The sequence below is a fragment of the Actimicrobium sp. CCI2.3 genome (assembly GCF_035019065.1).
Taxonomy (GTDB): domain Bacteria; phylum Pseudomonadota; class Gammaproteobacteria; order Burkholderiales; family Burkholderiaceae_D; genus Actimicrobium.
The window spans coordinates 1-57,671 of the sequence record NZ_JASJWR010000019.1; the positions used below are offsets into that span (position 1 = coordinate 1).

The 57,671-nt window shown below is 57.2% G+C and carries 56 protein-coding genes (1 of these 56 running past the window's edge); 22 read left to right on the top strand and 34 right to left on the bottom strand.

Annotated features, from left to right (window positions below; all coding sequences use genetic code 11):
* A partial coding sequence (locus tag QN370_RS11715) for a hypothetical protein (RefSeq protein ID WP_323581725.1) occupies positions 1-239 on the top strand: 239 nt, incomplete at its 5' end.
* A gap of 535 nt (positions 240-774) precedes the next feature.
* Here the strand turns inward: QN370_RS11715 and QN370_RS11720 are convergent.
* The gene (locus QN370_RS11720; RefSeq protein ID WP_322127130.1) at positions 775-996 is read right to left on the bottom strand and encodes a hypothetical protein; all 222 of its coding nucleotides are present in this window, start codon (positions 994-996) and stop codon (positions 775-777) included.
* 457 nt (positions 997-1,453) lie between these two features.
* Here QN370_RS11720 and QN370_RS11725 point away from each other — a divergent pair, with 457 nt between their 5' ends.
* The 9 genes from QN370_RS11725 to recD all read left to right on the top strand — a co-directional run bounded on the left by QN370_RS11725 (position 1,454) and on the right by recD (position 13,641).
* Positions 1,454-1,879, top strand: coding sequence for a GNAT family protein (locus QN370_RS11725; protein WP_322127129.1), 426 nt, complete (start codon positions 1,454-1,456; stop codon positions 1,877-1,879).
* A 181-nt stretch (positions 1,880-2,060) separates the two neighbouring features.
* A complete protein-coding gene (locus tag QN370_RS11730) occupies positions 2,061-2,609 on the top strand; it encodes a GNAT family N-acetyltransferase (protein WP_322127128.1) in 549 nt (182 codons plus the stop codon).
* 293 nt (positions 2,610-2,902) lie between these two features.
* On the top strand, positions 2,903-3,346 hold the full coding sequence (locus tag QN370_RS11735; RefSeq protein ID WP_322127127.1) for an SPFH domain-containing protein: 444 nt from the start codon (positions 2,903-2,905) through the stop codon (positions 3,344-3,346).
* Between the two features lie 6 nt (positions 3,347-3,352).
* Complete coding sequence (locus QN370_RS11740) at positions 3,353-3,682, top strand: hypothetical protein (protein WP_322127126.1); 330 nt, start codon at positions 3,353-3,355, stop codon at positions 3,680-3,682.
* Between the two features lie 228 nt (positions 3,683-3,910).
* The gene (locus QN370_RS11745; RefSeq protein WP_322127125.1) at positions 3,911-4,612 is read left to right on the top strand and encodes a glutathione S-transferase family protein; all 702 of its coding nucleotides are present in this window, start codon (positions 3,911-3,913) and stop codon (positions 4,610-4,612) included.
* Between the two features lie 268 nt (positions 4,613-4,880).
* Positions 4,881-8,165 (top strand): exodeoxyribonuclease V subunit gamma, encoded by a 3,285-nt coding sequence (locus tag QN370_RS11750; protein WP_322127124.1) that lies wholly within the window; start codon positions 4,881-4,883, stop codon positions 8,163-8,165.
* Entirely contained in the window at positions 8,162-11,224 is a 3,063-nt protein-coding gene (locus QN370_RS11755) for a UvrD-helicase domain-containing protein (protein ID WP_322127123.1), read from the top strand. Before QN370_RS11750 ends, QN370_RS11755 begins: the two co-directional genes overlap by 4 nt.
* A gap of 21 nt (positions 11,225-11,245) precedes the next feature.
* Positions 11,246-11,827 carry a PD-(D/E)XK nuclease family protein gene (locus tag QN370_RS11760; RefSeq protein WP_322127122.1) on the top strand — a complete coding sequence of 194 codons (582 nt, stop codon included), beginning with the start codon at positions 11,246-11,248 and terminating at the stop codon, positions 11,825-11,827.
* Positions 11,824-13,641: an exodeoxyribonuclease V subunit alpha gene (gene recD, locus QN370_RS11765; RefSeq protein ID WP_322127121.1), complete on the top strand. Its 1,818-nt coding sequence runs from the start codon at positions 11,824-11,826 to the stop codon at positions 13,639-13,641. Before QN370_RS11760 ends, recD begins: the two co-directional genes overlap by 4 nt.
* A 319-nt stretch (positions 13,642-13,960) precedes the next feature.
* Here the strand turns inward: recD and QN370_RS11770 are convergent, their stop codons facing one another.
* The 4 genes from QN370_RS11770 to QN370_RS11785 all read right to left on the bottom strand — a co-directional run bounded on the left by QN370_RS11770 (position 13,961) and on the right by QN370_RS11785 (position 17,388).
* Entirely contained in the window at positions 13,961-14,647 is a 687-nt protein-coding gene (locus tag QN370_RS11770; protein ID WP_322127120.1) for a hypothetical protein, read from the bottom strand.
* A 202-nt stretch (positions 14,648-14,849) separates the two neighbouring features.
* Complete coding sequence (locus QN370_RS11775) at positions 14,850-15,923, bottom strand: HNH endonuclease (RefSeq protein ID WP_322127119.1); 1,074 nt, start codon at positions 15,921-15,923, stop codon at positions 14,850-14,852.
* Positions 15,911-16,294, bottom strand: coding sequence for an HIT family protein (locus tag QN370_RS11780; RefSeq protein ID WP_322127118.1), 384 nt, complete (start codon positions 16,292-16,294; stop codon positions 15,911-15,913). Before QN370_RS11780 ends, QN370_RS11775 begins: the two co-directional genes overlap by 13 nt.
* Positions 16,295-16,422: 128 nt before the next feature.
* Positions 16,423-17,388, bottom strand: a complete 966-nt coding sequence (locus QN370_RS11785) for a helix-turn-helix transcriptional regulator (protein WP_322127117.1) — start codon at positions 17,386-17,388, stop codon at positions 16,423-16,425.
* Positions 17,389-17,648: 260 nt separating this feature from the next.
* Between QN370_RS11785 and QN370_RS11790 the strand changes: the two genes are divergently transcribed.
* The 3 genes from QN370_RS11790 (at position 17,649) to QN370_RS11800 (ending at position 20,852) form a co-directional block, all read left to right on the top strand.
* Positions 17,649-18,854, top strand: coding sequence for a GGDEF domain-containing protein (locus QN370_RS11790; RefSeq protein WP_322127116.1), 1,206 nt, complete (start codon positions 17,649-17,651; stop codon positions 18,852-18,854).
* Between the two features lie 312 nt (positions 18,855-19,166).
* Positions 19,167-20,309: a DUF3883 domain-containing protein gene (locus tag QN370_RS11795; RefSeq protein WP_322127251.1), complete on the top strand. Its 1,143-nt coding sequence runs from the start codon at positions 19,167-19,169 to the stop codon at positions 20,307-20,309.
* A gap of 66 nt (positions 20,310-20,375) precedes the next feature.
* Positions 20,376-20,852, top strand: coding sequence for a hypothetical protein (locus QN370_RS11800; RefSeq protein ID WP_322127115.1), 477 nt, complete (start codon positions 20,376-20,378; stop codon positions 20,850-20,852).
* A gap of 374 nt (positions 20,853-21,226) precedes the next feature.
* Here the strand turns inward: QN370_RS11800 and QN370_RS11805 are convergent, their stop codons facing one another.
* The 3 genes from QN370_RS11805 to QN370_RS11815 form a co-directional block, all read right to left on the bottom strand.
* On the bottom strand, positions 21,227-21,529 hold the full coding sequence (locus QN370_RS11805; protein ID WP_322127114.1) for a BrnA antitoxin family protein: 303 nt from the start codon (positions 21,527-21,529) through the stop codon (positions 21,227-21,229).
* Complete coding sequence (locus QN370_RS11810; RefSeq protein ID WP_322127113.1) at positions 21,492-21,788, bottom strand: BrnT family toxin; 297 nt, start codon at positions 21,786-21,788, stop codon at positions 21,492-21,494. The genes QN370_RS11805 and QN370_RS11810 overlap by 38 nt, the downstream gene beginning before the upstream one ends.
* A 213-nt stretch (positions 21,789-22,001) precedes the next feature.
* On the bottom strand, positions 22,002-22,595 hold the full coding sequence (locus QN370_RS11815) for a hypothetical protein (RefSeq protein ID WP_322127112.1): 594 nt from the start codon (positions 22,593-22,595) through the stop codon (positions 22,002-22,004).
* 96 nt (positions 22,596-22,691) lie between these two features.
* Here QN370_RS11815 and QN370_RS11820 point away from each other — a divergent pair, with 96 nt between their 5' ends.
* Positions 22,692-23,003 carry a hypothetical protein gene (locus QN370_RS11820; protein WP_322127111.1) on the top strand — a complete coding sequence of 104 codons (312 nt, stop codon included), beginning with the start codon at positions 22,692-22,694 and terminating at the stop codon, positions 23,001-23,003.
* A gap of 35 nt (positions 23,004-23,038) precedes the next feature.
* Here QN370_RS11820 and QN370_RS11825 read toward each other — a convergent pair whose 3' ends face one another.
* From QN370_RS11825 to mobH, 23 genes are all read right to left on the bottom strand, one after another.
* Positions 23,039-25,927 carry a conjugal transfer protein TraG N-terminal domain-containing protein gene (locus tag QN370_RS11825; protein ID WP_322127110.1) on the bottom strand — a complete coding sequence of 963 codons (2,889 nt, stop codon included), beginning with the start codon at positions 25,925-25,927 and terminating at the stop codon, positions 23,039-23,041.
* Positions 25,928-25,974: 47 nt separating this feature from the next.
* Positions 25,975-27,411 (bottom strand): conjugal transfer protein TraH, encoded by a 1,437-nt coding sequence (locus QN370_RS11830; protein WP_322127109.1) that lies wholly within the window; start codon positions 27,409-27,411, stop codon positions 25,975-25,977.
* Positions 27,412-27,429: 18 nt separating this feature from the next.
* A complete protein-coding gene (gene traF, locus QN370_RS11835; RefSeq protein WP_322127108.1) occupies positions 27,430-28,260 on the bottom strand; it encodes a conjugal transfer protein TraF in 831 nt (276 codons plus the stop codon).
* Positions 28,261-28,270: 10 nt separating this feature from the next.
* Positions 28,271-28,642 (bottom strand): hypothetical protein, encoded by a 372-nt coding sequence (locus QN370_RS11840; protein ID WP_322127107.1) that lies wholly within the window; start codon positions 28,640-28,642, stop codon positions 28,271-28,273.
* A complete protein-coding gene (gene traN / locus QN370_RS11845; RefSeq protein ID WP_322127106.1) occupies positions 28,642-29,955 on the bottom strand; it encodes a conjugal transfer protein TraN in 1,314 nt (437 codons plus the stop codon). The genes QN370_RS11840 and traN overlap by 1 nt, the downstream gene beginning before the upstream one ends.
* Positions 29,952-30,644 (bottom strand): type-F conjugative transfer system pilin assembly protein TrbC, encoded by a 693-nt coding sequence (gene trbC / locus QN370_RS11850; protein ID WP_322127105.1) that lies wholly within the window; start codon positions 30,642-30,644, stop codon positions 29,952-29,954. The genes traN and trbC overlap by 4 nt, the downstream gene beginning before the upstream one ends.
* Positions 30,634-31,638: a conjugal transfer pilus assembly protein TraU gene (gene traU, locus QN370_RS11855; protein ID WP_322127104.1), complete on the bottom strand. Its 1,005-nt coding sequence runs from the start codon at positions 31,636-31,638 to the stop codon at positions 30,634-30,636. Before traU ends, trbC begins: the two co-directional genes overlap by 11 nt.
* Positions 31,638-32,252 (bottom strand): type-F conjugative transfer system protein TraW, encoded by a 615-nt coding sequence (gene traW / locus QN370_RS11860; RefSeq protein WP_322127103.1) that lies wholly within the window; start codon positions 32,250-32,252, stop codon positions 31,638-31,640. The genes traU and traW overlap by 1 nt, the downstream gene beginning before the upstream one ends.
* A gap of 13 nt (positions 32,253-32,265) precedes the next feature.
* Positions 32,266-32,799, bottom strand: coding sequence for a S26 family signal peptidase (locus tag QN370_RS11865; protein WP_322127102.1), 534 nt, complete (start codon positions 32,797-32,799; stop codon positions 32,266-32,268).
* 18 nt (positions 32,800-32,817) lie between these two features.
* Entirely contained in the window at positions 32,818-33,183 is a 366-nt protein-coding gene (locus QN370_RS11870) for a hypothetical protein (protein WP_322127101.1), read from the bottom strand.
* Positions 33,180-35,771 (bottom strand): type IV secretion system protein TraC, encoded by a 2,592-nt coding sequence (gene traC / locus QN370_RS11875; protein ID WP_322127100.1) that lies wholly within the window; start codon positions 35,769-35,771, stop codon positions 33,180-33,182. The genes QN370_RS11870 and traC overlap by 4 nt, the downstream gene beginning before the upstream one ends.
* A gap of 9 nt (positions 35,772-35,780) precedes the next feature.
* A complete protein-coding gene (locus QN370_RS11880; protein WP_322127099.1) occupies positions 35,781-36,320 on the bottom strand; it encodes a TraV family lipoprotein in 540 nt (179 codons plus the stop codon).
* Positions 36,317-37,102 (bottom strand): DsbC family protein, encoded by a 786-nt coding sequence (locus QN370_RS11885; protein ID WP_322127098.1) that lies wholly within the window; start codon positions 37,100-37,102, stop codon positions 36,317-36,319. Before QN370_RS11885 ends, QN370_RS11880 begins: the two co-directional genes overlap by 4 nt.
* Positions 37,086-38,411, bottom strand: a complete 1,326-nt coding sequence (locus tag QN370_RS11890; RefSeq protein WP_322127097.1) for a TrbI/VirB10 family protein — start codon at positions 38,409-38,411, stop codon at positions 37,086-37,088. The genes QN370_RS11885 and QN370_RS11890 overlap by 17 nt, the downstream gene beginning before the upstream one ends.
* Before the next feature lie 3 nt (positions 38,412-38,414).
* Entirely contained in the window at positions 38,415-39,221 is an 807-nt protein-coding gene (locus tag QN370_RS11895) for a type-F conjugative transfer system secretin TraK (RefSeq protein WP_322127096.1), read from the bottom strand.
* Positions 39,160-39,702: a type IV conjugative transfer system protein TraE gene (traE, locus tag QN370_RS11900; RefSeq protein WP_322127095.1), complete on the bottom strand. Its 543-nt coding sequence runs from the start codon at positions 39,700-39,702 to the stop codon at positions 39,160-39,162. Before traE ends, QN370_RS11895 begins: the two co-directional genes overlap by 62 nt.
* 74 nt (positions 39,703-39,776) lie before the next feature.
* Positions 39,777-40,082 (bottom strand): type IV conjugative transfer system protein TraL, encoded by a 306-nt coding sequence (gene traL, locus QN370_RS11905; RefSeq protein WP_322127094.1) that lies wholly within the window; start codon positions 40,080-40,082, stop codon positions 39,777-39,779.
* 28 nt (positions 40,083-40,110) lie between these two features.
* Positions 40,111-40,458 (bottom strand): hypothetical protein, encoded by a 348-nt coding sequence (locus tag QN370_RS11910; RefSeq protein ID WP_322127093.1) that lies wholly within the window; start codon positions 40,456-40,458, stop codon positions 40,111-40,113.
* A gap of 96 nt (positions 40,459-40,554) precedes the next feature.
* On the bottom strand, positions 40,555-41,160 hold the full coding sequence (locus QN370_RS11915; protein WP_322127092.1) for an OmpA family protein: 606 nt from the start codon (positions 41,158-41,160) through the stop codon (positions 40,555-40,557).
* The gene (locus QN370_RS11920) at positions 41,157-41,612 is read right to left on the bottom strand and encodes a lytic transglycosylase domain-containing protein (protein WP_322127091.1); all 456 of its coding nucleotides are present in this window, start codon (positions 41,610-41,612) and stop codon (positions 41,157-41,159) included. Before QN370_RS11920 ends, QN370_RS11915 begins: the two co-directional genes overlap by 4 nt.
* Before the next feature lie 138 nt (positions 41,613-41,750).
* Positions 41,751-42,383, bottom strand: a complete 633-nt coding sequence (locus QN370_RS11925) for a DUF4400 domain-containing protein (RefSeq protein WP_322127090.1) — start codon at positions 42,381-42,383, stop codon at positions 41,751-41,753.
* A complete protein-coding gene (traD, locus tag QN370_RS11930) occupies positions 42,383-44,281 on the bottom strand; it encodes a conjugative transfer system coupling protein TraD (protein WP_322127089.1) in 1,899 nt (632 codons plus the stop codon). Before traD ends, QN370_RS11925 begins: the two co-directional genes overlap by 1 nt.
* Positions 44,262-45,920, bottom strand: a complete 1,659-nt coding sequence (mobH, locus tag QN370_RS11935; protein WP_322127088.1) for a MobH family relaxase — start codon at positions 45,918-45,920, stop codon at positions 44,262-44,264. Before mobH ends, traD begins: the two co-directional genes overlap by 20 nt.
* A 324-nt stretch (positions 45,921-46,244) precedes the next feature.
* Here mobH and QN370_RS11940 point away from each other — a divergent pair, with 324 nt between their 5' ends.
* The 5 genes from QN370_RS11940 to QN370_RS11960 all read left to right on the top strand — a co-directional run bounded on the left by QN370_RS11940 (position 46,245) and on the right by QN370_RS11960 (position 52,843).
* The gene (locus QN370_RS11940) at positions 46,245-48,041 is read left to right on the top strand and encodes an IlvD/Edd family dehydratase (RefSeq protein ID WP_322127250.1); all 1,797 of its coding nucleotides are present in this window, start codon (positions 46,245-46,247) and stop codon (positions 48,039-48,041) included.
* Between the two features lie 263 nt (positions 48,042-48,304).
* The gene (locus QN370_RS11945) at positions 48,305-49,051 is read left to right on the top strand and encodes a GntR family transcriptional regulator (RefSeq protein ID WP_322127087.1); all 747 of its coding nucleotides are present in this window, start codon (positions 48,305-48,307) and stop codon (positions 49,049-49,051) included.
* Between the two features lie 130 nt (positions 49,052-49,181).
* A complete protein-coding gene (locus tag QN370_RS11950) occupies positions 49,182-50,096 on the top strand; it encodes an amidohydrolase family protein (protein WP_323581726.1) in 915 nt (304 codons plus the stop codon).
* Positions 50,097-50,210: 114 nt separating this feature from the next.
* A complete protein-coding gene (locus tag QN370_RS11955; RefSeq protein WP_322127085.1) occupies positions 50,211-51,497 on the top strand; it encodes an MFS transporter in 1,287 nt (428 codons plus the stop codon).
* A 221-nt stretch (positions 51,498-51,718) separates the two neighbouring features.
* Positions 51,719-52,843: an NAD(P)/FAD-dependent oxidoreductase gene (locus tag QN370_RS11960; protein ID WP_322127084.1), complete on the top strand. Its 1,125-nt coding sequence runs from the start codon at positions 51,719-51,721 to the stop codon at positions 52,841-52,843.
* Positions 52,844-52,986: 143 nt separating this feature from the next.
* Here QN370_RS11960 and QN370_RS11965 read toward each other — a convergent pair whose 3' ends face one another.
* Positions 52,987-53,601, bottom strand: coding sequence for a FlhC family transcriptional regulator (locus QN370_RS11965; protein ID WP_323581727.1), 615 nt, complete (start codon positions 53,599-53,601; stop codon positions 52,987-52,989).
* Positions 53,602-53,641: 40 nt separating this feature from the next.
* Entirely contained in the window at positions 53,642-53,965 is a 324-nt protein-coding gene (locus tag QN370_RS11970) for a hypothetical protein (protein WP_322127082.1), read from the bottom strand.
* Between the two features lie 414 nt (positions 53,966-54,379).
* Between QN370_RS11970 and QN370_RS11975 the strand changes: the two genes are divergently transcribed.
* The 3 genes from QN370_RS11975 to QN370_RS11985 all read left to right on the top strand — a co-directional run bounded on the left by QN370_RS11975 (position 54,380) and on the right by QN370_RS11985 (position 56,528).
* On the top strand, positions 54,380-55,051 hold the full coding sequence (locus QN370_RS11975; RefSeq protein WP_322127081.1) for a S24 family peptidase: 672 nt from the start codon (positions 54,380-54,382) through the stop codon (positions 55,049-55,051).
* An 83-nt stretch (positions 55,052-55,134) separates the two neighbouring features.
* Positions 55,135-55,926 carry a hypothetical protein gene (locus tag QN370_RS11980; RefSeq protein WP_322127080.1) on the top strand — a complete coding sequence of 264 codons (792 nt, stop codon included), beginning with the start codon at positions 55,135-55,137 and terminating at the stop codon, positions 55,924-55,926.
* A 2-nt stretch (positions 55,927-55,928) separates the two neighbouring features.
* Positions 55,929-56,528 carry an RES family NAD+ phosphorylase gene (locus QN370_RS11985; protein WP_322127079.1) on the top strand — a complete coding sequence of 200 codons (600 nt, stop codon included), beginning with the start codon at positions 55,929-55,931 and terminating at the stop codon, positions 56,526-56,528.
* Between the two features lie 27 nt (positions 56,529-56,555).
* Here the strand turns inward: QN370_RS11985 and QN370_RS11990 are convergent, their stop codons facing one another.
* Positions 56,556-57,671: the 3' portion of an ATP-binding protein gene (locus tag QN370_RS11990; protein ID WP_322127078.1), read on the bottom strand. 381 nt of this gene lie beyond the right edge of the window; only the last 1,116 of its 1,497 coding nucleotides appear in the window; its start codon lies beyond the right edge, outside the window; the stop codon is at positions 56,556-56,558.

The following is a 57,671-nucleotide window of genomic DNA, read 5'->3' on the forward strand; positions in this document are numbered from 1 at the left end:
GTCGCCCTCCGTCTTTGAACGGAAAATGGCAGAAATACTTCCATTGGGGTGTCCGAAATAACTTGACCACTACAGTATTCCAGAAGGAGCGCGACCCGGACCGGCTCCTGCCGGTGGCGTGCAAGATCGCCTGGGAAGCCAACGACATCGACGACGTGCTGCTCTTATTCTTGTTTGGGCCGGTACTCCACGAAGTCTTTTCGAAGCATGCAATCCGGCAATTGAAGGATCCGCTGTAAGCGAACGTGAGCGGGAAGCTGCTGACAGACGCCTGAGGTTATCGCCATGTGGATCCGCATGCAGGCCCGGTTTCATGCCAGAGACAATGAGACCCTGCCAAGTGATAGGCATCGTTAATTAATCAGTAGGTGCTTGCCGCCAGCTTGGAAAAACGCAGTCCAAAGCTCCTAGTCAAGCGTCGCAAGTGGCAGTCCTACTCGTAGGGCGAGTTCAAAATACGCCGCATCGTACGCAGACAGGTCGCGCTGAATGGCGATACTTAACGTGTCATGCAATGCTCTCTCATCTGTTGTGGGGTCCGTCTCAATGTCGAGCTCGGATCGCAGTGCCAGAAACTCACGGGTATCGGCCTCGGTAATCAGATTTCGTTTTCGTGCCTTCGCTGTGACATTTGCAGCTTCGAGCGCCCAAAAACTACAGCAGTGCCGCCATTGGCATGCAGCTGCAGCTCGATGCGTGCGTAATCCAGGAAATCGGTAGTTCGTTCATTGAGCAACCAGCGCATCACAACAGAGTTGTCGAGCACCAACCGCATCAATCGCGACCATCGTCAATTAGAGCTTTGATATCAACGTCGACTGGTATCCGATTGGCCATTTGTTGCAGCAGCTTTTTAGCTGCGCGTTTCGAACGAGTCTGGCGATTATCTGATTGAGGCGGCAGAAGCTCTGCAATCGGCTCACCTTTGTGCAAAATCACATAACCCTCGCCAGCTTTCACGTCTTGCAAAAGCTCGGACCAATCGATGGTTTTCATGACCACCTCCTATTAACGGCTGATACGGAGCCAGTGCCACCGCCCGGCAGCTACGAGTACAAACTGATCGCATATGATAAAGGGGATGTGTTCGGGGATAGATCCGTCGTTAAACAGCAAAGACCGCTTTCGGCCAACAGAGGTCATTGAAACATGAATTGTTGACGATCACTTCGGATTAACGCATCATTTTTAACGTCGACTCACCCGCCTGAACACCGGTTTCAACGGTAGTACTGCGATATCTTATTGCCGGGAAGCTGGGCTAATCACTAACGATAATTTTTGAAAAATTGGCTCAATTTATTGCGATCGCCGATAACCTAGCCCATAACCCAGACTTATGGAATCGCCCACAATTGCATTTCACGGCCTAATTTTAAGGTCATTTTCCGACGCAGACGCTGAGGCGTTCACCTCTGCGGTTTTTGAATCCGTCGAATCAGTAGGCCGTTGAATGCCATGGTGCTCAAGCGATTACACCGTCCAACATGCTCTCGATTGGTTTGCTGCCTGCCGCACCGCACGAGACGCAGGCACTGCATTTGAGTACGGGATGTTTTGCCAAGATTCTGGCAGATTCCTTGGCGGTGCCGGCCTGAATGAAATCAGACGGCAGCACAGGGTCTGCAACCTCGGTTACTGGGTGCGCCAATCAATGCAACGTCAGGGGGTCGCGTCCCGCTGCGTCCATGCACTTTCCGCTCACGCATTTCACGAACTAGGAATGAATCGCGTCGAAATCGTAGTCGCCATCGGCAATACCGCTAGTGAAGGCGTTGCAGTGAAGTCCGGTGCTCTTCGTGAAAGTGTGGCGCGTAACCGTTTGCACATTCGTGACAAATCGGTGTCGGCGCATGTCTTTTCGCTCGTACCCCGGTAATCCCGAGCGGAAGCTCACTTATCATTGATCGACTTTCGTAAAATGTAGTTTTGGCCAGTGACTTAAAATCTTGAACGTCCGATCTTTTTATGTTCGACAGGCGGGTCTGGGTCGGAAGTCGACTCTCAACCAACAGCGGACAGCCACTGAATGTAAAACATCTACAATTATGCACGCCGCTATGATTCCCTTAAAAACCAGCCACTTGATTTTGAGTTCCCCTGGACGAGATGATGCCAAGGAGATGCTCGACTATTGCCAGAGGAATAGGCTGAACTTTCAGCCTTGGGAACCAAAGAGAGAAGAGAGCTATTACGCCATCGAAGCAATACATGAACGCATTGCTTCCATAAACAAGAACATGCTGGAGCAGACCGCTCTGCATCTGTTGCTGAGGGTGCCTGACTCGGAAAGAATTATTGGGGAGTGTGGATTCACGAATATCGTGCGTGGTCCGTTTCAAGCTTGTCACCTCGGCTTCTCGATTTGCCAGGCATTCCAGGGCAAAGGACTCATGCACGAAGCACTGCAATGCGCAATTGGCTACGTATTTGGCGAGCTCACGCTACACAGGGTGATGGCGAATTACCGTCCAGAAAACAAACGTAGTCATCACCTTCTACGACGGCTGGGTTTCGAGCAAGAGGGACAAGCTCGTTCCTACCTGAACATTGATGGTTGCTGGAAAGATCACATACTTACGTCATTGATCAACGAGGCATCTCACTGAAATTCCCGGTTGGTCGACCTCATTGTGGGCTATGGCTTAGGACAGCCAAACCCTATTCGCATCTTGCAACGACTGCTTTGGGTTGAAAGCCGTCAACAGGTCAGAAACAGACCTTGAGATAAATCTCGTCATCGCGACAATCAAGCTCTAATAGGCTTACCCAGGAGCCCGTTAAAGCTGGCAACAATCACGGCATCGAATGACTTGCTACTGAAAAGCAATGCGCTGCAAAGCGGTAGATAATAAAATCCGTTTAACCAACCAGTCCAGTCGACACTGGAACTCAACCTATCATGAACTTAGTCATCATCGTCTTAGTGGTTGGACTCTTTGCCGCCGCAAGCGGGTTGCGAATCGTGCGGCAGTACGAGCAGGCGATCGTTTTCAGGCTTGGCCGATATATTGCCACGCGCAAGGCCGGATTGTTCTGGCTGATTCCTGTAATCGACAAGCAGACAGGTGTCGATATGCGGACGGTTACTGCCTCTGTGGATAAACAGGAAACCATAACGGCGGACAATGTCCCGGTGCAGGTCACCGTCGTGATCTGGTACACCATTGTCCGTGCCGAACAATCCGTCATCGCAGTCGTCAATGCACGAGACTCGGTAATTCAGGTCGCCTTGACGACCCTGAGAAACATCATCGGCCAGCACTCACTCGACGAGGTATTAAAAGATCAGGAAAAGCTGGGTGTCCTGATGAAAGATACGATTGATCAAGCGACAGAACCTTGAGGTGTCATGGTATCCCGGGTACAGATGCGAAATGTCGAATTGCCGCCGTCGATGCAGCGTGCGATGGCCCAGGAGGCGGAGGCAGTTCGTGAAAAGAAAGCGCGCATTATCAAGGCTGATGCTGAACTCGAAGCAGCGTACAAGCTCAACGAAGCCGCCGAAGTGGTGATGAAGAATCCTGCCGCGTTGGAGTTACGGCGAATGCAGATGATTACCGAGGTCGGTGCAGAGCAAAACACGACGACCATCGTCATGATGCCGTCGGAATTCGTCAGCGCTGCACGCGGTTTGGCTGACATTGGCGACGCGTTCAAAAACGGCAAGTCTCTGCCCTAACAGGGCATTGGCAAGTCGGGATGAATTGCCTTCGTCCTTGAACAACCACAGAAACCGCGACGCTGTTGCTTATTGCTCTGCTGGAGCAAGTGCGGGGCCACTGCGCCCAACGCAGGACCTGCGATGTTCGACGACATAATGCATGCAGCGCGTGGCATGATAACCGCACTAATTTTTTAACTCGCGCTGCTTTAGGTACTCCATCCAGTTCACCAATGAAAGCAATCCATGACCGAAAAATTGAAGCTGTACACATCACCTTCTGCATTTCCCAATCCGCAGCGACTGCGATTGTTCATCCACGAAAAAGGCATCGCCGACCAGTTTGACGAAATCATTTACGACATGGCGCCCGGTGGCGAGCAACGCAAGTGGCCGCATCTGAAGATGAATCCATGGGGCGAAACACCGACCTTGGCATTGGCCGATGGCTCGTACTTATCAGAGACGGCAGGTGTGGTTCGCTACCTGGATCAGCAGTATCCGGGTCGCAAGATCATGGGTGAGTCTGCGCTGGAGCAGGGCCAAGACACGATGTGGGAAAACCGTATCTGGACGCATATTCTTTATCGCATCGTGACGATGTTCCATGTGATGCATCAGGGGCTCGGGCCGAAAATCGAATTAACCAGCAATCCGCAATGGGGCGAACACTGCCGCAAAGAAGCGCTGTCGCATGCATCTCTGGTCGATCGTCATTTGTCGGACGGCCGCGAATGGATGCTGGGTGGTGCAGCCCCGACCTTTGCCGACATCACGTTATGCACCGCAATAGCGTTTTCGAAGTTCCCGGCCAATGCAACGCCGCTCGATGAGCGATTCGAACATCTGGATGCGCTATGGCGTCGCTGGCAGACCCGTGCGAGTTTCAAGGCCGCGTATGCAGATGGTGGCAGTGGTCTGGCGGAATTAGCGTATTTAAAGAATTAAGTGTTTCATCAAGCGGCTGCGGGATCGTCAGTGCTGCAGCCTGCTGACAGACTCGCTCGGTTGATAGCCTACCATCCGCTCGCTCACCCCATGAGCTACCGACCCCGCAATATCCCCTCGTGAACAGCCTCCGCATCGCCAGCCTGCGGACTGGCGAATGAATGCAATCACCTAAAACGACCAACCAGCAATTGCATTAAAGATCATTCCGACTTAGGCTCAACGCTTCTTTAAAGCAACTTCCCGTCGACGTCACCACAAGGGTTCCATGTTGCAGATCACCTATTCGAACCGACTCGAACCGCTGCTTGGCACCTTGCTCGCAGCACTCGCCACCACGCCTGCAGCGGTGTTTCAGACCGAACAGATCATCATACCCAGCGCCGCTCTGCAGCGCAGTGTCACGCTGGCCATCACCGAGCGCTCCGGGATCTGCGCAAACGTGCGCTTTTCTTACTTGTCACGCTGGATCTGGGAACAGATCGGCCTGCTTTGTCCGACACAACCGGGCCGGCAAAGCGCACAACTGACTTCGGCCGTACTGGCCTGGCGCATCACCGCGATCTTCAATGACCGCAGCTTCACCGATGCGCATCCGCGCTTGGCAAGCTGGCTGTCAGTGGCCGATCCGGTCATGCGATTCGACCTTGCGACCCGCACTGCAGGACTGCTCGACCAGGCCTGCACTTATCGTCCCGACTGGATCGCACAATGGTCACGGCACGAACCGGTATTGCTGCCTGGAGCCGATACCGCGCAGCAGCAGGACCATGACTGGCAAGCGGCGCTCTGGCAGCGCATCCTGCTTGACCTCGGCGCGATCCGGCAGCACCTGACGCCAACGCTGTTGCAGGCATTGCACGAAGCGATCAATCAGCGCGACACCACGCTGCCAATGCCCACCATCCACCTCGTCTGCCTGTCCGCCATTGCACCGGTCTACCTCGCTGCGCTGCGCGAACTCGGTCGCGTGGCAACACTGCATCTGTATGTCCTTTCGCCCAGCCGCGCATTGCGTCAAGACGAGGGCAACGGTGGCAACCGCCTGCTGGCGGCGTGGGGAAAAACAGTTCGTGCCCAGATCGCTTTGCTGCATGAGGCCGCACCAGACGCCACAATCAACAGCGATAATTTCGTCACAGCAAGCGGCACCGGCCTGCTGGCAAGACTGCAGAATGCCATCCTCGAACAGGATGAGCTGGCACCGGCCAGCATCACGATGGATGCTGCCGACCGCAGCATCGAATGCCACCGTTGCCATTCACTGACCCGCGAACTGGAAGTATTGCAGGACCAGTTGTTGGCGCTCTTTGCCGGACCTAATCCGCCACGACCCTGCGACATTCTGGTCGTCACGCCGAACCTCGAAGATGCTGCTGCGCTGATCGACACCGTCTTTGGCAGCGTCCCTTTCGAGCGCCGGATTCCGTACACAATTACCGGACGCGCAGGCAGTACAGGCAATCCGGTTGCGCGTGCACTGCTCGGTCTGCTGGCACTCAGCGGTGCCCGCGTCACCGCCAGCGACGTCCATGCACTGCTGCAGCAACCGGTCATCGGCAGGCGCTTCGGTATCGATGTCGCTGAACTTGAAGAGATCCACGAGTGGCTGGGCCTTGCAGGTATTCGCTGGGGTCTCGACGAAGCCGACCCGGCCAGTGCACCGTGTTCGTTCGACGCCGGGATGCACCGGCTTTTCCTCGGCTATGCGTTGCCTACCAGCGTCGCGCAACCGTTCGCCGGACGCGTACCAGCCGCCAATATCGAAGGCGGCGCAGCAACCATCCTCGGCCGATTCTGGCTCGTGGTGGAGGCCATGCGCAAGCTGCAATTAGACCTCGGTCAGCCGCGCCATGCCAGCGACTGGCAGCCTTTCCTCGCCACCGTCGTGGAGTCCTTTCTGACCCCTGACAACGACCAGCTCGACGACCTCGCCGACGTCCACTCCGAATTACGAACACTCAACGATCAACTGCATCAGGCCAACTTTACGGAAGTGATTCCGGAAGCGGTGGTCCGCAGTGCCCTCACCGCCCTGCTCGACGAGTCGACCCGCGGCGGCATTCCCACCGGCACGGTGACCTTTGCCGGTATGGCTGGCCTGCGCCACCTGCCGTACCGGGTGTTGTGCGCGATCGGGCTCAATGACGGCGCTTTCCCGGCCGCTGCCCGGCCTGCCGAAATTGACCTGATGGCACTGGTTCCACGCGCTGGCGACCGCGTGCGTAGTGCCGATGATCGCAACCTGTTCCTCGACCTGATCCTGTGCGCACGCGACCGGCTTTACCTCAGCTACACCGGTCGTGGTGTGCGCGACAATGCCAGCCTGCCGCCATCGGTGCTGGTCGATGACCTGCTTGATTACCTCGCTGCCTCCATTGCCACCGATGAAAGCAGCGCGGCTCTGGCGAGCGCCCATGCACGCCTGTGCGTCGCCCATCCGCTGCAACCTTTCTCGGCAAACTATTTCATTGCTGGCAGTGACGCACGATTACGCAGCGCCAACGACGACTATTGCAGCGCACTCAAACACGCGTTGACCCAGCATGCACTGCGGCAGAAAACAGCAGGCGCAGTCGGCACCGCCGCAGCACTCGACGACGACGTTGTCGACGATGACAACGCACCCGGCATGTCGACCGCAGAAACCTTTTTTAGAGCGCCGCTGCCGGCACCAGACCCGGTCTGGCGCACTGTCTCGCTCGTCCAGCTCAAGCGGTTTTTTGCCAATCCTTGCCGCTACTTGCTTCAGGAGCGGCTTGGGTTGAAGCTCGACACGAACGACGACACTTTGCAGGATGACGAGCCGTTTGTGCCCGACTTTATCGGCGCGTCTGAACTGGCGACGCGTCTGCTGCCGCTGTTTGCGCAGGACATGCCGCTACCCGACATTGCCGCGATGGCGCATGCCGGGATCGAGTTACCGCCCGGTCCGATGGGCGACGCCGCCATCGACATGGCGGTGCATAGCCTGCAGCAATTTTGCGGCAACATCGCCCGCGCCAGCATCGATCCTTACCTGCCACCACATCATGTCGCCTTGTCGTTTGATCTCGATGGCGAAGCCTGGCAACTGAGCGCTGCCTTCGGCGACTTGCGCGCCAGCGGACTGGTACGTTCGCGCTGCGATGACGTGCGAACGGTCGATTACTTGTCCGGCTGGATCGACCACCTCGCCCTCAATGCCAGTGTCCCGAAGGGCGTCTCAGCCACCACGACGTGGATCTCACGAAATGGCCAATACACGCTGTCTCCTTGCACCGAGGCCATGACCATACTCGGTCGCTTGCTGCGCTTGTACCGCCAAGGATTGTCCGCACCGCTCCATTTTTTTCCGAAGTCGGCGTGGATGTATGTGGCGGAAGGAAACGATCTCGGCGCTGCCGCCAAAAAATGGTTCAGCAGTTCGTTTAACGCGTACGGCGAAGACGGCCACGTCGCTTATCGACTCGCCCTGCGCGGCGTTGCCGACCCGATCGACGATGCCTTTGAAGAGGCTGCCGATACCGTCTTTGGCAGCCTGCTCCCTTATCTCAAGGATGACCGCCTGTGACTACGACACCGATGGAACTCAACGTCTTCGACTGCCCCCTCGACGGCATCAATCAGATCGAAGCCTCCGCCGGTACTGGCAAGACATGGAATATCTGCGGCCTGTATTTGCGGCTACTTCTGGAGCGGCGCTTACCGGTGCAACAGATCCTCGTCGTCACGTTCACGAAAGCGGCCACCGCCGAACTGCGTCAACGCATCCGCGGCCGCATCGTCGACACGCTGCACTACCTCGACCATGCCAGCGCAGAATCAGACCCGTTCGTGACCTCGCTGGTGAGCACACTGCAAGCACGCGGCATCGATGCGGCGACGATGACCAGTCTGCTTGGACTGGCATTACAGCATTTCGATGAAGCAGCGATCTTCACCATTCATGGCTTTTGCCAGCGTGCACTGGCCGACGCGCCGTTTGCCGCTGGTATGCCGCTGACGACTGAGCTGCAGCAAAGTGACGATGTGTTCCTGCTGCGTGTCGCCCAGGATTTCTGGCGACGTCATATCAGCAGCGGCAACCTGCCGATCGACCTGACTAACTACCTGCTCGAACAGCGCGATACCCCGGAGAAATTTACCCTACTGCTCAAGCGTCAGCGTGCAAAGCGCCTGTCGCGCACGCTCTGGCCCGACGACATCGACACGCCATTCGTCTCGCACCAGACAGCCATCACGCAAGCCTACCGCGAAGCAGCCACTTGTTGGGTCGCCCATGCCGACGACATCAAGGGCTTGCTCGAGAAGAGTGACGCCCTCAAGTCCAATGTCTACAGCACCAAGTCCATCGCGCAAAGCTGCAAGGACTGGCAAATGTACTTTCGTATCGACCAGTGCATGGCTGCACCCTCGCTGGCCAAATCGAAATTTGCGCTGCTCGGCTCGGACAAACTGGCCTCTGGGACAAAGGTCGGCAAGGTCATGCCACAGCATCTGTTCTTCGGGTTGGCACAAACGCTACTGGACCTGATTGCACAAGCCCACCTTGACCTCACGCTGGCGCGACTGCACCTGCTGCGCATGCTATTTGCCGAAGGTGCCGAAGCACTGGCCAGCCTGAAGCGCGAGGCGCGGGCGCAGTCGTTCGACGACATCCTCGTCAACGTCCACAGCGCGCTCCACAGCCCGGCTACCCCATGGCTGGCAGGTGCCTTGCTGGCTCGATTCCCGGCCGCACTGATCGATGAATTTCAGGATACCGACCCGCTGCAATTTGCGATCTTCGACAAGATCTATGGCAACGGTCAGCACCCATTGTTCTTCGTCGGCGACCCCAAGCAGGCGATCTACAGTTTTCGTAATGCCGATTTGCAGACCTACCTGCGTGCCCGCGACAAGGCCACAGCGCGCTACACGCTGGCAGAGAACCAGCGCTCCAGTGCGGGCCTGGTCGCCGCGCAAAATGCGCTGTTCTCAGCCAATCCGGCGGCCTTCCAGTTGCCGGGACTGGAATACCAACCGGTCCGCTGCGGCAAGAAACCACGCGCGGTGTTTGTTGACCAGAGCAGCGCCGACGCCACCGCTGCACTGCAGCTCTGGACCTTGCCGACCGATGCCGATGGCATGCCACCGACTACGGCGATGGCGAAACGCGCTGTCGAGCAAGCCACGGCAGCCGAAATCGCGCGCCTGCTTACCGCGGCACAAGCCGGACAGATCACCCTTGGCAGCAATCCGCTACAAGCTGGCGACATCGCCGTGCTGGTCAAAAGCCACGCGCAGGGTAGCGCGATCCGGCATGCGCTGGCAGCACTCGGCATTGGCAGCGTCGAACTCTCGCAAGCGAGCATCTTTGACAGTATCGATGCCGAAGAAATCGAGCGCCTGCTGCATGCCGTGCTCGCCCCGAACCGCACTGGTCTGCTGCTGGCTGCACTGTCGACCGAACTGCTCGGCCTGGACGCGACGGCGATTGCCGCCATCGCTGCCGATGAAACGGCATTGCAAGGCCGGATCGATGCGTTCAACGTCTACCGCGACCTGTGGCGCGAACGAGGTATCGGGGTGCTGTTTCGCCGCCTGCTCGTCGCCGAGCAGGTCAGCCAGCGCATGTTGATCCGGGCCGATGGCGAACGGCGCATGACCAACCTGCTGCATCTCGGCGAACACCTGCATCAGGCCAGCATCACGCATCCGTCGCCGGATGCGTTGTTGCGCTGGCTAGCTGATCAACGACGCAGCAGTAGCACCGACGACGCGACCCAGTTGCGCCTTGAGTCTGACCAGGATCTGGTGCAGATCGTGACCATCCACCGCTCGAAAGGTCTCGAATATCCGGTGGTGTTCTGCCCGTTCCTGTGGCCAGCCAGTCTCGGTGGCGGCGGACGCAATCAACCAGAAGGACGCGAATACCATGACGCCGCCGGGCTGCCGGTGATCGACCTGCGCCCTAACCCGGGCGACCTCGAAGCCATCAAGGCGGCCATCAAACAGGACAAGTCGGCCGAATTTTTGCGCCTGGCCTACGTTGCGCTGACCCGTGCTGCGCAGCGCTGCTATCTCGTCGTCGGCTGCTACCGCATCAAGTCCAGCACCACCGCCAGCAGCCGCTCGATGCTCAACTGGCTGGCGGCCGGAGCAGGTACCACGCCGGATGGCTGGAGCGAGCACAAGATGAATACAACCGACATCATCGGCGCATGGAGCACACTGGCTAAGAACAACGCACCCCAAATCGGTATCGCCACGCTGCCATCGACGCCCGGTATTCCGGTGCAGTTTGTTCGTCCTGCTGCCGACGCACTGCAGGTACAAGCGTTGCCACCGCCTTTACGCGACGGCTGGCGCATGACCAGTTTTTCAGGGTTGCAACATGCCACGGCAAAGGAAAACGCCGGTACCGACCATGACCTGCGCAGCAACTGGCACAGTGCTGTTCTCAGCACGATTCCGGAGGATGTCCCGGATGACGACCTGCTGCTTTTTCCACGTGGCGCCAGCGCCGGCGACACCTTGCATGCAGTACTCGAAAACATCGACTTCGCCAATCCCGACAGTTGGGATCACACGATCCGCCACGGATTGACCACGCATCCGCAGCGCCTGCGCGGTGCCACTGCCGACTAGCAACTGCCGCTGCAAATGCGCATGGTGCGCAAGCTGCTTGACCGCATCACCGGCTGCGAACTGACGACTGGCGTACAACTGTCACGGCTGAAACAGGGCCAGTGGTTACCCGAACTTGAATTCCATGTTCCGGCTCCGCGCCTGCATGCCGACACGCTCAATGCCTTGCTGGCCGACGCCGGTTACGAGGTTGCCCCGCTGGCCTTCCGCCGCATGGAAGGCTATCTGAAAGGATTCATCGACCTCGTCTTCGAGGCCGATGGACGCTATTACCTGCTCGATTGGAAATCCAACCACCTCGGCTATTTGCCACAAGACTATGACCATGCCGGCATCGCCATGGCGATGGCCGAGCACGGTTATCACCTGCAATACCTGCTGTACACGCTGGCGCTGCATCGCTACCTCGGCCAGCGCGTACCTGGCTATGCTTACGACACCCACTTCGGCGGCGTGCTGTACCTGTTCTTGCGCGGTATCCGGCCCGACTGGACCAACCCTGACGGAAGCCCGTCCGGCGTGCTGTTCCACAAACCGCCCGCCAGTGTCATCGAAGCGCTCGACGCGCTGTTCCATCTGCCGACCCAACGGAGTGCCCCATGAAGTTACCCGACCCCGCAGAACTGCTGGCCCGCGGCTTTGCCAGCCATTGCCTGCGATGGGCCAGTCCAACTGATTCCAGCAGCAACACGATGCTGGGCCAGATTGCCCGCCACCTCAGCCTGGCCAGCTCCGGCGGTCACGTCTGCATTGCGCTCGCTGACATCGCTGCGGCCAATCCGTCGTGGACTGTCGCCCGCTTGCGCGCTTGTCTGGAGAACTCCGGCATTGCCGGTACGCCCGACCAACCCGGCGCGCAACCGCTGATTCTCGACGCCGGCGACAGGCTTTACCTGCATCGTTATTTTGACTACGAAGCGCGCCTCGCCCGCCGACTGATGCAGCCGCGCGCAGCGTTGCCGGCGCTCGACACGGCGTTGCAAGCGCGGCTCGCGTTGCTGTTTCCGGCCAATGCCAGCGGTCGGGCTGACTGGCAAAAGCTGGGTGCGGCGCTGTGCCTGCTCAGCCCGCTGACCATCCTCAGCGGCGGCCCCGGCACCGGCAAAACGACCACCGTCGTCAACCTGCTGGCCTGCCTGCTCGAACAGCAACCCGACTGCCGCGTCGCCCTCGCCGCTCCCACCGGCAAAGCCGCTGCGCGCATGCTAGAAGCCTTGCGCCTGCGCGCCGGACATTTGCCGCCTGAACTGCAGGCACGCCTGCCCACCGAATCGTTCACCATTCACCGGTTGCTGGGCGTCACGCCGGCCGCCGGTGAGTTCCGCCACCACGCTGGCAACCTGCTGCCGATTGACGTACTGATCGTTGACGAAGCCTCGATGCTTGACCTGGCGCTGGCGACCAAGCTGTTCGAAGCCGTGCCGCTGTCGGCGCGCATCATCCTGCTTGGCGACAAGGACCAACTTGCCGCTGTCGAATCGGGCGCGGTCTTTGCGGAACTGAGCGCAGACCCGTCGCTTGACGCCGACTATCGCGCGGCACTCGCTGCACTCACCGGCATACCGACCGAACTGATCCGGCCGGTCACGCCGCTGGTACCGACCGCGCTGTCCAACAGCGTCATCTGGTTCACTGACAATTTTCGATTCGGCAAGGACTCCGGGATTGGCAAGCTGTCTGCCGCCATCAACGCTGGTGATGCCGACGCCGTACTGGCGCAGATGTCTGCCGCCGACGACCCGGCAGTTCGCTGGATCGACACGGGCACCGTCGCACCGGGCGCAGCGGCCATGCAAGCGATCTTCGACGGTTATGCCGGATACGTGGACGCTGTGCGCAACTGCACCGGTTCGCCAGACGCACTGTTCGACGCCTTCAACCGTTACCGCGTACTTGGTGCCATCCGCGACACGCCGCGAGGAATCGATGCACTCAACGCACTGATCAGCGCGCACGTCCGCACACAAATCGACCATCCACGCGACTTGGGCTCCGGTGCCCAGTGGTATCCGGGACGACCGGTGATGGTGCTGCGCAATGACTACGTGATGCGGCTATTCAATGGCGATATCGGAATCGCATTCCCGGATCAGCACGGCACGATGATGGTGTATTTCCCTGATGGCGCGCAGGGCCTACGGGCGGTCGCGCCAGTACGCCTGCCTGAGCATGACACCGCGTTTGCGATGACGGTACACAAGTCGCAAGGCTCGGAGTTTGACGACGTCATGCTGATGCTGCCGCCAGAAATGAACCGGATACTGAGCCGGGAGATGGTTTATACGGGGGTGACGCGGGCGCGCAATGGCGTGGTAATTGTGGGCGCGGCTGGTGTGATTGGCGAGGCAGTGAAGACGCAGATTGTTCGGGGGTCGGGATTGGTGGCCAGGTTGAATTCACATCGCAAAGTCACGTGAAATTTTTCCCGAACTTTGTGTCGCCGGAAAAGTGAATTTGTACGCTTTGAGAACACTAATTTGCGGCATGCGCAGCAACCCACCGACGGATAACCTTCGGTGGGTTGCCTACCGCTTCGTTGACTCCAGAAGTGCTCAGCCCAAATAATGGGTGCAGTTTCCGCCCATTGAAGGACCCGTGATAATGAGCCAACACCATTTGACCGACAGTCCGCTTCAGTTTTCGTATCCAGCTGACTTGTCGGCGTCGATGTGACAGCACGACAGCGAAGGAAAATCAATCGGGAAGGATATGGAATAAGCCCCTCCCCCATTTTCTCTAGCTAGAAAACGTCACCGACTTATCACCAACCGACAATGTCAGCTTGTTGCCGAGCACTGCGCCGCTGCTATTAATTTTGTAGCATTCGGACCCGTTTAATGTGGAGCCGTTCGTGTAACGGGTTGCGCTGTTGATGCACAGGTAGGCAGTTGTTGCGGTATCCGGCTGCAACTCCCACGTATTGACCGTGGTCGCATAGGTGCTCGACTTGCTCGCGCTGGTGTATGACGTGCTGCCGCCCAGACTGCCGAGATCGCCGACCACGCCGTTGGCAGGGAACGCCAATTGGTTCATTGCGACGATGTAATCGCCTGTGCCCAGCGTCGCGCCCAATGTCTTGACTGGTCCGATCTGGAAATAACTGATCTGGCTGTTGGTGGCTTGCGTGACATTGTTTTTTTTCAGGTTAAGGGTGATGCTGGCCGTTTTGGCTGCCTTGCCTTCGAAGCTGCCATCCGCCCCAGGTACGTAACCATAGGCCAGCGTGTACACGTCGTTGGTGGCAGGGTCGGTATAGCTGGCATTAAAACTGTGCGAAGACGTCAGAAAATTCTGGACTGCGGCATCGAGCGGGAAAGTGACCGCAGCGGCGACGGCAGGAGTACTGCTTCCGCCTCCGCCACCGCAACCGGCCAGCAGTCCGATAACAAGGGTCGTGGCGACGAAGGTAAGAGTGGTTTTCATGGCAGTTTTCCGGGTGAAGTGAGGGTCTGACGGCGTCGAATGCATCGGCAAGCCGCGTTGCCGCAATCCGGTCCGGAAACATTGCTTGCCGGTCGGTTACGGTCACTGCATGGTCTGTGACGGCAAGCTCATGGGATGAGTTTGCACCGGTCTTGATTGCTATTTTTTTGGCAACAGATTTTGCAGTTGGCCGATGCAACCGCTAGCCAAACGCTTGCATCACTTCCGGCGAAATCAGCGTCGTGCTGCCGCATCCCTGCCAGACCTGCACGCCGGCACTGACACCCTCCCGATACGCCCACGATGCCACCATCGTCGCTACGCCCGGCTCCGACACGAAGCCGGCCTGCTGCAACTGGCCGGCGATCGTCGCGCCTTCCCGCGCATTGCGCTCGAGCCAGCGGTCGAGGTGTGCGCCGCCGGCCAGCAAGTCACGCTTGTCGGTATTGCATTCCTTGTGGGCCAGCACGAAATTGAGCGCCGTGTCTCGCGGGTAACGCGACCACGGGATGAAGTGATCGACATCGCGTTTCTTGTCCAAGCGTTGCTGGCAAAAAAAACAGCGCTGATCCTGCATCGGCGCGAGCAGCCGCTCTACTTTTGCCAGCGCCGCACGCGGGGTCATGAACAGGAATGCTTCGAGATCCGCGCCCTGCCCGACCAGCACCGCATTCCTGCTATTGCTGCGAATGTAATTGACCCATCCGGCGCGCACCAGTTGCTGGATGAAGCCCTGAAACCGACGCAAGTAAAACGCCACGCCGGGCAACAGTGTCAACGTCTTGCCCACAGCATCCGGATCGAACAGGAAAACGATCCTGCTCCCCGACACGTTCTGCAGATACTGCACGGGCATATCGCGAACACGGGTCGCAATAGCGCCCAACGTACGCGGCCAGTGCACGTGCTGCCGTGCCTGCGCCAGGGTGCTGACACCGAGCATGCGCAGATCAGTGAGATGTCTTATCACCGCCACCTGCTGCCCCGTATTCTGAAACAGCACGCCACTGCTATTGCCAGCGGCCCCAGCCGAATACGGCAACGACTGCAGCCAGTAGAATTCCGCGAACTTGCCGGCAATTCGCTCCATCGGCAGCACCAGTGCGGCGCCAGCGGGCGCATCGCATTCGATCGCCAGTTCGGCCAGCGCCAGCAACAGCGCGTACTTGTAGGTCGAGGTGAAATCGCCCTCCTGGAACAGGCGCTGCAGTTGCCGCAGGAACGCAAGCTGCTGGCCGGCATCCGGCTCAGGCGTCGAAGCGATCAAGGTGTCCAATAGTCGGCCTTGGCGGGCATGATCCAGCGCACGCCGCCACGCGGATCGTCCTGGTCGCCGTGGTAGCGCGGGATCAGGTGGATATGCAGGTGCGGCACGGTCTGTCCGGCTGCGGCACCATCGTTGATGCCGATGTTGTAGCCATCCGGATGATGCGTCGCGTCCAGCGTGGCCTTGGCCCGGTCAAGCAACGCCAGCAGGCCGATACGTTCCTGCGCAGTCAGCGCAAAGAAAGAACCAACGTGCCGATGGGGGATGACCAGCGTATGGCCCGGCGAAATCGGAAAGCCATCGGCGATGACGACACCGACATCACTGGTATCGATGACTCGGTCGGCAGGCAGCGTGCAAAATGGACAGGGCTTGGTCATGACACGGGGGTTCTCCGGAAAACAGGAAGCCATGGGAATTCGGCTATACAAGGATAGCTTAAATGCAACTCACCGAAACGCTACCTACCGCCGTCACACCAGCGGCGACACCATCCCCATAGACGGCGCTATAACCGCACCAGTGCATCCTGCAAGATTACCTTCACATGTTCACGCAGCCAGTCCGGCGAAACAATCGTCACTTCCGGCACATGCCGCAGGATATCCATCGACAGCTCGCGCTTGTCAGTGAACGGCACTTTCAGATGATAGGTGCCGTCGGCCGCTTGCCAGCTGGTTTGCGCCGGATGCCAGATTTCCTTGCTGACCCAGCGCGCGCGTTCACCGCTGAAGGCCAGTTCCGCCCATTCCAGCTCCTTGCCTGAAAAGATCCCATAACCGGTATCTAGCGCTGCGAGCAATTCCGCTTCCGGGATATCACGCGCCGGCTCGGTACTGACCTGGACGTCGCGCAGCGCATCCAGGGCAAAGCGGCGCAACTCGTTGCGCACGTGGCACCAGGCATCGAGGTACCAGTTTTCCTGATAATGGTTCAAGCGCTGCGGCGAGACTTCGCGCCGCGTCGTTTCATCGCGGAATTTGTTGTAGTGCTCGATGACTAGGCGCTTTTTTTGCAGCACCGCCGTGACGACCGGCAGGAAGTGCTCCGGCTCATAGGTACGCGCTTTCAGACGCTGGATGCGGATACGTTTTTCAAAGGTATCTAACGGGACTTTTTCGCTGTCGAGCAGCAAGCGCAGTCGCGCCAGCAGTGGTTCGATATGCGGCGTTAGCAGGCCGGGGCCCAGGCTCTGCAGCAACTGCTGCATCGTTAGCAACGCGTGGATTTCGGATGCGTTGAACCACAGGCCAGGTAATTCGAACTTGGTACCGACACCGCCTTTCTCGAAGCGATAGCCGCCAGCATCGCGGTCCCAGATGATGGGCGCGTTGAGACGATCACGCAGGTACTCAAGATCGCGCTTGAAGGTCGCCTTCGAGACTTCGAGCTCGCGCAAGAAATCCTCCAGCGGCACCACGTGACGCTCACTCAGTAGCTGTTCGATGCGGTAAAAGCGTTCTGTTCTGTCCATGGGAAAGCGTACCTGTTGTCAGAAAGAAAGCGAGGAGCCTAGCGCGCTCTACGTGTTCAGGCAACTTTAAGTTGCATTACGCAAGAAACTTTTCACCGAACAGGTTCACGTTCTCCCTCCAGTGCACTTGATGGCTCGCCCTGTGAGCCTCGCCTGCGGCACGATAGCGCAACTGCTGAAAAACAAGTATCCACCGCTCAGCACGGTCGCCTGCCAGATGCCATTCCAACCTCATTCATGCCCATCAGGAGACGCCCGCCTTGACGCTACTTTTCGCTCCCTCGCTCGATCCCGCCACGCTCGTGTTTGCGATCGCGATGTTCTGCTTTTTGATTTCTGCATTAGCGTTCGGCATGACCGCTTCGACGGTACGACGCATGGGTATGACCGAATGGGGCTGCGCCATTGCAATGACGGGCGCCGGAATCTTGTTGAGATTCGGTTGTGACGAGGACTCATGCCAAATTTCCGTACTGGCGGCGAACCTCCTTGTCGTCTCTGCTGCGGCATCCGTCTTGCTCGCTTACACGCGCTTGTTCGATATCGGATATTCACTCCGAACCGTCGGCTTGATCTGGGCGGTAGGCATGGTCTCCGTTCTTTCCACCGCGTTGTTTGACCTGCCAGTTCCAGTATCCCACCTCGCACCGGCGCTCAGCGTAGCGATATTGCTGGGGTTGGCCGCAGCACTGATCGGATACCAGTGCCTTGCCGGATTGCCGTGCGCTTCCTCGCTCGCCAATGCAATCATGATGTTCGCGATCAGTGCGGCATTTGCGCTGCATGCGTCACTGGCACTACCGGGAGAAGATGCGCAAGAACAAGCGGCGTCCTTACCCTCTATCGCCATACTTGTTACCAGTACGCTGGCCATCGCCATCGCCTCATGGGGATTCATGGCAATGGCATACGAACGGCAGCGCCGCGATGCATTCGACAAGATTCGTCGCGATGGACTCACCGGGCTCTACAGCCAGTCGGCATTCTTTGATCTGGCCTCCCGGATCGACGGTTCAAAAAAGCGGGTACCGTATGCCGTTGTCATGGTCGACCTCGACTATTTCAAGGTCATCAACGATACCTACGGCCATGCCGCTGGAGACCGGGTACTGGAACAGGCTGCGCGGTTAATCACCCGCTCGGTAAGGCTGTCCGATATCGCGGCACGTTACGGCGGCGAAGAATTCTGCATATTGCTACGCGACTGCGGCGAGGCCGAAGCGGCGCGCTTCGCGCAGCGCCTGGTAAAGGAGTCTGGCCAACTGGCGGTCCGACTGCAGGACGAACGTCTGGCGTCATTCACGATTTCGGTTGGGTATGCCTGCAGGTTCGTGGACTGCGTAAGCGACGGTCCTGCAGAGACGGTGCGTGCAGCGCTTGAGCGGGCTGATCAGGCGCTTTATGCAGCGAAGCGCGCTGGCAGAAACAGGGCGTTGCCAGCACTGGCCGAGATGGCATCGATATGAAGACAATAGGCTTGGCACACCGCGATTGCCTGTCATCGACAAACGTCGCTGGAACCAATCTGTTGGTGCTGACCTAAAATTGCGCTTCCAAAAAGCAACATTAGTGTTAGTGTTTGCCACCGCATAACCAACAGGCCCACCCTCTCGAACAGGGACGCCATCCAATGGAAAAAAGCACATCATTCGCCGCGAGATATCTGCTGGAGATCATCGCTATGGTGCATGGGCGCGTCAGCACAACCTTTGTTTTTGCAACCGGACGTGCCGTTCGTTCGTGCGGATGGTTTGCCTGCAACGTTACCAACGCATCCGATGGCATCTGATCTCCCTCGCTTGCAAAGTCCGATAGCGGTCCAGTCTGCCCTGAATGAGTTCTCGCGTATCGGGCGCAACACTTTTCTTGCGCGATATGGATTTGGAAAGTCACGCACGTTCATGGTCCGTAATCCAGAGAATGGGCAGCTGTGTGATTCCAAAGCCATCGTCGGTGCCGCCTTTGGCTTTCAATATCCTACGGAAGGGCCATTGATCCCTGCGGCCTTTTCAGGTGGGGAAGCGACCGTCGTGACCAAACTGCAAAGCCTTGGCTTTGTCGTCGTCGAGGTCGGTCATGACTGGTCACAAGGTGAAGTCGACGCCACCGTCGCGGCGTACTTCGACATGCTGATCGCTGAAGCAAGAGAAGAAAAAATCAACAAGAGCGAACGCAATGCCAGCCTTCGATCCCTGCTTCAGAATCGCACGAAGGCCTCGGTCGAGCTCAAGCATCAAAACATCAGTGCCGTTCTGCATGAAATGGATCTGCCATACATTCAGGGTTATAAGCCTCGCGGCAATAGTCAGCTATTGCTGCGCAAGACGGTTGCCCGGTTCATCCTTGACCATCCGGATGTGCTTGAACAAACAGTGGATGCCCTTGAAGAGGTTAAAACGCCCGGTGCCAGTACTTTTCATGCGGTGGTGGTTGACGCGCCATTGGTGGAATCGATACCGGTCGTGCCGCCCCACGCTGCGCGGCTTCGCCTGCCGCGGAAAATCGATTTCGCAGGCCGGGACGCGTCGAACCGCAGCCTTGGACGTGCCGGCGAACAGTGGGTATTAGGCTTTGAACAGCACCGCCTGGCTCAAGCCGGCCTCGACGACCTATTTCAGCGAGTCGACTGGGTATCGGATCGACTGGGCGACGGCACCGGTTACGATATTTTGTCGTTCGATGCGGAAGACGCGCCACGCTACATCGAGGTCAAGACGACCAATGGCGCGCACAAATCGTCGTTCATCATCAGCCGCAACGAACTTGATTTTTCACGCGAGAGCGGAGATGCGTTTCAGCTCTACCGCGTCTTCCAGTTCGGTACCCAACCCAAACTCTACATGCTGCAAGGGGACGTGACGCGCCATCTGCATATGGAGCCAATTGATTTCCGAGCTTCGTTCAGGCGAATGATCGCGTAACGCGTCCTGAAAATACGTGGTCACAATTACACGATCTAAACAGGATTATCTGGAATGCGAAGAATATTGACCTCTTACCTCCTCGTGTTGCTGCCCCCGGCGATCACAAGTGCACAGACGACTCTTGTGCAACCCACGCCTTGGGGCACTTCGACACGTACGGTGTTCAAATGCACTGTCGACAAAGCAATCGTTTATTCAGATGTCCCTTGTCTTGGTGCCCAACGCCTGCAGATCGAACCATCGCGTGGCCTGAATAAAACCACTGGGAAAGAACTAGTCGGCACCGATGTTGGCCGTGAAAAGAAGCGAGAAGTTTTTGCCGAAGCCATCAGACCGCTAACAGGCTTAAATTCCCAACAGCTTGAAACGGAGACGCGCAGGTCGAGACTCGCACCATCAGCCAAGTCTGACTGCCGGCAACTGGATGGCGAGATAGCGCGGACAGAACGAAGTGAAAGCAGCAGCAACCAGGAAAGTAGATTGGCAATACAAGAATTTTTATACGACAAACGAAATCGTTATCACCAGCTTGGTTGTTAAATTCCCAGCGGTGGATGCATCAAACATATCTGAGATTAACGGTCTTGCTTGGTCTGGAAGGAATTGTGGAAAGTTTGACTTGGATTGGTAATTCACCACATAAGAAGGGTAATCAGAGCCCCCGCTTTGCCTCTCCCTTAGCTCATGCAGTCCCCATCGGATACTGAGTGAGTCTTGGCAGCATGGTGCAAACTTGTCCAAGTTTTACGCCGCATCCTCAAAGCGATGAGAATCGCCAATTTACACTGATAGTCCTTGTCTTTGATGCCCCCGGAGCAAAGCAAATCACTGGAATACTTGAGACATTTGAGATCGTAGCCGGCCGTAGCTGAATGGTGAACCCGAATTCCATAGAACAAGTAGGTCCGGCACGATCACGGTGCCACGTCGGTTGGCGAATGGGTTTTCAGCCAATCCTTCAAGGCTGCGTTCATGCGGGTTTGCCAACCGTCACCTGACTCCCGAAAACGCGTCAGTATGGCTTGGTCATAACGGATCGACACTGCCTCTTTCACTGGAGCCTTCTGCGTGCCGCGCTGGCCACGCAGTCTCCTTAGTTCCGCGACACCGGAATGGATCATCCCGTCTTTCCAGAAATCCTCTGCTGCCTGAACATCATTGGTGGGATAGGGCTTTGTATCATCGGTAACGGTGCTTTTTATAGATGGCTTTTTCATGCTTTGCTGCCTCTCTGCAAGAAATACAATGGGGTAAATGTCGATCTTCCCAGACAAAATAAACGATCAAATCACCAAGAACACCAAGGCTAATGATTCGCGCTGCTTCGTAGTCATGTCTTTTGTCCTCCTTCGAAAGCATCGCGTCGTCAAAAATCCTGCCGCACTCACGAAAATCAATGCCGTGTTTTTGCAGGTTCGATAGTCGCTTATTCGGATCATAAGACACCGATTCGTCCGGTGAAACCTCATTGGCCATTGTAGCCTCAACAAGAAATAAATCAATTTTTTTGTAGTTACAATTAAATAAGAAATACTTTGAGTTGGCGCTTGCTGTCGAAGTAATTTGATACTCAATTCTGCCGAATCTCAGCAGCGACGTTTTACGTTAAACCCACTTGCAACGTATCAAAGATCTCGCAAGACAGAGGCATGCTAATACTCCGTCATCAGCGTCAATAGCCCAACGATCCTACCGGCAACGACCAATCCCCAACAACTGCCCCAAACAAAATGTCGAATCCTGCTGCCCAGCACGCCCACCAAACGACACAGTTCCTGAGGGTGCCGTCCCTAACTTAAAACTCTCCCGAATAAATTCCTCCGTAGGTTTCTCAGCCTCCTTCCTTGCACTGACATCCCTGGCCTGCGCGATCTTCACGATACGGCAGCGCACTTCAAATGCCTTCGGGAATTCAGTAGTCGGTACCGCTTTCTGGTTCACATCGGCAATCATGCAGAGCTCTGACGTAACACCCCGAAAAACCTGCGCATCGAGGTTGTTGCCCTGGGTCGAATGCAACACCAGCACCTGACCATCCTTGCAGTGCGCGCTCGCTTCCCGTAGAGCAAGCCGGGAATAGCCCTCGACCTGATCCGGCTCTGGAACCACGTACGGAATATTGGTCTTATTCTTTTGCAAGAGCCGGTACGTAGTCATCGGCGAGAAGTCACAGACCGACTCGTCGGTCGTGCGATTCCAGAGGGAATATGCCGAGGCAGGCAGCGTGACCGTGCTCAATAACACGCTCGATAGTGCAGGCAAAATTAAAGTGAATTTTCGCATCGGGAACTCCTTTCGAGGCAAGCGATCCTTGTAGTTGGCAGAACAAAATCATAGGCAGGATCAGTTACAACAGCATCGGTTAGTGAAGGAAACATCATGAATCTGCGACGTCATACATTGGCCTGGCTGCTCGGCTTAGCCGGCACGGCTTTCGGTATTTACTGCGGTCACGCCTCTGGTCCTATCGGCATCATTCTGGGAACGCTGCTGGTCGGCGGACTGGCCTTGGCAATCGGCATGTTTGTCGATGCAGCGATAGCGCATCCCGGCAGCGGTGAGTACTACTCGCATCTCAATAACCCTTACGACCCGAATCTCACCAAGCCGCTAACACCCAATCGCTTTGGAGGACCACTTTCATTAGACCCACGAGCACAACAATACTTCGGCAATCACGACGGATATTGATCTCGCGCTGTGTTTAGTACCGCATCAATGCCTGCTCATTTCTTCTTACCGAGCGCACGATCAACGGCATCCTTTGCCTTGTCGCCAAGCTCTTTCGCGCCGTCAACGGCGTTATCAAAGCTCTGTTTTACATCTTCGGCAAACAGATCCCTCGCGTCGTTGCCTAAAATGCGTTTACTGCGTAACACGCCATCCGGATTGCCAACGCCTTTGCTATCCACCCCGGGTGTCGTCTTGACGATGCCCGTCACAGTGTCGAAATTTTTACCTGCCTGATTCATTGCACCACTCTGGCTGTTTAACGCGGCATCGGCACCTGAACGCTGACGACTAATTTCACTGTTGACGTTATCGGACAATCCACCAGAATCAATCGAGGATGTCGGATTGGCACCCACCTTCGATTTCATTTTTTTGTAGGTATCGTCCACACCCGACTGGAGTCCCTTCTCCGCAAGATTGCGCTGGTGCTGTTCATTGACCGCCTCGTGGCCCCACGGAAGATTCGCACCCTTCAAGTTGCGCTGTGGCCGTGTCAGCGCACCGTATTCAAGGAGCATGTTGTTGATCACCGTTTGTTGCGCTTGCGGCGAACCGTCGTGGCGCGCTACGGCTTCCAGCATCCGTTTCCAGTTGGCGGGATCACGCATCATGTCAATTGAGGCACGCTCGTCGCGCGTCTCGGCGTAGCGGGCTTCTTCGGCGAAGCTGGTGAGTTCGCGTAAGGTTTCCTCTGCCCTTTTTTCGCGGGAGACGCTGGTTTGCAGCCGGGAAACCAACTCTTCAGAGTCCTTGCCGGAGCCGATGACGGCAGTTCTGAACTGTTCATCAGATTGAAAGCGGCGAGCGTATTCGTTGAGCTTCGCTGATTGCTCACTGGTCATGTTCTGCGCAGCCTCTTCGTAATTTCTCTGCAGACCGGACGAGTAGCGTTGAGTCAGCGCACCGCCGGCACTCACGTCAACTCCCGCACCTTGACCACCTTTACCTCCACCACCAATCCCGCCACCGATATTGCCGGCGGCATCAAAAAGTAAATATGCCGCAGTCCCCTCATCCTTGCCAATCGTCCGCGCATACCGCTGCACCATTGACTTCACATCCCCATAATTCTGCTGTGCCGCTGCCGACTCGGCACTCGTGTACGCGGACCCGAGCTGACTCGTATCAAGATGCTCCCGTCCCTTGCTCACCGACTCGGCCAGGGCAGCAGACTTCTGTCGAGAGGCTGCCTCAAGCTGTACCTTGGTGGTTTCGATGCCCTTGCTCAGACGCTCCTCGACGGCGGTTCCGAAACCCCGGCTTGACGTCATCGACACGTAGCCCTCGTTCTGCGCAAGGCTGACTGTGCGCTTGCCGGACAGGATGTTGTCATTGAAGGTGTTGTTCGACAGTTCGTCCTGCCACATGCGGGCATAGGCCGATGAGCGCGTTGGCGTCGTACGAACCTGATCCATTGAGACATTGCCACTGGAGAGATTGCCTGCAGCAGCACTGCCTGTGCTGCCGGTCAGTGCACTCTGCAGGCTGCCCACACCAGTGATGTTCGATTGGCCGATCGTGTCAACGCCTTTCACTACCGACCACGCCACCGCTGGCAACGCCACCATCAGCAAGTAACCGACCACCGCTTCGGCAGAAATGCTGTTCTGATACACCGGTGACGCGGTCAGCAAACTCATCCCCGTCCCCGACGGCATATGTGCCGCCGCCGCAATCGATTTCGCACTGGCCAGCGTCGCAAAATAATTCAGAATCGCATACACCGGTGGCCAGAGCTGTATCCAGATCAGTGCCACCAGATATGATTTCAGCGCCATCACCGTGCCCTGTCCGTAGGTAAAAAACAGCAGCAGGATCACGAACGGAAAAAGCGCGTAAGTGATCCCTTCGAGCGAGTTGCGGATCAGCGGCAGCGCCTCCTGCGCGACATGACCGAAGTTGATCCATGACGCGTTGATCTGCGCCATCGCCTGCGCGCGTCCCATCGCCAGGATCAGCGAGGACGGATCGTTGAGCTTCTGGCCGATGATCAGGCTGGTGTCCTTGACCGAGTTGATGACGGCATTCTGGCGAATGAGGTCGGCCGCCGACGACGCGGCTCCGGCGAGGTTGGTCTTGACGTAGGCCGACCAGACCTGATTGCCGAGTTCAGCCTGCGCTTCGGCCACCGGCAGGTTCGGGTTCACCAGCACGGCCAGCGAATTATTGAGGTCCGCCACTTGCGCCGGCATCCGGTTCGACAGGTTCAGGTAGGCCTGCGGACAAGGTTGCGGCACCACCTTGCCGGCGACCGCTACAGTCGAATACCGTGCCGGATTAGGCGACGTGCCCATCAGCGTCCACAGGTCCGTGCTGCGCGAGAACGCCGCCGGATTGATGGTGCCGTCCGACAGGTCGTACATCGTGCAGTTGTGGATGAAATTGATCATATCGGTACGGAAGGAAGGATCGGCGAAGACCATGCTGCGCGTCTCGCGGATGAGCCGGTTACCGAACAGTAGTCCGTGTTTCTGGTAAGTCAGGTCAGATGGCAACTGGCCCGGACCGGGGATGAACTGGAACGCCGCTTCGAACAATTCGGTCAGGCTGTTGCCGATGACGCTGGTCAGGTGTCCGAATACGGCAGCACCGAACGGCACGTTGCTCACCACCTGGACTGGTTGCGTGCCGAGCTTGTCGACCACGCTCACGGTGACCTTCGGCACGAACAGGATCGAATACACGACCACGACACTGCCCAGCCATTTCCAGCCGATCAGCTTTTCCGGGGCGAAGGCGTAGGCCAGACCCGCCACCATGAACCCGATGACGGCTACTGCTCCCAGCGCACCGAGGTAGTTGCGCGAGCCCATGATGGCTGCGATCGCATTGAAGATGCCGAACAGCGCATCGTTGTTCCCGTAAGAAAAAATCTCGTACATACACCACTCCTTTCTCGTTGATCACATCCTTTGCGAACGAGCCGGCCTCACTGGGCCGTCATCAGTGCCGACTGGCCGAGCAAGTCCATCACGTGCTGCGGCATGTTTGCGCGCAGTTGGCGCTCGATCCGTTCGAGATCCGCAGCGACCTGGCTGAAGGAGGCTGAGCGCGCACTGACGCGCTGACGCTCCGCATTGAGTTGCACCAGGTAGGTACGGACCCGTTCTCGCAATTCCGCAGCCAGTCCCTGCTGCTCAGAGTTCATGGGAAAGCTGTTCGACAGCACCTCCAGCCCTTCCCGGAAATTGCGCTCCAAAAATCCGAACGCATAGTCGACCGCCACCATGTCGCGGTACTGCATGATCAGTATCTCGGCCAGTCCGGAACCTTCGATCGTGTTGCCGACCGCGAGCATCCGGTACACCGGCTCAGAAGTCCGGTTGACGAAGGCAGTCTCCTGCGGCGATGGCGTGCCGCGCGTGCGGATCTTTTCCGACAGACTGCGCATGAGGTTCTCGACCTTGGTCGTCAACGGTTCGTACAACACATCGTTGACTGGTACCGGGTTGTCGCAAGTGTCGACATTGCCTTGACAGGACAGCAGAGAAATCCGCACCTTGCCGCCACCGGCATCTTCATTCCCGTACAGCATCTGGTTGAGACTGGTGAGCACCGGCGGCACCGTGCGCGGAGTACGGTCGTCCGGCAGCACGATGACGGTACCCACCATGCTCATGATGATTTCGGCTTCCTGCGGATCGAAGGCAGTGCTGCGCTTGAGCGCCTCCCAGGTCAGATTGCCGACAAACGGTGCCATCGCCCGGGCACTTGCATCGCCACTGCTACGACCGGCATTGAGCACGTTGTTCTGCTGCGCCGGATTGCAGCGCCGGCGCGCGGCATCCTCGTCACTTTCCAAACCAAGTTGCAGCGCCACGCGCACGCACGACGAGAACGCATCAAGACCGCTCGCATTCGCGCCACCGCGCACCAGCGCCTGCGCCGTCTCGCAGGAATTGATGCGGGCATTGTTGATGAAGGTCTCAAGACTCTTGATCCACTCGACCTTCTGCCCGAGCAGCGGCGACACCGACGACAAGGCCAGCTGGAACGCGACACCCGGCAACGCGGCGGTAATATTTTTCAGAATGTTCTTGAACTCGGCGGCAGACACGTGCGAGAAGCTGCCGCCAAACGCATCGATCCCGCCGCAACCTGCTTTTGCAAACGGGAAGTCGATGGTAGCCAACTGGTACACCTTGTTCGGCGCGCGAATGAACAGGTTGCCGCCCGTGTAGGTGTTGTAGGTCTGGCCGCGAAACGCGCCGGGTGCGGTGATGTTATCGATGGTGCCGAGGTTGTTGAGCATCTTGTCCACCTCGCTTTGCAGGTTGCCAGCAAGGCCATCGTGCGCGGGCAAGGTTGCCATCACCACGGCCAGTACCAATGCGACGGATTTGCGGAATGGGTAGTACGTTTTCATATCGACTCCTTTCATCAACTAGCGCACGTTCATGCGCTTGCTCGCACTCGGCAGCATGCCGGCAGCTTCAGGGCGACTGACAACGTCGAGCCGTTCAAGCAGTTCGCTTTCGGACAGCACGCCAAAGCCGATCGGCGTGATGCGCCCGCTCGCCGGATCGGCCAGATACAACGCCGGCACGTGCTTTACATCGAGCGTGCGGGAAATGCCGTTGTCGATACGCGGACGCGGAAACGCCGGCAACGTGCCGCCATCAAGGCTGATGCCCTCGACCTGCAAACCAAATTTCGCTTCGAACTCGCGCAGGTAGGGCGCGAACGCATGGCAGTACGCGCAATCACCCCGGAAAAAGAAAAACAGCACGTGGCTCTTTGCCAGCGCCGCCACCGAAGTGGCACGGTTGCGCTGGGTCTGCGCATTGAACACATCGAGGGCACGCGCATTGACCGGTCGTCCGGTAACTGTGTAATCGAGATCCGGCGTCGCCCAGATCACGCGCTGCCAGACATCGGCAAAGCGGGAGGACTTGTCGACGACCAGCGCCTGTAAATCCAGGTAACGGCGCACGTTGTCTTCGGTAGGTTGCATGAACGCGATGCGCTGGGCGTCTTCTAGCTGCTTTTGTAAGGCCGCAAAAGCCGTCAGTTCCGGTGACGATTCAGCCGGTTTCGGCTTGGCGGGAGCGGGTGTCGGCCGGGTCTTGGGAGAAGTCTTCGGCGGGTCTTCATACCAGTGCCAGCCGCGTTCCGAATCGCTCCAGTACGTCCCGGCGAAACCGGGTGCCTGCCCGGCGCCGGCAGCCGTGGCGATCAGCCACATCATCACGGGTAGCCAGCGCGCAGCCATCATCACTCCCCTCTCAATTGGCTCGGGGCGGCAAGCCGTCCCGGCAATAGTTCAAATCGAACACGACGGTCCTGCGCTTTGGTGCCAGATCCGCCGGCAACACGACACCGTCCTGTGCGAACACTACTTGCAAGCGGCAGCACCCAGCCTGCGTGAGACGGGACAGCGTCGTCACATCAATCGTGATCGGCGCGTCCGACCGGAAGCGCTGGCTGATTGCCTGTGCCAGCGAACCGACGAACACGCCGTGCGCGTCACCGCCTGGCGCGTCAATGGCAGCGACCATTAGCGCGCGTACATCATTGACCGGCACGCGCGCGACATTGTCGGCACTGGCAGAAGCGGCGGATAACGCGAGGATGATCATGGCCAACGACCTGTCCATCAACACCTCCCTCGCCCGTCAGCACAACGTCCGACCCGGCCAGCGGCAGCACCCTGCACCGCCTGCACATTGGGCAAAGTCGGCACCACCGACGCATAAAACTCCGTCAGGTCCATCGCTGCAAAATCAAGCCGCTGCAATTGCGCAATCGTGAAGCCCGAGCAATCGGGGTTCTGTGCGCCACCCCATCCCTTGCCAACCTGAGTCCGTCCCTGCTCGTTGATCATTCGCGCCAACCGGCTGTTGAAGCAGCAGTGCGAATGGGTGTGTTCGATGCAACTGACGCATTTGCCGAACACCCGTATGCACGACGAGCACCAGCTGCCCGTGTCATGGCACAGCGCTGCGCCTTTTTTGAGGGACAGCAGGCCTTCGTCGCGGCTGCAGGACAGCGTCGAGATCGCGGCAGTGAGCACCACCGCGAAGGCCAGCGACCACGGATCGAAAGCAACTGCAAACGACTCGCCGCTCGACAGCAACACTGACCCCGCCGGCAACGCCGTACCGTTGACCGCAACGGTCACGCCATAGGTCGTGAAAGCACCGTCAAAACCGGCACCGGTCAGCAAGGCACGCGCACCGCGATAAACGAATTCGCGGTTGTCAGCGTTCATCAGCACGTCATAGACCACGCGAGAGCCGACGCCGAACAGCGACTGGTTAGTCATGCCGGCACCGGCACTGTTCGTGGTGCAGCAGTTCTTAAAGAGACGATCACGGCAGCGATCGTCCTCGCCGCGAAAGACCTGCATGCGTGCGGTATCGAGGTAGACACCGGCCTCGCGCGCGGCTTCCATGAAGGTCACCGTGCGAGCGAAATCGGTGTCGCTGGCGTAGGCAGTGTTGAAGCAGTTGCCGCCGATGCAGCACTGACCGGTAGATGGCTGCGACGCGGCCAGGCAGCTGCCGTAATAGGACGACAGGTCACCCAGTGCTGCTGCCGGATTGCGCTGCAAGTCGCGGGTCGCAGCAACGCTCGCATCACTAGCAGAAACCGGAGCACGCGGCACGCCAGCGGAAACAGCCGCGCCATGCTGTGCCTGGCAGACTGGATCCGCTGATGTGTTGTCGCAGGCGCGCAGTCGAGCGGCTCCTTGCTCCTTCAGCGTTGTCGACCCGGCCAGCCCGACCTCCGGTGGCGTCGTCGTGTAGCCCGGCACCACAGAACGGGCACTCGGCGCATCGACCATCCCGCGAATCTCAGCGTTAGCGCTTGCGCCGACCTCGCGGCCCTCGTCGCCGGGGGCGGCTTGCACCGTTAGCTGATGGCTCAGGAACACCATGATCGTCAAATAAACGGTGCAGGATTTCACGGTGCGCGCACTCTCAATTTGTCGAGAAAGCCGTTCGCCTCATGGCCAAAACGCGGCGCGGTCCGTGCGATGAAATCCAGCGCATAGTCGAGCGACACATCCCCCGCGACTGAGACATATGCACCCGGCGGCAGGCACGTCGCTTCGCCGCACTGCTGCGCCTGCACGCCACCGCGCACTAGCACGAAGGTAGGTGCCTTGCTGACCGCAAAGCGATCAAAGGCTTGCGGATCAATCTGCCACGCGACCTGCTGCGTGCCGATCAGGCGACGCACATGGGTCATCGTCTGTTTGAGTGATCCGTTCTCGAAGCCACGCAAGAGCAGTACCGCATGGGCGCGGGCGGCCTGAGCCGCCAGTCGCACCAGTGCCGGCTCGGGCATGGTCAGCGAGACGAATACCAGTAGCGATGGTCCCGTCATCAGGCCTTGTGCTCCCGCGATCCGCTCGCGGTTTGCTTCGAACCGACGGGCCAGCGCTTCGATATCGACCTCTTGCGTACCGGCCGGTTTTGGTAGCGATTCGATGTTTGGTATCGACGGCGCAGCAGCGTCGAGTTCTGCCGCCGACGGGGTGCGATAACGTTCCCGTTCACGATCCAGATCGGCGTCGGTAATGACCGGCTGCGCGGCACACGCACCGGCCAAGACGATGGACAGCATCGACAAGAAAATTCGCTCAGTAGCCAAGGCAGCAGTTCCTTTTCCTGAACAGCAGATACGCAAAGTCCTCACCCTGCACCGGGTACTCCTTGCCGGCACCCCACAGCACCGTGGTGCGACCAAACGGCTGGCAGCACTTGCCGCCGTCCTTGCCGGTATTCGGAATCGGATACGTCAGCTGGGTCTTGTAAGCGCGCTTGTCCATCACCGGTTCGAAGTACGGACCGCACAGACCCGCGGTGCCGTGCGCGCCCCACGCCAGCAATTCGCGATGCATTTTTGCGGTCAACCGCTGTGCGATCAGTACCGATGTCGGGATGCCGCCGAGATGCACTGGCACATGACCATCCATCGGATACAGCCCTCCCTGGCAACCGGCACACCAGAACAGGTCGCGCACGCCGAATCCCACCGACGCCGCCACGCAATCGGCCGCGCACGCCGCGATCGCAACCGGATTAGCGAACAGCGCCGCATCCGGATGCAGGATCAACGACAACTCGTCATCGGCCCACAGAGGATCAACTTCGGTCAGATAGGCGAGATCAAAACCACCCCGCTCAAGGCACGGAAAATCGGCAATCACGTCAAGCCAGTACAGCACCGGGTTGACGTAAAAATGTGCCTGATAAAAGCTCTTGCTGGCGTTGCCGCCATCGCGCGTCTGCAGCGCCGCTTCGGCTGCCGGCAGTCCCGGATCAAGATTGATACCGCCCATCGTCACGAGACAAAACGGCTTGCGCACCACCTCGACTTGCCGCACCGGTTCCCAGAATCCGACCGACAAGCCAATCGTCGGATTGACACCGCACGAGCACACCGGATTCGACGGATTCTCGATATCTTCCTGCCCGCCGAGATTGCCGATCTGCGCCGCGCCGATCGACAGCGGCAGCAGGCAACTCCAGCAGATATCGGTCAGCGGATTCGGGAACTTGCCGGTGCACGTCAGCGCCCCCGCCTGCGCCGTGCTGCAGCAGGCGATGAATAGCACCAGCAGATGGAATAAGCGGGTCGTCATTACAGCACCAGCACATCCACACGCAACCGCATCCCTTCCTGGGACACGAGCGCCGGCACCTGCGTGATGCCGAGTTGCCGTACCAGCGTGCCGCGCTGGTCGTAGTAGACCGGCACGCGCCAGCGCTGCATCAGTTGCAGGTACGAGCCACCGACGAGGATAGGCTTGACCTTGCCGCGATAGCGATCGATCAGCTTGCGCGCGCCATCGACTTGCCGAATGTCACGCGCATCGAAGAACAGCAGGTGCCGCGACAGCGCCACTATTTCCAGCGGGTTCTTGCGGGTACCGGCCGGGAACAGCGTGCGGCCCTTGTCGTCGCGAACCGGTTCTGAAAGCGTAAAAGTCGGATCGATGTAATGCATGCTCTTACTGGTCGCAGCCGAAATGTCGGCCAGCGGCGGCGGATTGCGCACCGACTCGACCGCGCGCGTGCGCGCCTGCTCCTGCAAGCGCGCCAGTTCGCCGCTGCGTTCCTTCTCGCGCAGGCGCTGGCTGATCCACTGCAGCAGATGGGGCTCGCCGATCGGATAGGTCGGACCGATCACGCCGAGGTCATCGGCAATGACCAGCGACGGGAGACACAACGCGATCAGAAATGCGGAGCGGGCCATCTCGCTATCCCTTTCAGAAAAGTACCCATGCCCGACCGGCAATCTGGTCGACGCCAACCAGACCACTGCGGGCATAACGCGAATCGAAACTGTCGGGTCCGTCGCCTTGCATGTAGTAGCGGGCGACGGGAATCACGCCGGGACGGATAACGTTCAGCGGCAGGTCATCCCAACTGCGCGGCTTGGCGAGTCCGACCGGTTCGCCATTGATCCGGACGCTGCGTCCATCAACCGAAATACGGTCGCCCGCGACACCTCGTATCCGCTTGAAAAATGGCGCACCCTGCAACGCGATATCGCACTCCTCGTCGCCGCCCACATAACGAAACACAACCAGATCGCCCCGTCGCAAATCCTCCGGCGCGTGTTCGAGATAGACGACACGAAACGGCAGGCTGTGGCTGACATTGACCCGTACGTGATCGAGCGCCCAGCCATACGCGATGACACCAGCCAACCACAATGGCCAGCATCGGCGAACCTGCAGCGCCAGCGCGATACTCTGGTCAAGTCGGCGGAGCAGCCAGCGTTGCAGAAGCGAAGCCATCGTGTTTATCCCCTTTGTCTAACCCGGCAAGCCGAGCTTGTGCCGCAGCAGCGGCGTCAGGTCGATCGTGTCCGGCGAATGCCCGAGGATTGCCGTGCGCACCAGCACCAGACAACCACATTCCTGCGGCAGTTGTTCCAGTGCGACGGGCAGATCGCGGGCGAAGTCCGAAGCGATTTCCATCGCCTTCTGGCGGTCCCGCTCAGTCGCACCGGCGCGAGTGACGATGTCGGCGAACTGCTTTTCCTTGACGGACCAGATGGCGGCGATGTCGATGACACCGACCCGCCGCATCGGCAGGATGACGAGCCGGTGATAGGCCGTCAGCACCATCGCAATGAGCACCAGACTCGCGACAAAATGGATGACGAATGCACGGTTCATCGGGTCCCCCTTTCACGCAGCACGTCAGCAATCGCCTCGTCGATCGACATCCCGCGCGCGAGCCGCTCATCGATTGGCTTGTTGTCTTCGAGCCTGTTGGAAAACAGCAGCCGGGTATAGGGATCAAGCACCAGTCGTGCGACGCCCTCCCCGACCGGCGAATAGATGTACATCTCCGAGAACGCACCCGGTTCGAGGCGCAGCGAGTTCAACATGCGTTTCTTGTTCTCGTCCATGACGATCTTGCCGTGGCGGTGCAGCTGCTCGATCGATTCCTTCTTGTTGCGCAAAATGAAGAGCCAGTCCGAGCACTGGAACGCCACTTCCATCTGGCGCGAACCGTAGTAATCGTCGGCCTGCTGGGTCGCAGTAATGAGGCTGCCACCGTACTTGCGCGCGCGGCGCGCAGCCTCCTCGACCACGGCTGCCTTGATCGGATCATCGGCACCGATGTCACCCAACTGCTGCTTGAGCTCGTCGATGATCAGCAGTTTTTTGCGATTGCGCGTGAGGTACATCTCGCCGGTGATGCGATTCAACAGCAGCATGTTGATGACCGCGTGCAGGTCGGGTTTGCGCTTGAGCTCCTCGTTCTCGATGACGACGAAATCGTTGGTGAAATCAACGTTGGCACGTCCCTCAAAATAGCGTGCGTACACGCCGCTGCGGGTATAGGGTTCGAGCATCAGCGCGAGGTCGCAGATACGCTGGTCGACCGGACCATCGAAGTCCGGCAGCACGCCGGCCTTGAAGACCGATTGCAGTGCCGTGATCGTGGTCTCGCGGCCGTACTGATTCCAGCAATGGACGATCGCCTTGTTGATGGCCTTGCTCTGTACTTCTTCGAGCGTCTGGCTCATCGACGCCATCTTGCAGATGACCGGATGCAGCAAGTCCATGTCTTCGTTGATGTCGACCACGTACGAAAACGGATTCAAATTGATCACCGTCTCCGGCTTGAATTCGATGTACTGCCCGCCGACCTTTCGACACAGCTTTTCAAAACTGCGACCCAGATCGAGGATCCAGACTTTCGCACCGGTGGCACTGTACGACCAGGCGAATTCGTTGAGCAGTACCGACTTGCCGCCACCGGGCGAACCGACCACGGCGGCGCTGTAATTGCCCTCGACGTTGTCGAACATGTCGAGCGTCATCACTTGGCCGCGCCGACCAACCAGCAGCAGCGTCGGCGTATTGGTGCCGCGCCATTCCGCGATCAGTGGTGCAAGATGCACCGCGTTCGATGCCTTCTTGCGCGTCGTGCGTTTCTCGCGGCGCAGGTCGGCAAACAGTGCCGGCGACAGCATCATCGGCAGGCTTGCGAGCAACGCTTGCCGGTGCATGTAGACGTCGTTATTTAGCTCGAAGCCACGTCCGCGCCACAGCGCCTTGACGGCTTCCTCGGCCCGCAACGCCTTGTCCGGGCGCGTGAACAACGCGACCTGGTGGTACATGCTGATCGCCGCGCCACCCTGGTCGATCGCCTGCGCCATGTCGTTCCAGTCATCGAGTTTTTTCTGGACATCGGGCATCACGTGGGACATCGTACTGCGCGCATTCTGCGTCGCGCGCCAATGATTCGCTGTGACTGATGTGCGCGAGCCAGTCGGGTCCGGCACGTGCACGCCCATCGTGATGAGGAACGGACACGGGTATTGCAGCGCCGGTTGCAGCATATCGCCGATCAGTGCGCCCATGTCCCACAGCGGATAGGTTTCGGGAAAGGACTTAATCGAATAGAAGCGCACTTCCATCTCATCAACGTGACCGACACGGCCAAGGCGCAAACCATAAGGCGTGGCTTCCTGCACCGTGTCGCGGTCGACAATCTGGTCGCGGATCGCGCGACCGTCGTCGTAGTGCAATCGAGCCGGATCGCACTGGAACAACCGGTCCGCATTCGTGAACAGCGCGCACCAGTTGATCAGATCATCTGCACCACGAGGCTCGTTAGTCAGTTCGGCGGCGCGCAAGGTCGCGCTAATACTGTCGCGCAGCGTGACTGCTTCATTGATGCGAGCACGTTGACCTATCGTTCCCGGCAAAGAGACGCTGATCAGCAGACGGAAATTGCGGATCGTGAAGTGGTAACCGGGTGCCAGACTGCGCTGCGCTCCGTCCAGAAAATGGGCAACCCGACGACGCGCCAGCGCACGATAAACATTGCGGTTGCGCGCTGGCCGTCCTTGCGCGCCTGTCCTTTCGGCCTGATCCGCATCCTCGACACGCAGGCTCGCATAACGCCGCAAGGTGTCGCGCAGATGCGGCGACGCCAGCAGATGGAACTGCACGCCAGCCAGTGCCGGGCATGATGGAAAAATCGATTTCATCACGTCCGCCATGGTCTGGTCGCCACCGCTTTGCGGCATCACTTCCAGCACGAAACCAATCGTGTCGCGATTGACGAAGATGCCGTCATCGGGCGAATAACTGAGGTACGGCAACCAGCTAGCAAAATGATCGGGGCGGTCGTCACGCGGTCCCATACCTAGTAGCGACTGCATGCCATCAAGCCAGCCACCGATGCCGGTCGATGACGTGCCGTCGTCGTCAGGTATCGGCATTGAGTAAGTCGAGTTCGCCATCCTGCCCTCCTAATTTTTGCCTCCGGCGCTGGCCGGTAGCTGCGGAAATGGTAGCGGTGTAGACACGGGCGACGACACCTCACCGCTACCGTCCTTCGCCTGTAAGGGCTGCCTGATCGTGACGCCGGCATCTCGCGCCGGTCGCGGGTTGTGGTCCACCAGCCAGCGGCCGTTATCGATACGCACGTACACATGCTGCTCACCGATCAGGTCGCTGTCTGCGTCCTCGTAGGGCTTGATCCAGAGGCGCAGGATGCGGGGCGGCGAACGTAATGCCGATGCCGATACGTCGGGTTCGGCTTTCGTGACGGGACGAGCAGATGTCGATGCCTCTTCTGGCACCTCGGCACCACCTGCACTGCGCTGCTGACCGGGCAAATTCCCACGCATCGCATTGGCGTAGGTGCCCGATACCGATGCACACTGCACGCCGGCGGGGGCCTTGCAGGCATAGCCAGACGAGCCGCCCAATCCGGCCATAGAGGTGCAGCCGCCCAACGCCATCGTGGCGAGGGACAGGATTAAACGGGAGGATTGCGAGGCCATCATTCGGGACTCCTTGTCGAGGTAAGAGCTTGGGTCTTTTTGCTACCGGCACGGGGATCGTCAGCAACCATCCAGGCCTTCAACACGCCGGCATCAGCAGCGCCCATGCGCACGCGGCCATCGCCAGCGATCAGTGCCGGCGTGCCGTGCAGGCGGAGTTTTTCAGCGAGTGCGCGGTTGCGCTGCAACGGGTTGTCACAGGCAGGACTAGTCGCTAACTGCGATTCATCACCGCGCAACATGTAGGCTGACCACGCGGTGGCGGCATTGCGCGTGCACCAGATCGCCAGCGGTTTGTCGGCACCCTGCAAAGGGACCAGGAACGTGTAGATCGTGATGTCGTCAAGCTTCGCCAGTTCAGGCTCCAGCGTCTTGCAATGCGGGCAAAGCGGATCGCTGAACACGGCCAGCACACGCGAGCCTTTGCCGCGCACGGTTTTGATCGCATCGTGCAGTGGCAGATCGCTGAAGGCGATACGCGCATCGCCGCTGTCTTCCTGTTGAAGCACGCTAAGTTTCGGTGCCGTCAGGTCCTGCATGGTTTGGACATCGACAAGTCGCCCGAACAAAAAATAGCGCGCATCGCGGCCGACATAGACGACGCTGTTACCCATCACGACTTCGTAAAGTCCGGCCACCGGCGTCGTCGATACGCGTGAAAAATGTGTGCCGGGATAGCGCTGCTGCAGATCGGCAAGCACCGCTTTCTCGTCATCGGCGGCGTACGCCTGGGCGGCGATACCGACCAGCGTAAGCGCAAGTATCCAGTCAATTGTCTTCATCATCAGCCACCGGATTAGAAGCGAACAAAGCATTCCCGCGCTGCGTGGGACCGTTGACCGGCGCATCGATCACCACACCCTTGGTGATCACCAGATCGACCTGCCGGCCGGCATCCACTTCGATGACCGGAAAGATCGTCTCGGCCATCTTGATGTAGTACTGCGCGAGCCGATCGAGTGCCTTGCCGACACCAACCGACGCGCCATACTCGAGCGCCTTGCCGCTGTCGATGGTCTGGGTCGATCCCAGCGGCGAGACCGAGATCGTGCTCGTTCCCGTGCCAAAGGCCTGACCAATGCCACTGGCAATCCCGGCCATCAGCGCACGCGCCAGCAACTGACCCTGTTTCTCGATGAGCCGTCCGCGTACGCCAACCTTGCCGTCTTCGCCGAATACCGATCCCTGAATCTTGACCTCCAGTGCACTGCCGTCATGCCGGATGCACGACAGGTTTTCAGTACGCAGGTAAGCACGCTCGCTGGAGATATCACCGTAGCCGGCCGCCACCACGAAACACTCCTTGACCTGTGCGCGAAACCGGTTCGGCAGCACGGCGTTGTCGTCGAGTTTCAGCAGTACCGGTTGCGGATTGCTTTGCGACTGGCCACCGGTCGGGGCATCGAGCCCACCGAGCAATACCGCGCGGGTGAACGACACCGGCAAGTAGTCGTTCGCCGATTGGCCCTTTGCATCGTTACCGCTTTTGTCCGAGCCGGGCTTGGCCGGGGTGGATGCCGCAGATGCTGATGATGTCACCACGGGAGAAATGCTGACGCGCACCAGTCCGCTCGCTGGCACCTCCGGCACCGAAAAATTGACTGCCGGCGCTCCCGCTGGCAACGGCGTGAATGACGCTGTCTTCGACGGCGGTGGCGGCGGTGGAAGAGAGGACACAGGCGGAAATGCATCTGGCACCGGCATGACCGGTACCGGATTGGACATCGACGGCGTCGGCTGCACGCTCTGCACCAGTTGCTTTTCCAGACTCTGGAAGCGGCTCAGCACCTGCTTGTTGAACTGATCCTGCGTGGCGCGATCGGCTTCGTGTTCGGCCAGTTTTTTGCCCGCTTCACCGACCCAGCGGTCCCGTGCATCGACCTGCTGGCCGGCCGGCATCACGTTGTTCACCGTCGCCGGCCTTGTCCCCGACAAGTCGGCCTGCTGCGTTTTTCCAGACCCGCCACTCTTGTCCGACACGACAAAAATCAGATAGAAAATGCCGAACACGGCAAGGCACAGCCCCGTCACCGTCAGCCATTGACGCTGCCGTACCGGCAAGCGAGCGAGCAGTGCATTAAGACGTTCGCGCATGGTTCAACTCCCCGCCCGCAAGATGACCACGCTGGTCGTATCGCCGGGCCGCAGGTTGTGGTGGTCGATGGCGACACCGAGCACCTGCTCGCCATCACGATCGAATTCTTCTTCGGCCAGCACCATCGGCTGGTCGGACACATTCGTCAGCGCATACAGTTCGCCACGCAGTCCGCGTCCTTCGATGGTGCGCATCAGCGTGAAGCGCGCTTCTTTCCAGAGCGGCACCGTGCGACCGATCTCGTCAACGCGTAGGTCATTCGTCGGCGTATCGGAGGCCAGCGCGACCAGTAGCGACTTCAAGGCGCGAACGCGAGAGGATGAACGCGCACCCTTGCCCGTTTCCGACCCTGCGGACTTGCCGGTCAGGGAGCGATCGCGCAAAACGATGGTGTCGACCGGCATGTCGACACGCGACAGCAGCAGCGTGTACGTCGCGCCACTGGTCGAGACGAACAGGCTGACCGGCTTCGTGCCACGACCGATCGGTTTGATGAAGATTTCACCCTTGTCGCGATCGCATTCGAGGGCAAGCTCGGCCGCCGGATTGGGTACTGGCGACGGTGGTGGCATGCCACCCGATACCGGTGCCATCGTCGAGCAATTGCTGGCACTCACATTGCCGAACACATCGGTGATGCTCGCGCCTTCGACCTTGATACGGGTCGGTTCGGCAAGCGCGATATTGGCCCGCACGGTCACGCCGTCGCGGGCATCGACGAGTTGCAGCGCGTGCGCGCTGCCTGCTTCAATCGCGCAGGCTGCCGCGATCGGCCAGAAGTGCCGCATGGTTAGTCCCCGGATTTTCATAGGGAATCTCCTTGAAGGTATGCAGTTGGATCCGGTTGCCGGAATACTGGAACGCGACGAGATAGGCGCGTCCCTCGCCGTCGGTCTCGACACGCGAGCCGTTGATGATGGTCACGAGACGACCCTTGATGACCACCGACAGCGTGTCTTCGCTAGTGAAGAACTGCTGCACGGCGAAGAAGGTGGCTGCGTTGATTTTCTTCAGACGATCGGCCTCGATATCCTGCCGGGTGCGCAGTGCGCTCGTGGTTTCCGGCGTGACGTACTGCAGCAGTACGTCACGCTTCCAGTCGATGTTATTGGCCGTCACATCAAGGATCAGCGACGCGGTGTACGCGCCCATCTGTTCGAGATACGACGCGCTCACGCGGTCCTTGCCGACCCAGAATGTCTTGTCGATGGTCGGCGGCACGACGATGATTTTTTCATTGCCGGCCAGTCGCAGGAACAGCAGCGCACTGACGATGCACAGCGCCAGCAATCCGTAGATCAGCCGGCGCTATTCGACCAAGCGCTCGCGCAGCGCCTGCAAATCCTGTTCGTGACGGAAGAGGTTCACCCGATCATCCTGCGAAAGTGGGACGGCGGCGTGCGCTTGAGCGGCGAGAAAATCGCCGGCAAGTACCAGTAAGCCAAATGCAGCATGAAGGCCGGATGCTTGTCGGCGCGTCGGCGGCTGTACCAGCGACTGGCCCAGATGCCAAGAACCGCGCCGACCAGGCTTTTCCAGCCGAACTGGAAGCTGTCGGCCAGTGCCGCGAAGCCGAACAGCACGATGAACGGCAGTGCGACATCGAGATCGATGAAGCCAAGTTTCCAGGTATCGTCGAGCCGGCGCGGGATGCGAGTTTCGCTACTCATCGTGTTCTCCGTGTGCCCTGCCGGCGTGTCAGACGACGGCACCGAGAATGGCGCCGGCGACGAGCAGCCCGACGGCGCCAAAGACAGCGAGCCCGACGTAGAAGATCACCGGACCGAAATTCCTGAGCGCTGCCAGCGACACGAACGCGACGATGAATCCGAGGAAACCGATCAGTGCCTTGACGCCCGGTGTGAGCGTTCCGAGCGTGGTGAGCGCACCGACCAGCGGTCCGCCGACCGACGCAAGGTTGACCAGGTCGACCGCCTGCGCGGTGGTCATCGCCAGCCACGAGACAGCAAAGGCAAGCACGGCCAGGGCGATGGTTTGCCTGCGTGACGGACTGGATGAGTGAATCAATGAGTTTGAAGTTGCCATGTTCGATATCTCCGGTTGAATGAAAATTGGGGACCGCCGGCATCGGTGGTGGTCCACGAATCAATGCAGGAAACACGCTGGATAAGGTCACATTCATCAGGCACCCGTAGCGTTGTTGGCCGAGGTGACGAACACCACCTCGACTCTTCGATTACGTGTGCGACCGGATGCACTGTCGTTATCGGCGACATAGCAGCACGCGCCTTGCGCATCGATCCGGAAGATCGTCAACGCCGGCACTTCGTGGCGCAGCAGATAGTCGCGCACGGCCACTGCGCGCCGGAGGGCCAGACGCGCATTAGCAGCAGGCGAACCGGCGTTATCTGTGCGGCCACGAATGACAATGTGCGATGCGGCGCGGGCGACGGCGAGCTTGTCGCGCAATGCGTTGCGCGCTTCGGATGTGAGCACCGCGCCGCCTGTTGGAAAGCCTATCGACAGTTCTTCGATAGTCGTTACCGGCTCTGCCGCACGGGTCTCTATGGCAGTTTTTGGAGTAGGTGTCAGACAGGTCTGCGCGATGCACTGCACGTAGACCGCATGCGGTCCGAATGCAAGCTGTTCGATACGGACAGGCATGACCGCTGGTCTGGTGCGATACATCGCGCTCGTCTTTTTGGGCTCGATGGCACAACCGGCAACAGCGATCGCCGCAGAGAGCGACAAGCACAGCGGCATCAGAAAAATGGCGTGGCGAATCATGACATCGCCTTCTCAAGATGCCGATACACCCGCCATGCATAACGTGCCCGCGCCTGCTGGCAAGCGGCTCCCTTCAAGGTCGAGCACGACGCGTTGTACGCGCCAACGGCATCCCAAGTCGCGCCGTACCGCGCAAAATTGTGCGACAGGATCCAAGCGCCGACCGCGATATTGGTGCACGGCGTGTACAGGTCCTGCTCCCGGATCCCGTGCCGTGCAAGGCCGCGCAGGTGCGACGAATTGATCTGCATGAGACCGATGTCGTAGGTACCGGAACGGGCATGTTGCGACCGGTTGACGGCGCGGGGATTCAAGTTTGATTCGACGCGGGCGATGGCTTGCAGGAGATGAGGAGAGATGCCGTAGTGGCTGCCGGCGTCTTCCCAGCACGAGCCCGCATGGGCGTTGAATGCACAAAAAAACAGCATTAATGGCAGCCGGTAAAAACGCATGCAAGCCTCACTTCGAGTTCGACAGCATCACAAGCGACATGGAGATTGTTACGTCGGTATGGAAGTCATCGTAGGTAGATCGAAGCTGACTGTCTCGCCGAAAAGCCACCCGAATAATGCAGCTCTCGGTCTCCCACTTCAGGCACGCCGGTGATAGTTGGCGACGATGCCCCGGCTCGCGAGACTGGCGACCACCACCGCAACGAATAGTGTCAGAGGATGCAAGGTCACCGGCAATACGACGGCGATCAATGTGGCGCTCAACGTCATGATCAGCACCAGCAAACACAGGCCAAACATTTCCGGATTGAGCTGGACGAATTCGCGACTGCGCACTATCCGCACGACGAAACCATCGAACAGCAGCGCGAACGCCAGCAGCACTCCGACCGGCCACCACTGCATCAGCACCGACACCCGGTACAGCGCCAGCGTCATCAGTGTTTCGACCGAACGGAAATACGCGTTGTGCCACAGCTTGTTTGCAGCCTTGGCCATCTCGCCCGCAACGGCACGGTCGACCGGTGACAGCGCATCGGTAACGGCCTGCACTTTCAACTCCGTTTTAGCTATTGATGCATCACCGAGCGCAGCCTTCCAATCCAGCATGCGGTCCAGAATCTGATGCGCCGGATCGACACCCCAATACGCGACATTGATCGCATGCTCCTGCCGCAGTTGCGCGACGAAACGCTCAGGCGGATGCGCCGCCGGCAGGTACAGGACGATAACCGTCAGGATCAGCGCGGCACCCAGTACGAGGTAGCGCATCAGCGCTCTCCCCTAGCTCCGGTTTCCCAGTCGATGATCGGGAACCGTCCCTTGATCAGCCTGCCACCGGAGACCGAGGCGAAATACTGCAGGTTCGGCAGTTTGCCGAGCACCTCGGCCGGCACCATTTCCTCGAACGACTCGCTGACCTGCTGCGAATACACCGACGTGAAATCACCGAGGTGCGCATCGGCTGCCGTATTGAGTCCGACCTTCAGCGTGTGGATCGCGGTCTTGCCGAAGGTCTCGACGATGAAGTCCTGCGTCGGCCTGTCCTTCGAGCGCAGCGCGATCAGATTGTTGAGATTGCCCAGCGCCATGCGCGCCGCTTCCTCGCTGCCCAGACGTTTGGCGAGATCGGCCAGCGTCTGCATCGCGCAGGTGGTGTAGATGCCGGACTCGGCACCCTTGTTGAGGATTTCGATCAGCGGCTGGTTGATGACGTTTGCCACCTCGTCGACGAACAGCGCGATGCGTGTCCGGTTCAGATTGAGGTTGTAGCGCATGCCAGCAAAGGCCGCGAGGTCAGCCAGAAAGATCGCAGCGATGGCCGAGGCCACGCCCGGATCGGGTAGCGAATCGAGCGCGAAGTACAGTACGTGCCCGCCGCGTACGACCTTTTCCAAGTTCATGATCGGCCGCTCGTCATCCGGATCGAACGGGTCCGGCGACAGCGAGCGGCCGAGGTCACCGGATGTCAGCATCGACAGGATGGGCACGAGGTTGGCGGTGATCTTCTGGTAGTGCTCACGATTGTGCCGGAACGTGCGTACCTGCGAATCGATGACCTTGGTGCGGTCGGCTTTTGGCACGTGCTTCTCGTAGTAGCTAACGTAGGCCATCAGGTCGCTGGTCGCGGTCTCGGAAGGACGTTTCATATGGCCGCGCTCGGCCGCCTGCCGGTAACGCCGTAGCTCATCGCTGTCGCGCCAACCGGTGCCCATGTGCGCATCGAAGAAGCGGATCAGCGAGGCTTCGAGCACTGGCTCGATGCTGCCTTCGATGTATTGCGTCAGCTTCGCCAGATTCGGCCGGTCCTCGATTTCGACCAGCCCCTGCACCACCACGTTGACCGCATCCCATCCGAACGAACTGAAACTGCCGGACGTATCCGGCGGCATGATGGACTGGATGCGCGAGGCCAGTTCGGTCGGTTTCTGCCAGTTGAACATCGGATCGAGCCGCACCCCACGCTCGGGAAAAGCCGGATGGAAATCGAGGAACGTGTCCGGTGCGCGCGTATCGGCGCAGGCTTTCATCACGGCACCCTTGAGCCGCTTCGAATTCTTCGGATCGAAAATGATGACCACATCGCCGCGGTATACCGCCTGCGAGACCAGCACAGACAAAGCCACACCCTTCCCCGACTGCGTCGTTCCGGCGATGCAGGTGCCACCCTCGAAATTGAGCAGCGGCCGGTACAGCGGTCCTTCTTTTGGTTCGACGCCGTGGATGTAGGGCATGCCGATTTCGGCATCCGGTTGCGGGTCGCTCTGGTAACCGAGCAGGCGCAAGATCCACGGCGAGACGAGGACATCGCGGTAATTGATCTTGGCCAGTTCGTACAGGCGCTGCGAATGGACCGGCTGCCACGCGAAACCGAAACCGAGGAACACGCGGTCGTCGGCTTGCTCGCAATACTGCCGCAAGCGATCGGTCGTGATGATCTGCATCGCATGGCCGCTCAGCGATGCGCGGACGACCAGGATGCGTATGGCCTGGTACCAGCGGAGCAGTGCCGCCACGAGGCACAACGCTGACAAGCATCGGAGCACAGGCCACGGCGCAACACCTTGGGAATCCAGATAGAAAAACGCGACCATCGCGGCAAGCCAGACCGTGCCGGCATAGGCCTCGCTGGCGGCGCGCCAGGGCATTTCATATTTGCGGATCAGCATCGTGAGGGACTCCAGGAATGAAGCGCGGGTGGATCACGACGCCGGTGGTTTCCTGATCGCGGAAACGGCGAGTGACTGTACGCGACGGACCATCGCCGGGGACCACTAGCATTGCGCAGTCATGCAGGGCACGAATGACGAGTGCGGTTTCGCGTTGGCGGCTTTCGAATTCGCACAGTGGAATGAAGACGCCTTCGGCGATGACGCAAGCGGCAGCGCTGGGTTCGTCGCAGTTCATCGTGGCGACGATCTCGGCCAGAACCTGTTTGACGGCGGGATTGAGACGGACCGGGGCTTCCAGTGCGTAGCGGACGGTTTTGGCGGGTGGTGAATCAGGAACAACAGATGATGCGGTGACTGTTAATTCGAGTTCGCTTTGCTCTGGTGTGACGGCAGTGAAAGGATGCTTACGTTGCGACAAGCAATGTAGTGGCTTTGGTTCATGGTCGAGTGCGGACAACAGGATTGCTGGCGACGACAACCGAACCGCCAGCACAGGTGCATTCGATGCTGGTGGGCGGATCGTCCACAGTGACTCGCCTGACGGCGGCGCATCGAGGATACCTGCCGCATCAAGGATTGCGAGGATGGCTTCCACGTCGCTTGGCATGCCGGCTAGGCGATCGGCCTCCAGCAATGCAACGATATCCGACGCGACGTTCGGCCAGACCAGATACAACCCATCCGTGTCGAACCAGACGCGCGACTTCTCGGCATTAACGTTCCATGCCGGCGACGACACGATCAGGCGTCGCATCGCGTCCAGCAGGTAGCGTTCCAGATGCGCACCGACATGCGGCTTGCCGCCGCGGTCCGCACTGACCGACAGATCCCGCTCAATGACAAGCGCGGTGGCGCGCCGCACCAGTTGCTCCAGCACGTTGGCCTCGCGATGGAGCGGCATGCCGCTCACGCACGCCATCAGGTGCGGCACGATCACACCGTTGTCGTCCGCTAGATTGGCAAGCATGTCCTTCGGCACGATGTGCGGCAGCGCGAAGACACCGAGTGCACGTACCTCCTGCGCTTCGGGTAGCCAGCGCAGGAAGTACCGCTTGCGCTGTCCTGTGGCCAGCCAGGCTTCGAGCGGTTCGAGATACGGGTGCCATTGCGCACCGGATTCATCAAGAACGATGAGGTGACTGAGCGTGCGATGCAACTCACCACACAGACCTGCAATGAAGGTGGCGTGCCGCCAGCGTGGCTCAAGATGGCGGCGCTTCGTGATGGTCATGCGTCCGGAAAAGATGTGGCTGTCGGTGGCTTGCAGCGCATAGAAACCGATTTCCAGGCTCATGCGCAGCAGGCCGCCTTGGCTGGAGAAATAATTATCGGCGGTGGCGGGTAGCTGGTGGACGTAGGCGGCGAAGCGGCAGATTACGGCCAAGATATCGCGCTGGTAGGTGGCTTCGTCGGTGCCGTAGGCGAGTTTTATGCGACGTAAAAGATCGGCATTTTCTGTCAACAGTGTTTCAAGTGGTGTAAGGGAAATCACCGAATCTGCCAAGCGATGGGCAGAGGGCCGAATAGCTAATGGCGGATTTTCTTTGTCAACCGAGGTGTCATGCGACGCGGGGCCTGCTGACAAGCTAGGCGTAGAAATCTCGCGTCGTGACAAAAAAAATGGGAAGGAAAACATTTCGGCATCGCAGGATCAATGCTGACTAGGTTGGCTTGCTTCGCGCGCCAAAGCTATTCGGAAAAGTGGATTTTGAGTGCCCCTTTCAGATTAGATGAACATCTAAAGTGAAGTGCCCTGAGACAGCGCCGGTGCGTATTTGTCAGGACAGACCCAATGATCCCGATCGAAAACTATAACGGCCAAAAAATTGCAGCTCCAAGGTATTAAACAGGCCAAGAGTTATTTCATGCGGAATATTTCTTCCGTAGTTAGCCCTTGCATCCCGGAATTTACAAGAATACTATTATTGAAAACATTATCAATAATCTATTTGGGGTGAAGATGACTAACGCTAGCGACCAAAATAAGAAAAATACCTCAGAGGCAACCGGGCTTCGCAAAGGTCTAACCAGTTACGGGGACAACGGCTTTTCTCTTTTCCTGCGCAAGGCGTTCATCAAGGGAGCCGGATACAGCGACAACGCGCTTGACCGTCCCGTCATCGGTATTGCAAACACTGGCAGCGCATTCAATCCATGCCATGGCAACATGCCACAATTGATTGAAGCAGTGAAGCGAGGGGTAATGCTGGCCGGAGGATTGCCTATGGACTTCCCTACTATTTCGATCCATGAAAGCTTTTCCTCACCGACCTCGATGTATTTGCGCAACCTGATGTCAATGGATACGGAGGAAATGATTCGCGCACAACCAATGGATGCCGTCATCCTCATTGGTGGTTGTGACAAGACCGTCCCGGCGCAATTAATGGGCGCGGCATCGGCAGGTATTCCTGCGATTCAGCTAGTTACCGGATCGATGCTGACAGGCTCCCATCGCTCAGAAAGGGTTGGTGCCTGTACAGACTGCCGCCGTTTCTGGGGAAAATATCGCGCTGATGAAATCGATCATGAAGAAATTAGTGCGGTCAATAGCCAGTTGGTAGCCAGCGTCGGTACGTGTTCGGTGATGGGAACCGCAAGCACCATGGCATGTGTGACGGAAGCCTTGGGAATGATGTTGCCGGGTGGAGCATCACCCCCTGCCGTCACTGCCGAACGAATCCGGATCGCCGAGCGTACCGGCGCAACCGCCGTTGAAATGGCCAAAAATGGATTGACGCCCGATAAGATCATGACCGCAAAGGCATTTGAAAATGCCCTGCGTGTCTTGCTGGCGATTGGCGGTTCGACTAACGGCATTATCCATTTGACAGCAATCGCCGGGCGCATGGGTATTGATCTTGAACTTGACCGACTTGATGCAATTGGCCGGGAAACACCCGTGCTCATCGATTTAAAGCCGTCGGGTCAGTACTACATGGAAGATTTCCACGCTGCAGGTGGGATGCACGCGCTGCTACGTGAACTTAAACCACTCATGCATCTGGATACACTGACAGTTACTGGACGCACATTGGGGGAAGAGCTTGACATCGCCGGACCAGGCTTCCCTCAGTCGATCGTGCGCCCGTTCTCAAGTCCAATTTTCCCCCAGGGTGGAATTGCCGTTTTGCGCGGAAATCTTGCGCCAGGCGGCGCCATCATCAAGCAATCCGCTGCCGATGCCGGCTTGATGGAACACGAAGGGCGGGCTGTAGTCTTTGAAAATATTGAAGATATGGCTTTGCGGATCGACGATGACGAACTTGATGTCCATGCCAATGACATATTAGTTCTGAAACATATTGGCCCTACCGGTGCGAGCATGCCTGAGGCAGGGTATATCCCAATCCCTAAAAAACTGGCACGCGCCGGCGTCAAAGATATGGTTCGCATTTCTGACGGACGCATGAGCGGAACCGCCGGTGGCACGATCGTATTACACGTCACACCGGAATCAGCCATCGGTGGTCCGCTTGCGTATGTAAGGAACGGCGATCGCATCCGCCTGTCTGTCAAGGAGCGGGCGATTAACTTGCTTGTTTCTGAAACGGAGTTGGCACAACGGATGCAGGAAAATCCGATCATCAGGCCAACCGCCGAGCGTGGTTACCGACATTTATTCCTGAAAACGGTTACTCAGGCGGACAAAGGCGTTGACTTCGACTTTTTGCGTCCCGTTAAAACAAGTCAGGAACGAGCTATTGAAGATCCGGACAACAGCAACATCCAATCTGGATTAAACAAGTCATCGTGAAAAAGACTGCGTTACTCGACTTCAGCTTTCCGGAGTGCCCACTCGCCAATACCCCATTAATTATCGTGACACGATTAATTACACTGAAGATATTAATTTAATTCTCCGGATAAACTTCGATTCATCAGGATGAAATTTCATTGTTCTTTTTTATTGCAATCAGGTTGAAACAATATAAATTGAAAAAACTGAGTTAATAATTATGCGGAGATTTAAAAATATTATTTTTTTGATAGCCAGTATCTCACTAGAATTTACACAGAATGCAAAATATACCTAACTCCGAATCTATCCTAATTCAGGATATTGATACCGAATCCCAAGTGCGTCGGGTCGTCGAAATACTGGAAGAAGATATTGCGTTCGGCTATATGCACCCACGTGAACGCTTGGTCGAGGATGAACTACTTCTACGCTTTGGCTTAAAACGCCACGTTGTACGGCAGGTTCTTGCTGAACTAGAAAAAATTGGACTCGTGGAGCGAAAAAAGAATTTTGGTGCACTGGTTAAATCCTACAGCGTAAAGGAAGTGGTCGATCTTTATATCGTGCGAGAAATTCTTGAGACAAACTGTGCCCGACAAATCAGACTCCCCGTTCCTGCAGAAAAAATGGAAACACTGGAATCCATCCAGAAACAACATGACACAGCAGTGATGGAATCAAACTTACAAGTTGTGTTTAGAATGAATATTGCTTTTCATAAGGCGCTATTTTCCCTATCTGATAATCAGGCACTAACCGAACTCATAGAACTGGCAGCGCAACGTACGCATGTTGTGCGCTCACTCACAATAGTCGTCCCACAGATTCTGGAACAGTCACGCCAAGACCATCACCAGATGATAAAAGCGTTACGAACCGGTGATCAGGATCGTTTGGTCGAACTGTGTCGCGGCCACCTTTTACCTTCGCGAGATGCTTATATTGCACAGCACCGCCGACTGGAATATTCAACCGAACGCACGGATGCAATAACCCAATCAGATAACTCATCGAAAATTTGCTAATAAAAAGATGTAATCAATCTGACAGCCATAGCATTTAGTAAAAGAGCACCTCGAAAAAGACGGTGCGTACACGGAAAATCACTAATCCACGGATTAATAATTCAACGACACAAAGAGACTGGAGTAGCAGATGATTAATAGCATTGACAGACCCAACGCACAAACACATTTCCCGGATAAAATTAATTCTACTGATTTATGTCTGGCACCATTACCAAATGTCGAAGCACCTTTATTTACTGTACCGATTGATTCTTGCGACACGCATGCACATGTGGTGATTAACGACCCCGATCATCCGATGACTGCTAATCGCAGTTATACGCCACCAACTGCCTCTGAAGCGCACTATCTCTCCATGTTGAATTCAACAGGGATGTCACGCGGTGTGCTGGTTCAAATTAGTGTGATGGGAACTGACAATAATTATATGTTGCAAGTACTTCGCAATAATCCGGATCGACTTCGTGGAGTCGCCGTTGTTGACACGGACATTACCGATGAAGAATTGGTTCAAATGCACGATTCTGGTGTTCGGGGATTACGTATCAATACACTCTTCGGCGGCGGCATCAGTTTCGATGCATTGGAGAAACTTGCGCCCAGAGTTGAAGAGATGGGATGGAATATGCAATTCCTCATGGACGCCCGTCAGTTGCCAGAATTAATGCCTAGAATGCGTGCCCTTCCATGTACCTGTGTTATCGATCATATGGGACATATGCCTATGCCAATTAGTTTAGACGACCCTGGAACTCAGGCACTTTTTAGCCTGGTAAAAGATCATGGGTTTTGGGTTAAGTTATCCGGCGCCTATCGGATGTCCGAGCACTATCCTGAATTTTCTGATGTAACACCATTGGCGAAAGCATTGATTAATATCGCCCCGGATCGAATGGTATGGGGAAGTGATTGGCCACATGTCGCAATCAAGCGTATGCCAGATACAGGTCGTATGCTAAACCTGTTAGCAACATGGGCTCCGGACGAAAAAATCAGAAACAAAATTTTGGTTGAAAATCCTGCTGTTTTATACGACTTTTAACTAATAAACATGCTTTGAAAATTTTGTGCCGCTTTAAATTTTTTTACATAAATATATACCGCTACACCTAGATTTAAAAAGAAATAAAATTAAAATAATATACCGGAGATAAAAATGAGTTGGTATTCAGATCTTAACCGTACAGAGAAACGCACCTTTATTGCGGCCTTCGGAGGATGGGCATTAGATGCGTTAGATTTCATGGTGTTCACTTTTGTGATTACCACATTAATGCACCTATGGGGAATAAGCAAAGCAGAAGCCGGCATGCTTGGCACAGTGACTCTATTATTTTCAGCTATTGGAGGGTGGTGCGCAGGAATTCTTGCAGATCGTTATGGCCGTGTAAAAGTATTACAAATCACAATTATCTGGTTCACTGTCTGCACCGTATTAATTGGATTTGCACAAAACGTAGAGCAAATTTTTGTTCTGCGAGCGCTTCAAGGATTAGGTTTTGGCGGTGAGTGGGCTGTTGGCTCGGTATTAATGGGAGAAATAATCCGGTCAGAGCATCGTGGAAAAGCCGTCGGCACGGTACAAAGCGGGTGGGCTATTGGATGGGGCATTGCGGCCTTGCTCTATACGGCTGCTTTTACATTCTTGCCAGAGAATTATGCATGGCGAGCCATGTTCTGGGTTGGCGTAATTCCGGCTTTATTGGTAGTTTATATTCGCAAGCATGTTCCTGAGCCGGAAGTATTCAAGAAAACGCGGGCGATTCAGAATGAATCCGCTAATAAGATATCGCCTTGGGCAATATTTTCTCCAAAAATGATAAAAACTACGCTGCTAGCTGCTGTGATGTGTAGCGGAATCCAAGGTGGCTATTATGCGATTACTACTTGGCTACCAACTTTTTTAAAAACGGAACGTAATCTGTCTGTTATTGGAACCGGTGGATATTTGATTGTCATTATCACGGGATCTTTCATCGGCTATCTTATCGGCGCATATCTTACAGATCGTATTGGCCGCAGAGCCAATATTTTGGTTTTTACCGTACTTTCAGTAATCAGCGTCTATTTTTATACACAAGTTGAACTAACGAATACACAGATGTTATTTATGGGTTTTCCTCTTGGAATCGCTGCCTCTGGAATTTTTAGTGGTGTCGGAGCGTATCTCACTGAGTTGTTTCCAACTGCCATCCGAGCTACAGGACAAGGCTTTGCGTACAATTTTGGACGGGGAGTTGGTGCTCTATTTCCCATGCTGGTAGGATATATAAGTCAATCGCACAATCTCGCTTATGCAATCGGATTATTTGCAGGTAGTGCCTACTTAGTTGTTTTCTTTACTGCATTACTACTACCAGAAACCAAAGGACGCAATCTGGACTGGGGTGACGATTTATTCAAGAAGTCTGAATTTGATATTAAATCCACCAGTACCATTTAACTTTACCCCAGATCTTCAATAGGTTGCCTTCGCAAGCAATGTGATTGCAACTTATTGAAGTCATCAGAAACTTTAACGCCACCTGAGAGAACTCTCAATTTCAGTACTCAAAAATGAATCGCTACTGAATACAAGTACCGAATCAACCGTTTTTAAAAAAATAAGTCCCCACCACCTTGTGCTTTGAACGCACTAATTTTTTACCGTATTTGGGAGAAGTCATGGATCGCATCGAATGCATCGTCATCGGTGCCGGCGTAGTTGGACTGGCTATTGCACGCGCACTGGCTATGGCTGGTCGCGACGTCATCATTATTGAAGCCGAGAACGACATCGGCAGCGGCACCAGCTCTCGCAACAGTGAAGTCATTCACGCAGGTATTTATTACCCACCCGGATCAATGAAGGCACGGTTATGTGTCGATGGTCGCCAGCGCCTTTATGACTATTGCGAACAACACACAATTGGCCATAACCGATGTGGCAAACTGATCGTAGCCACGAATAGCGCGCAGCACGAAGGGCTTGACCGGATTGCTGCACGGGCGCAAGCAAACGGCGTCGGGGATTTACGGCGCTTGAGCGGCACAGAGGCTCGACTCATGGAGCCTCAACTGCACTGCACGAAAGCGTTATTGTCGCCCTCGACCGGGATCATCGATAGCCATGGACTGATGACCCAATTATTGGCGGATGCAGAGGCAGCGGGTGCGTCGATTGCCTTTCAAAGCGAAGTCGTCGCCGCCCACGTTGGCACCGGCGACATAGTTCTTGACGTAGAAACACGCGGGGGAGACCACATGAGCTTGTTGGCAGGCATGGTCATCAACGCTGCGGGCTTGGCGGCACCGAGGATCGCGCGTCACTTCAAAGGTTTGCCAGAGCAATGTGTTCCATCGGCTTTTTATTCCAAAGGTAATTATTTCTCGCTCGCTGCGAAAGCGCCCTTCTCCACCCTGATTTATCCTCTGCCTGAAGACGGTGGTCTGGGAGTACACCTGACGCTCGACATGGCAGGTCAGGCACGCTTCGGACCAGATGTCGAATGGCTGGACATTGCCGATGACAGACAAATTGACTTCAAAGTGGACGCCCATCGCGCTGATGGTTTTTATGAATCAATTAGACATTATTGGCCAGCGTTGCCCGACGGCGCGCTGCAGCCCAGTTATGCCGGTGTTCGCCCTAAACTAAATGACAACAAAGAAGATCGAGATTTTTTCATTCAGGGGCCTGCTGCACATGGTGTTCCCGGCTTGATTAATCTGTTTGGCATTGAGTCTCCAGGGCTGACAGCATCGCTGGCAATTGCATCGCATGTCTGTGATTTAGCTAGCGAAGTATGAGCCTGTCGCGGCAATGAAAAGGATAGTAAGTAGAAGATCCATTACGTAATTTTCAACCCTCGATCAGCTCTTATAACTCACCATGATAGGCATCTTGCTTATCTATTCCTTGATGCGACTGTACTTGCAAGTACAAACTAGAATTACCGATCTACCGAAAAAATTGATGCCAGACGGCTGATAATCACTCCATTCAGCGAAGACCGCGAACAACCCTGAAAGCTCTCCCTGATCCGATCATTACTGCCAAAGCGAACCACCAGTTTGCAAAAGCAGCATTCCGCAGTCCCCGTCCTCGACGACAACGCCGTCAGATAACGCGAACGACAAACAGCACAATTAGCCACCATGAAACTGGGTTTGAGCACTCCCCAGATTCCGTAGGTATGCCGAGTCAGGTCGAATGCCCGATCGAACGTCAACCGGACATTCCCCGTCCCTTCCCCGTCAGCATCCGGGTTTCCACGCAGGGCACGATACTGCCTGTACCCAGTAACCAAGGCATCCGGATACCGAACTCCCAATCCGACAAGCCGGTCAAACATCACCATGAACAACGAGGCATCGAGATGATCAAGCAGGCAGGCCTTACCGAAGAACCATTCCGGCGAACTGGGATTCTGGCCCGGCTTACGGGAACCCGGTTCGCTAAAAAGCAGACTGACAACTTCATAGCGATCGAGTCCGGTCACCTTCGTAATCGTGGTGGGTCGCGCACCAAGGAGTGCGCACGCACGGGCAAGGGTGAGTGCTTGCATACGGCGCTCAAGAAGGCGCGTATCCATCGGTACCAACGCTTCAGTTAAGTGTTAGCGGACGCGCCGAAGATGCCAGCGGAATTGGAACGGGGGCTCGGACGGAGCCTAGCATTCCGGACAGCGCAGGCGGTACGTCGGCAATATCGAGCAGTTCCGTGCGCATGGCAAAGAGTGATTGATCAAGATTTGCCGCCAATGCAGCGATGCGGTCAACGGGAATATCCCTGATACGGGATATCACGTCTTGATGCAGGCCGTAGCGGTAGCAGGCCTGAACGGCATCCTTGTTTGCATCGGACTGGATTTTTAACAGGTAGGTCAGATTGAGGATGGATAGATCGGGGAGGGATTGCAGTGTTGTCATCACGGTTCTCCTGAGAAGTCTGCAGCAGGGGCAAAGTGTCACGATGTCATGAAGAAAATGTGGGCCGGCTAACGTGCAACGTGCCAGTCAGTTACAGGCCCACTGGTTCGCTTCGTAATGCAGATTAGTCCACACATCCCCAATCGTCAACAACTGCTGCCATTATTTTTATAATTGCAGCTTTAGCTGTCTACATTTACTTTTTTGGTGGGAAACTTTGTAGAATATAACTTTTCTCAACGGCAAAAACGGTCTGACATCGGCTTCCGCGACAGCAAAAACTGACCTACAAATCAAAATCTCCAATTACAATCCTTTTGCCGGTTTAATCAATCGGCACTAACAACAAGAGAGGGAAATTTGCTTATGGGTGATTTCGCGCAAAAGAAAAGCAATCCAGCACCGGACGGAAAATTGGACGAAAAATCAACACATGCCTATGCCGTTCAGCCAGGGTTGAGCCAGCGCCTCGCACAACTCTTCGACGACGCACAAGTGCCGAAATCAGCACGCATCGCCTATGTGTGCGAAGAAACTGGACGCAAGAAGCAAACCGTTCATCGCTGGCTGCTGGCAGACAATCCGGGCAATCCGGACCTCGAATCGTTCGCCCTGCTCTGCCTGCGTTTTCGGGTCGATGCCAACTGGTTTCTCGGCCTCACGCCAACGCCTTTTGCGCTTCCGAGTCCGGTCGATAAGGAAGCATCGACGTCGAATGCGCCGCTCCATGAAAGCGGTATCGCCGAGTACCTGTCACAAGTCGACAGCGAACTGCAGCGCGTCGCACCGGGCCACCTGTCGCTGCTGATGCCGGGTGACGAAATGGAGCCAAGAATCCGCAAAGGCGCACGTCTCGTTGTCGATCCTGCCGTGCAGGAGATGACGAGCAACGGCATCTACGCACTCGACTACAACGGTCAGATCATCGTGCGCACGGTCGAGCACCGCATCGGTGTCGGGATTGTTCTCGCCTGTGACAATCTGCGATATCAGGCAACCGTGTTCAAGGATGCAGCAGCGGCGAAAAAAGCCGGGGTCCAAGTGATCGGGGAAGTCAGGGGATGGCACCAAACCGCTTGGGTCTGACGATAGGCGGAATTTTTTTAGTGGACTTGATTGACCTCATCGAATGAGTGGCCGATAATAAAATCCATTACAAGGAGGTCACCATGACAATCCCAGTACCCAATACCAAGTCCGCAAAATCCAAAGCAAAGTCTGTGTATTCGGCACCCGCATCAACGCCCGTACCACTCAGCAAAGTCACCAAATCCACACTTGCCACACCGAGAAAAGTACGTCGTCCGGCAGTCGGAACGCGGGCGAGCGTCTCTAGCATGAATCGTCCTTTCCAAGAAAATCAGGCGGAGTTGACCGCTGCGATGGCGCTGCTTTATAACCCAACGCACACTCCTGTTGAAATCCACAAAGCATTCAACGCTGCCACCGAGACGATGTCCATGGCCGAGCGTCAGGATGCTGCATTGCGCATGCACCATATTGCCTCCGAACTGGCACAAGATCAGGGCGTGCTTCCGGCCAACATGCTGCTGGCAATCCCCTTCGCGAATGAGCGCGCCATGGAGAAACTGGCGGCAGAAGCACGTACCGCGAGGGCACAGCACTTGGCTGCAGGCAGATTGCTCCCTGCTGCTGAATTTCAACAAGCGCTAGCGGTAACCAAGCAGGCGGTTAGTAATGCAGTCCTCCAGCACCGGATGTTCTACCTGACCGGTTCTTCAGGCGAACACCTCTACCCCACTTTTTTTACCGAAGAGCGCTACCACCGCAAGGACTTGTACAAAGTATCGAAACAACTGGGGAATATGCCTGGAGGGAACAAGTGGCAGTTTTTTACAAAAGGTAAAGGGTCGCTGGAAGGCAAGACACCACTGGAAGCGCTGGCCGAAGGTCGCCTCGACGAAGTCCTGATTGCCGCGGCGGGCTTTGCGGAACGCTAGCAATGACAGCACTACCGCTTGGTTTTCCACCCGCAGATATCAACAAATTCAAGCTCGCCGCTGTCAGCTGCGATCCTGTCAGGCTTTTCCGGGTATCAGCCTTCGACACCAATGAACCCTACTTTGGCCGAACTGGTGCCAACCGGTTTGACGATCCAGAACGGGTATTCGGCACGTGTTACTTCGGCTACAACCTGCGTGTCGCCATCGCCGAAACTCTGCTCCACGACGAAATCCCCGTCGAAAATGGGTTCGAAGTCACGGAGACACTGATGGAAAACCGTTTTGTGATTCGGGTTGCCGGTGACGCCTTGCGACTGGCAAATCTCACCGGCGTACCCTTAAAAAGACTTGGTGGTCATGCCGATTTGTCTGCGACGGTAAATTACGCCGTGACGCAGGCATGGTCGAGGGCTGTCTATGACCATCCGGCACTTGTGGACGGCTTTGTCTACATGTCCCGTCACTTGAATTCAGAAAAAGCCGTCGTTCTTTTTGACCGGTGCCAGACAAAATTTATAGCGGGAACAGCTGTGCCTCTGATCGCCTTTACCGGATTCGCCGCCGCAATCAAAACCCTTGGAATAGTCGGTAGCAGCTAGGACCAGAACTCCGACCTGAAACGGCTCCTATTTGGGGCGAACCGGCAATTCAATGCCAATTCGTGTTCCGCCACCCGTCGCGCGCCCGATCTCGATACGCCCTCCTGCCCCATCTGCCCGTTCCCGCATCCCAACCAAGCCAATCCCCGAGTTGACCGTCGCCGGATCAAATCCCTTGCCGTTATCCGTCACGCTGATACACAACAAATTTCCGTCCTCCGACGACGACAAACGTACCGACGCCAGCGTCGCCTGCGCATGCTTGACCACATTTGACAGCGCCTCCTGAACCAACCGGTACGCAGTCAGTGCCAGATCACTGTCGATACCCGACAGGTCACCCGTTGCCGCGAACACAAAACGGCAGCGCGGATGCAAGGTATCAAATTGCCGGACCATTTCGTCGATCGCATCCCGCAGCCCCAACGTATCGAGCGTTTCCGGACGCAAGCGTTTGACGATGCCACGCGCCATGTCATAAAGGGCCAAGGTATGGCCGATGATGGCGCTGGCATGACGACGGATTTCCTCCAGTGACGATGGCGTGAGGTGGTCGTTTTCGGCGCTCGTCAGATCGAGAATCCGTTGTGCCTCCAGACGCGCGACAATCAGTTCTGCATTGAAATGATCATGCATCTCGATCGCCATCGCTTGTCGCTCTTCCTCGATCAGTGCATGGACTCTGCGGATCAGCCGGCGCTTTTCGGCATTCGATTTCATCGCTTCGTCCCGCGCTGCTTGCAACGCGTGGGTGCGCGCGAAAACCTTGGCATCCATCTCCTGCCGGAATGCCTGCAAGCTCTCAGCCATTGCGGTGATGGCCATTTGTAGTTCACCGATTTCGCCGCCGGCAACCGGTACAACACGAGTCTGATAATGTCCCAGGCGGATGCGACGAACGGCCGCAAACGTGACCGCCAAAGGACGCGTCAACCCGGTCGCGAGAAACAGTCCGAACAGCATACTCATCCCGACCGCTATCGCCGTCATCGCCGCCCCGACGGCGATTCGGAACCACTGCCGGTCCAGCATCACTGACGGAGAAATCAGCACGCGCACGTTGCCGATGTGTTGCTTCGCTGTGACATCCGCACTGGGCTGCGCGTCGGCCGGATCGGCGACATCTCTGTCACCAAACAGCGG

Coding starts and splice junctions, on each gene's coding strand:
- QN370_RS11720 (WP_322127130.1), bottom strand. CDS start 996: ATGAAAACCATCGATTGGTCCGAGCTTTTGCAAGACGTGAAAGCTGGC.
- QN370_RS11725 (WP_322127129.1), top strand. CDS start 1,454: ATGCCATGGTGCTCAAGCGATTACACCGTCCAACATGCTCTCGATTGG.
- QN370_RS11730 (WP_322127128.1), top strand. CDS start 2,061: ATGATTCCCTTAAAAACCAGCCACTTGATTTTGAGTTCCCCTGGACGA.
- QN370_RS11735 (WP_322127127.1), top strand. CDS start 2,903: ATGAACTTAGTCATCATCGTCTTAGTGGTTGGACTCTTTGCCGCCGCA.
- QN370_RS11740 (WP_322127126.1), top strand. CDS start 3,353: ATGGTATCCCGGGTACAGATGCGAAATGTCGAATTGCCGCCGTCGATG.
- QN370_RS11745 (WP_322127125.1), top strand. CDS start 3,911: ATGACCGAAAAATTGAAGCTGTACACATCACCTTCTGCATTTCCCAAT.
- QN370_RS11750 (WP_322127124.1), top strand. CDS start 4,881: ATGTTGCAGATCACCTATTCGAACCGACTCGAACCGCTGCTTGGCACC.
- QN370_RS11760 (WP_322127122.1), top strand. CDS start 11,246: ATGGTGCGCAAGCTGCTTGACCGCATCACCGGCTGCGAACTGACGACT.
- recD (WP_322127121.1), top strand. CDS start 11,824: ATGAAGTTACCCGACCCCGCAGAACTGCTGGCCCGCGGCTTTGCCAGC.
- QN370_RS11770 (WP_322127120.1), bottom strand. CDS start 14,647: ATGAAAACCACTCTTACCTTCGTCGCCACGACCCTTGTTATCGGACTG.
- QN370_RS11780 (WP_322127118.1), bottom strand. CDS start 16,294: ATGACCAAGCCCTGTCCATTTTGCACGCTGCCTGCCGACCGAGTCATC.
- QN370_RS11785 (WP_322127117.1), bottom strand. CDS start 17,388: ATGGACAGAACAGAACGCTTTTACCGCATCGAACAGCTACTGAGTGAG.
- QN370_RS11795 (WP_322127251.1), top strand. CDS start 19,167: ATGGCATCTGATCTCCCTCGCTTGCAAAGTCCGATAGCGGTCCAGTCT.
- QN370_RS11805 (WP_322127114.1), bottom strand. CDS start 21,529: ATGAAAAAGCCATCTATAAAAAGCACCGTTACCGATGATACAAAGCCC.
- QN370_RS11810 (WP_322127113.1), bottom strand. CDS start 21,788: ATGGCCAATGAGGTTTCACCGGACGAATCGGTGTCTTATGATCCGAAT.
- QN370_RS11815 (WP_322127112.1), bottom strand. CDS start 22,595: ATGCGAAAATTCACTTTAATTTTGCCTGCACTATCGAGCGTGTTATTG.
- QN370_RS11820 (WP_322127111.1), top strand. CDS start 22,692: ATGAATCTGCGACGTCATACATTGGCCTGGCTGCTCGGCTTAGCCGGC.
- QN370_RS11825 (WP_322127110.1), bottom strand. CDS start 25,927: ATGTACGAGATTTTTTCTTACGGGAACAACGATGCGCTGTTCGGCATC.
- QN370_RS11830 (WP_322127109.1), bottom strand. CDS start 27,411: ATGAAAACGTACTACCCATTCCGCAAATCCGTCGCATTGGTACTGGCC.
- traF (WP_322127108.1), bottom strand. CDS start 28,260: ATGATGGCTGCGCGCTGGCTACCCGTGATGATGTGGCTGATCGCCACG.
- QN370_RS11840 (WP_322127107.1), bottom strand. CDS start 28,642: ATGGACAGGTCGTTGGCCATGATCATCCTCGCGTTATCCGCCGCTTCT.
- traU (WP_322127104.1), bottom strand. CDS start 31,638: ATGACGACCCGCTTATTCCATCTGCTGGTGCTATTCATCGCCTGCTGC.
- traW (WP_322127103.1), bottom strand. CDS start 32,252: ATGGCCCGCTCCGCATTTCTGATCGCGTTGTGTCTCCCGTCGCTGGTC.
- QN370_RS11865 (WP_322127102.1), bottom strand. CDS start 32,799: ATGGCTTCGCTTCTGCAACGCTGGCTGCTCCGCCGACTTGACCAGAGT.
- QN370_RS11870 (WP_322127101.1), bottom strand. CDS start 33,183: ATGAACCGTGCATTCGTCATCCATTTTGTCGCGAGTCTGGTGCTCATT.
- traC (WP_322127100.1), bottom strand. CDS start 35,771: ATGGCGAACTCGACTTACTCAATGCCGATACCTGACGACGACGGCACG.
- QN370_RS11880 (WP_322127099.1), bottom strand. CDS start 36,320: ATGATGGCCTCGCAATCCTCCCGTTTAATCCTGTCCCTCGCCACGATG.
- QN370_RS11885 (WP_322127098.1), bottom strand. CDS start 37,102: ATGATGAAGACAATTGACTGGATACTTGCGCTTACGCTGGTCGGTATC.
- QN370_RS11890 (WP_322127097.1), bottom strand. CDS start 38,411: ATGCGCGAACGTCTTAATGCACTGCTCGCTCGCTTGCCGGTACGGCAG.
- QN370_RS11895 (WP_322127096.1), bottom strand. CDS start 39,221: ATGAAAATCCGGGGACTAACCATGCGGCACTTCTGGCCGATCGCGGCA.
- traL (WP_322127094.1), bottom strand. CDS start 40,082: ATGAGTAGCGAAACTCGCATCCCGCGCCGGCTCGACGATACCTGGAAA.
- QN370_RS11910 (WP_322127093.1), bottom strand. CDS start 40,458: ATGGCAACTTCAAACTCATTGATTCACTCATCCAGTCCGTCACGCAGG.
- QN370_RS11915 (WP_322127092.1), bottom strand. CDS start 41,160: ATGATTCGCCACGCCATTTTTCTGATGCCGCTGTGCTTGTCGCTCTCT.
- QN370_RS11920 (WP_322127091.1), bottom strand. CDS start 41,612: ATGCGTTTTTACCGGCTGCCATTAATGCTGTTTTTTTGTGCATTCAAC.
- QN370_RS11925 (WP_322127090.1), bottom strand. CDS start 42,383: ATGCGCTACCTCGTACTGGGTGCCGCGCTGATCCTGACGGTTATCGTC.
- traD (WP_322127089.1), bottom strand. CDS start 44,281: ATGCTGATCCGCAAATATGAAATGCCCTGGCGCGCCGCCAGCGAGGCC.
- mobH (WP_322127088.1), bottom strand. CDS start 45,920: ATGTTTTCCTTCCCATTTTTTTTGTCACGACGCGAGATTTCTACGCCT.
- QN370_RS11940 (WP_322127250.1), top strand. CDS start 46,245: ATGACTAACGCTAGCGACCAAAATAAGAAAAATACCTCAGAGGCAACC.
- QN370_RS11945 (WP_322127087.1), top strand. CDS start 48,305: ATGCAAAATATACCTAACTCCGAATCTATCCTAATTCAGGATATTGAT.
- QN370_RS11950 (WP_323581726.1), top strand. CDS start 49,182: ATGATTAATAGCATTGACAGACCCAACGCACAAACACATTTCCCGGAT.
- QN370_RS11955 (WP_322127085.1), top strand. CDS start 50,211: ATGAGTTGGTATTCAGATCTTAACCGTACAGAGAAACGCACCTTTATT.
- QN370_RS11960 (WP_322127084.1), top strand. CDS start 51,719: ATGGATCGCATCGAATGCATCGTCATCGGTGCCGGCGTAGTTGGACTG.
- QN370_RS11965 (WP_323581727.1), bottom strand. CDS start 53,601: ATGCAAGCACTCACCCTTGCCCGTGCGTGCGCACTCCTTGGTGCGCGA.
- QN370_RS11970 (WP_322127082.1), bottom strand. CDS start 53,965: ATGACAACACTGCAATCCCTCCCCGATCTATCCATCCTCAATCTGACC.
- QN370_RS11980 (WP_322127080.1), top strand. CDS start 55,135: ATGACAATCCCAGTACCCAATACCAAGTCCGCAAAATCCAAAGCAAAG.
- QN370_RS11985 (WP_322127079.1), top strand. CDS start 55,929: ATGACAGCACTACCGCTTGGTTTTCCACCCGCAGATATCAACAAATTC.